The sequence below is a fragment of the Paenibacillus sp. NPDC058898 genome (assembly GCF_049316025.1).
Taxonomy (GTDB): Bacteria; Bacillota; Bacilli; order Paenibacillales; family Paenibacillaceae; genus Paenibacillus_AQ.
In genome coordinates this window covers 173015-230685 of sequence record NZ_JBMOSM010000002.1, presented here as the reverse complement: position 1 = coordinate 230685, position 57671 = coordinate 173015, and the positions used below count along the sequence as shown (strand labels likewise).

At 48.1% G+C, this 57671-nt stretch carries 48 protein-coding genes and 1 tRNA gene (2 of these 49 running past the window's edge); 22 read left to right on the top strand and 27 right to left on the bottom strand.

Features of this window, described 5'->3' with window-relative positions; genetic code table 11:
* On the top strand, positions 1–4359 hold the 3' portion of the coding sequence (locus tag ACOZB4_RS05245) for an amino acid adenylation domain-containing protein (RefSeq protein ID WP_379414321.1). It extends 2883 nt beyond the left edge of the window; only the last 4359 of its 7242 coding nucleotides appear in the window; its start codon lies off the left edge, out of view; the stop codon is at positions 4357–4359.
* On the top strand, positions 4343–4567 hold the full coding sequence (locus tag ACOZB4_RS05240) for an MbtH family protein (RefSeq protein WP_339266783.1): 225 nt from the start codon (positions 4343–4345) through the stop codon (positions 4565–4567). Before ACOZB4_RS05245 ends, ACOZB4_RS05240 begins: the two co-directional genes overlap by 17 nt.
* A gap of 125 nt (positions 4568–4692) precedes the next feature.
* Here the strand turns inward: ACOZB4_RS05240 and ACOZB4_RS05235 are convergent, their stop codons facing one another.
* From ACOZB4_RS05235 to ACOZB4_RS05225, 3 genes are all read right to left on the bottom strand, one after another.
* Positions 4693–5463 (bottom strand): anti-sigma factor domain-containing protein, encoded by a 771-nt coding sequence (locus ACOZB4_RS05235; protein ID WP_379414322.1) that lies wholly within the window; start codon positions 5461–5463, stop codon positions 4693–4695.
* 3 nt (positions 5464–5466) lie between these two features.
* The gene (locus ACOZB4_RS05230; protein WP_379414323.1) at positions 5467–6039 is read right to left on the bottom strand and encodes an RNA polymerase sigma factor; all 573 of its coding nucleotides are present in this window, start codon (positions 6037–6039) and stop codon (positions 5467–5469) included.
* Between the two features lie 240 nt (positions 6040–6279).
* Positions 6280–7656 carry a hypothetical protein gene (locus tag ACOZB4_RS05225; protein WP_379414324.1) on the bottom strand — a complete coding sequence of 459 codons (1377 nt, stop codon included), beginning with the start codon at positions 7654–7656 and terminating at the stop codon, positions 6280–6282.
* A 332-nt stretch (positions 7657–7988) separates the two neighbouring features.
* Here ACOZB4_RS05225 and ACOZB4_RS05220 point away from each other — a divergent pair, with 332 nt between their 5' ends.
* Positions 7989–8792, top strand: coding sequence for a substrate-binding domain-containing protein (locus ACOZB4_RS05220; protein WP_422759499.1), 804 nt, complete (start codon positions 7989–7991; stop codon positions 8790–8792).
* A 515-nt stretch (positions 8793–9307) separates the two neighbouring features.
* Positions 9308–9505 (top strand): hypothetical protein, encoded by a 198-nt coding sequence (locus tag ACOZB4_RS05215; RefSeq protein WP_422759498.1) that lies wholly within the window; start codon positions 9308–9310, stop codon positions 9503–9505.
* Between the two features lie 169 nt (positions 9506–9674).
* On the opposite strand, the gene ACOZB4_RS05210 is transcribed toward ACOZB4_RS05215, so the two are convergent.
* Together ACOZB4_RS05210 and ACOZB4_RS05205 are read right to left on the bottom strand one after the other, a co-directional pair.
* Positions 9675–11063, bottom strand: coding sequence for an RsmF rRNA methyltransferase first C-terminal domain-containing protein (locus tag ACOZB4_RS05210; RefSeq protein WP_379407021.1), 1389 nt, complete (start codon positions 11061–11063; stop codon positions 9675–9677).
* Between the two features lie 193 nt (positions 11064–11256).
* Positions 11257–12420, bottom strand: coding sequence for a GGDEF domain-containing protein (locus ACOZB4_RS05205; RefSeq protein WP_379407022.1), 1164 nt, complete (start codon positions 12418–12420; stop codon positions 11257–11259).
* A gap of 112 nt (positions 12421–12532) precedes the next feature.
* Here ACOZB4_RS05205 and ACOZB4_RS05200 point away from each other — a divergent pair, with 112 nt between their 5' ends.
* Genes ACOZB4_RS05200 through ACOZB4_RS05190 form a run of 3 tightly spaced genes read left to right on the top strand, consistent with a single transcriptional unit; the run spans position 12533 to position 18189 of the window.
* Entirely contained in the window at positions 12533–13669 is a 1137-nt protein-coding gene (locus tag ACOZB4_RS05200; protein WP_379407023.1) for a glycosyltransferase family 4 protein, read from the top strand.
* 9 nt (positions 13670–13678) lie between these two features.
* Entirely contained in the window at positions 13679–14986 is a 1308-nt protein-coding gene (locus ACOZB4_RS05195) for a metallophosphoesterase family protein (RefSeq protein WP_422759497.1), read from the top strand.
* A gap of 11 nt (positions 14987–14997) precedes the next feature.
* Positions 14998–18189, top strand: coding sequence for an AAA family ATPase (locus tag ACOZB4_RS05190; protein ID WP_422759496.1), 3192 nt, complete (start codon positions 14998–15000; stop codon positions 18187–18189).
* A 54-nt stretch (positions 18190–18243) separates the two neighbouring features.
* Here ACOZB4_RS05190 and ACOZB4_RS05185 read toward each other — a convergent pair whose 3' ends face one another.
* Complete coding sequence (locus tag ACOZB4_RS05185; protein ID WP_379407026.1) at positions 18244–19290, bottom strand: hypothetical protein; 1047 nt, start codon at positions 19288–19290, stop codon at positions 18244–18246.
* 250 nt (positions 19291–19540) lie between these two features.
* On the opposite strand from ACOZB4_RS05185, the gene ACOZB4_RS05180 reads away from it, so the two are divergent.
* The 4 genes from ACOZB4_RS05180 to ACOZB4_RS05165 all read left to right on the top strand — a co-directional run bounded on the left by ACOZB4_RS05180 (position 19541) and on the right by ACOZB4_RS05165 (position 21394).
* A complete protein-coding gene (locus ACOZB4_RS05180; protein WP_076325774.1) occupies positions 19541–20110 on the top strand; it encodes a xanthine phosphoribosyltransferase in 570 nt (189 codons plus the stop codon).
* 211 nt (positions 20111–20321) lie between these two features.
* A complete protein-coding gene (locus ACOZB4_RS05175; RefSeq protein WP_071221736.1) occupies positions 20322–20651 on the top strand; it encodes a hypothetical protein in 330 nt (109 codons plus the stop codon).
* Positions 20652–20770: 119 nt separating this feature from the next.
* Positions 20771–20989 (top strand): hypothetical protein, encoded by a 219-nt coding sequence (locus ACOZB4_RS05170; RefSeq protein WP_076325776.1) that lies wholly within the window; start codon positions 20771–20773, stop codon positions 20987–20989.
* A gap of 75 nt (positions 20990–21064) precedes the next feature.
* On the top strand, positions 21065–21394 hold the full coding sequence (locus ACOZB4_RS05165) for a carboxymuconolactone decarboxylase family protein (RefSeq protein WP_071221734.1): 330 nt from the start codon (positions 21065–21067) through the stop codon (positions 21392–21394).
* Positions 21395–21478: 84 nt separating this feature from the next.
* Here ACOZB4_RS05165 and ACOZB4_RS05160 read toward each other — a convergent pair whose 3' ends face one another.
* Positions 21479–21898 carry a hypothetical protein gene (locus tag ACOZB4_RS05160; RefSeq protein ID WP_076325778.1) on the bottom strand — a complete coding sequence of 140 codons (420 nt, stop codon included), beginning with the start codon at positions 21896–21898 and terminating at the stop codon, positions 21479–21481.
* A gap of 181 nt (positions 21899–22079) precedes the next feature.
* On the opposite strand from ACOZB4_RS05160, the gene ACOZB4_RS05155 reads away from it, so the two are divergent.
* Both ACOZB4_RS05155 and ACOZB4_RS05150 read left to right on the top strand, forming a co-directional pair.
* Positions 22080–22163: transfer RNA gene (locus ACOZB4_RS05155), tRNA-Leu, on the top strand.
* A 168-nt stretch (positions 22164–22331) separates the two neighbouring features.
* Positions 22332–23213, top strand: coding sequence for a divergent polysaccharide deacetylase family protein (locus tag ACOZB4_RS05150; protein ID WP_379407027.1), 882 nt, complete (start codon positions 22332–22334; stop codon positions 23211–23213).
* A 328-nt stretch (positions 23214–23541) separates the two neighbouring features.
* On the opposite strand, the gene ACOZB4_RS05145 is transcribed toward ACOZB4_RS05150, so the two are convergent.
* Positions 23542–24345 (bottom strand): N-acetylmuramoyl-L-alanine amidase, encoded by an 804-nt coding sequence (locus ACOZB4_RS05145; protein ID WP_379407028.1) that lies wholly within the window; start codon positions 24343–24345, stop codon positions 23542–23544.
* 99 nt (positions 24346–24444) lie between these two features.
* Between ACOZB4_RS05145 and ACOZB4_RS05140 the strand changes: the two genes are divergently transcribed.
* Entirely contained in the window at positions 24445–24687 is a 243-nt protein-coding gene (locus tag ACOZB4_RS05140; RefSeq protein ID WP_422759495.1) for a YqzE family protein, read from the top strand.
* A gap of 221 nt (positions 24688–24908) precedes the next feature.
* Here ACOZB4_RS05140 and ACOZB4_RS05135 read toward each other — a convergent pair whose 3' ends face one another.
* The 3 genes from ACOZB4_RS05135 to ACOZB4_RS05125 all read right to left on the bottom strand — a co-directional run bounded on the left by ACOZB4_RS05135 (position 24909) and on the right by ACOZB4_RS05125 (position 28917).
* Positions 24909–26051 carry a hypothetical protein gene (locus ACOZB4_RS05135; protein ID WP_379407029.1) on the bottom strand — a complete coding sequence of 381 codons (1143 nt, stop codon included), beginning with the start codon at positions 26049–26051 and terminating at the stop codon, positions 24909–24911.
* A 144-nt stretch (positions 26052–26195) separates the two neighbouring features.
* Positions 26196–27158, bottom strand: a complete 963-nt coding sequence (locus tag ACOZB4_RS05130) for a YqhG family protein (protein WP_379407030.1) — start codon at positions 27156–27158, stop codon at positions 26196–26198.
* Position 27159: 1 nt separating this feature from the next.
* Positions 27160–28917 carry a DEAD/DEAH box helicase gene (locus tag ACOZB4_RS05125; RefSeq protein ID WP_379407031.1) on the bottom strand — a complete coding sequence of 586 codons (1758 nt, stop codon included), beginning with the start codon at positions 28915–28917 and terminating at the stop codon, positions 27160–27162.
* Positions 28918–29337: 420 nt separating this feature from the next.
* On the opposite strand from ACOZB4_RS05125, the gene ACOZB4_RS05120 reads away from it, so the two are divergent.
* Together ACOZB4_RS05120 and ACOZB4_RS05115 are read left to right on the top strand one after the other, a co-directional pair.
* Positions 29338–31980 (top strand): adenosylcobalamin-dependent ribonucleoside-diphosphate reductase, encoded by a 2643-nt coding sequence (locus tag ACOZB4_RS05120; protein WP_379407202.1) that lies wholly within the window; start codon positions 29338–29340, stop codon positions 31978–31980.
* Positions 31981–32329: 349 nt separating this feature from the next.
* Positions 32330–32419: an AraC family transcriptional regulator gene (locus tag ACOZB4_RS05115; RefSeq protein ID WP_422759520.1), complete on the top strand. Its 90-nt coding sequence runs from the start codon at positions 32330–32332 to the stop codon at positions 32417–32419.
* A gap of 131 nt (positions 32420–32550) precedes the next feature.
* On the opposite strand, the gene ACOZB4_RS05110 is transcribed toward ACOZB4_RS05115, so the two are convergent.
* The 7 genes from ACOZB4_RS05110 to ACOZB4_RS05080 all read right to left on the bottom strand — a co-directional run bounded on the left by ACOZB4_RS05110 (position 32551) and on the right by ACOZB4_RS05080 (position 41140).
* A complete protein-coding gene (locus tag ACOZB4_RS05110; protein ID WP_379407032.1) occupies positions 32551–34320 on the bottom strand; it encodes a methyl-accepting chemotaxis protein in 1770 nt (589 codons plus the stop codon).
* A gap of 131 nt (positions 34321–34451) precedes the next feature.
* Positions 34452–34913, bottom strand: a complete 462-nt coding sequence (locus ACOZB4_RS05105; protein WP_379407033.1) for a DinB family protein — start codon at positions 34911–34913, stop codon at positions 34452–34454.
* Positions 34914–35092: 179 nt separating this feature from the next.
* On the bottom strand, positions 35093–35716 hold the full coding sequence (gene rplD, locus ACOZB4_RS05100; protein ID WP_379407034.1) for a 50S ribosomal protein L4: 624 nt from the start codon (positions 35714–35716) through the stop codon (positions 35093–35095).
* A gap of 361 nt (positions 35717–36077) precedes the next feature.
* Positions 36078–36344 carry a CD3324 family protein gene (locus tag ACOZB4_RS05095; RefSeq protein WP_379407035.1) on the bottom strand — a complete coding sequence of 89 codons (267 nt, stop codon included), beginning with the start codon at positions 36342–36344 and terminating at the stop codon, positions 36078–36080.
* Between the two features lie 226 nt (positions 36345–36570).
* A complete protein-coding gene (locus ACOZB4_RS05090) occupies positions 36571–37611 on the bottom strand; it encodes a Cfr family 23S rRNA (adenine(2503)-C(8))-methyltransferase (RefSeq protein WP_379407036.1) in 1041 nt (346 codons plus the stop codon).
* A 257-nt stretch (positions 37612–37868) separates the two neighbouring features.
* Positions 37869–39347, bottom strand: a complete 1479-nt coding sequence (locus tag ACOZB4_RS05085; RefSeq protein WP_379407037.1) for an Lsa family ABC-F type ribosomal protection protein — start codon at positions 39345–39347, stop codon at positions 37869–37871.
* A gap of 569 nt (positions 39348–39916) precedes the next feature.
* Entirely contained in the window at positions 39917–41140 is a 1224-nt protein-coding gene (locus tag ACOZB4_RS05080) for an AraC family transcriptional regulator (protein ID WP_379407038.1), read from the bottom strand.
* 123 nt (positions 41141–41263) lie between these two features.
* Between ACOZB4_RS05080 and ACOZB4_RS05075 the strand changes: the two genes are divergently transcribed.
* The 5 genes from ACOZB4_RS05075 (at position 41264) to ACOZB4_RS05055 (ending at position 46352) form a co-directional block, all read left to right on the top strand.
* Positions 41264–42601, top strand: a complete 1338-nt coding sequence (locus ACOZB4_RS05075) for a glycoside-pentoside-hexuronide (GPH):cation symporter (RefSeq protein ID WP_379407039.1) — start codon at positions 41264–41266, stop codon at positions 42599–42601.
* A gap of 18 nt (positions 42602–42619) precedes the next feature.
* Positions 42620–42877 carry an HPr family phosphocarrier protein gene (locus tag ACOZB4_RS05070; RefSeq protein ID WP_379407040.1) on the top strand — a complete coding sequence of 86 codons (258 nt, stop codon included), beginning with the start codon at positions 42620–42622 and terminating at the stop codon, positions 42875–42877.
* 20 nt (positions 42878–42897) lie between these two features.
* The gene (locus ACOZB4_RS05065) at positions 42898–45075 is read left to right on the top strand and encodes a beta-glucosidase (RefSeq protein ID WP_379407041.1); all 2178 of its coding nucleotides are present in this window, start codon (positions 42898–42900) and stop codon (positions 45073–45075) included.
* 273 nt (positions 45076–45348) lie between these two features.
* Positions 45349–45723 carry a hypothetical protein gene (locus ACOZB4_RS05060; protein ID WP_422759494.1) on the top strand — a complete coding sequence of 125 codons (375 nt, stop codon included), beginning with the start codon at positions 45349–45351 and terminating at the stop codon, positions 45721–45723.
* A gap of 275 nt (positions 45724–45998) precedes the next feature.
* Positions 45999–46352 (top strand): hypothetical protein, encoded by a 354-nt coding sequence (locus ACOZB4_RS05055; RefSeq protein WP_339266741.1) that lies wholly within the window; start codon positions 45999–46001, stop codon positions 46350–46352.
* Between the two features lie 349 nt (positions 46353–46701).
* Here the strand turns inward: ACOZB4_RS05055 and ACOZB4_RS05050 are convergent, their stop codons facing one another.
* The 5 genes from ACOZB4_RS05050 to ACOZB4_RS05030 form a co-directional block, all read right to left on the bottom strand.
* Positions 46702–47040, bottom strand: a complete 339-nt coding sequence (locus ACOZB4_RS05050; protein WP_256720800.1) for a hypothetical protein — start codon at positions 47038–47040, stop codon at positions 46702–46704.
* A 63-nt stretch (positions 47041–47103) separates the two neighbouring features.
* Entirely contained in the window at positions 47104–49476 is a 2373-nt protein-coding gene (locus tag ACOZB4_RS05045; RefSeq protein ID WP_379407043.1) for an AraC family transcriptional regulator, read from the bottom strand.
* Positions 49477–49570: 94 nt separating this feature from the next.
* Positions 49571–50452 carry a carbohydrate ABC transporter permease gene (locus ACOZB4_RS05040; RefSeq protein ID WP_379407044.1) on the bottom strand — a complete coding sequence of 294 codons (882 nt, stop codon included), beginning with the start codon at positions 50450–50452 and terminating at the stop codon, positions 49571–49573.
* 12 nt (positions 50453–50464) lie between these two features.
* Positions 50465–51427 carry an ABC transporter permease gene (locus ACOZB4_RS05035; RefSeq protein WP_076325791.1) on the bottom strand — a complete coding sequence of 321 codons (963 nt, stop codon included), beginning with the start codon at positions 51425–51427 and terminating at the stop codon, positions 50465–50467.
* A 70-nt stretch (positions 51428–51497) separates the two neighbouring features.
* Positions 51498–53093, bottom strand: coding sequence for an extracellular solute-binding protein (locus ACOZB4_RS05030; protein WP_379407045.1), 1596 nt, complete (start codon positions 53091–53093; stop codon positions 51498–51500).
* Between the two features lie 672 nt (positions 53094–53765).
* On the opposite strand from ACOZB4_RS05030, the gene ACOZB4_RS05025 reads away from it, so the two are divergent.
* Positions 53766–54383, top strand: coding sequence for an alpha/beta hydrolase (locus tag ACOZB4_RS05025; protein ID WP_379407046.1), 618 nt, complete (start codon positions 53766–53768; stop codon positions 54381–54383).
* A 133-nt stretch (positions 54384–54516) separates the two neighbouring features.
* Here the strand turns inward: ACOZB4_RS05025 and ACOZB4_RS05020 are convergent, their stop codons facing one another.
* The 4 genes in view from ACOZB4_RS05020 to ACOZB4_RS05005 are tightly spaced (at most 12 nt apart) and all read right to left on the bottom strand, a layout consistent with a single transcriptional unit that may run on beyond the window.
* Positions 54517–55218: an ABC transporter permease gene (locus tag ACOZB4_RS05020; protein ID WP_379407047.1), complete on the bottom strand. Its 702-nt coding sequence runs from the start codon at positions 55216–55218 to the stop codon at positions 54517–54519.
* Positions 55219–55230: 12 nt separating this feature from the next.
* A complete protein-coding gene (locus ACOZB4_RS05015; protein WP_379407048.1) occupies positions 55231–56184 on the bottom strand; it encodes a glycine betaine ABC transporter substrate-binding protein in 954 nt (317 codons plus the stop codon).
* The gene (locus tag ACOZB4_RS05010; RefSeq protein ID WP_215158550.1) at positions 56181–56846 is read right to left on the bottom strand and encodes an ABC transporter permease; all 666 of its coding nucleotides are present in this window, start codon (positions 56844–56846) and stop codon (positions 56181–56183) included. Before ACOZB4_RS05010 ends, ACOZB4_RS05015 begins: the two co-directional genes overlap by 4 nt.
* Position 56847: 1 nt before the next feature.
* Positions 56848–57671, bottom strand: partial view of an ABC transporter ATP-binding protein gene (locus ACOZB4_RS05005; RefSeq protein WP_379407049.1) — the 3' portion only. 340 nt of this gene lie beyond the right edge of the window; the window shows 824 of its 1164 coding nt (coding positions 341–1164); its start codon lies beyond the right edge, outside the window; it ends in the stop codon at positions 56848–56850.

The following is a 57671-nucleotide window of genomic DNA, read 5'->3' as shown; positions in this document are numbered from 1 at the left end:
CCTGCGCCGGATCATCCGTTGACAGTCGGCCGCATGCCGCGGACACCCCAGGAAGAAATGCTCTGCACGATTTTTGCCGAGGTGCTCGGGTTACCGCGGGTTACCATTGATGATGATTTCTTCGCCCTCGGCGGCCATTCCCTGCTTGCCGGCAGGGTGATGGTACGTGTCAGGGAGGCCTTTGGCGTGGAGTTTAGCATGGGAAGTCTGTTTGAAGCAGCGACGGTCGCGAGTCTCGTCAAGCGGCTTGATTATGCGCAAGCGGCCAGACAGGCTGTGCGTCCCGTGATGAGGACCAAGCTTCTGACGTTATCTTTTGCCCAGCAGCGGTTATGGTTTTTATATCGTCTGGAGGGTCCGAGTCCGACCTATAATATTCCGCTTGTGGCTCGCTTGTCAGGTGAGCTTGATGTGGACGCATTGCGAATGGCGCTGGGGGATGTGACGGCTCGTCATGAATCGCTGCGCACAGTTTACCCGGATCAAGAGGGGACTTCCTATCAACACATCCTGGACGCCGAGGAGGCACGACCGGAACTGATGGTGACCGAAATCAGCGAGTCGGAGCTGCCTGATCGATTGGCCGAAGCCGTCAGGCACCCATTCGAGCTTGCCACCGAAACCTCGCTGCGGGTAAAGTTGTTCAAGCTGGATAACGAAGAGTTTGTTCTGCTGTTGCTGCTGCATCATATAGCGGGAGACGGCTGGTCGCTTACTCCCCTGACACGAGATCTATCGAATGCCTATACCGCACGGCGCCTGGGGAGTGAACCGGAATGGTCTCCGTTACCGGTCCAATATGCAGATTATGCCGTTTGGCAGGAGAAGCTTCTTGGCAGCTCGGGCGATAAGAGCAGTTTGATCGCCCGTCAGCTGGACTATTGGACCGAGGCACTTTGCGATTTACCGGAGCAATTGGAGCTGCCCACCGATTATTCGAGGCCAGCTGTCGCCAGCTATCAGGGCGGAAGCGTGTCGTTTCCGATTTCGCGTGAACTGCATCAGCAGCTGAATACGCTCGCGCAGAGCAATCGAGCGACATTATTTATGGTGTTTCAGTCTGCGATGGCGGCGCTGTTTACGAATCTGGGTGCAGGTACGGACATTCCGATCGGCAGTCCGGTCTCGGGCCGGAACGACGACAGTCTGGATCAATTGATTGGTTTCTTCATCAATACGCTTGTGTTTCGTGTAGACACGTCGGATGACCCACCATTCGACGAGCTGCTGCAACGGGTACGGGAGAGGAGCCTGGCCGCCTTCGAGCACCAAGATGTGCCGTTCGAGCGGCTTGTCGAGACATTGAACCCGCCGCGTTCCCGGGCGAGACATCCGCTTTTCCAAGTGATGCTCGTGCTGCAAAATACGCCGGAAACTTCGCTTGAGCTGCCGGGAGTCAGCTCAAAGCTGCAGTTGCAAAGCGTAGGTACGGCGAAGTTTGACCTAACCTTCGAGCTGACAGAGCGGCGGGATATGAACGGCGAACCTGACGGAGTGGACGGTTTAATCGAATTCAGTACAGATTTGTTCGAGCGCAGAACGGCAGAAGCGATGGCGGAGCGATATGTGCGCGTGTTGGAGAGTGCTGCCATTGAACCAAGTAAAACCATCAGTCAACTTGATATATTAACCGTTCATGAGCGTGAGGAAATCCGTCGACAGTGGAGCGCTCCGCTGCCTGTTACTAAGCAGGCAACCTTGCCCCAGCAGTTTGAGGAGCAGGTCAGCCGCTCGCCTCAATCGGTCGCGATTGTTCATGATGGATTGTCTCTGAGTTATGAGAAGCTGAATGAGCGTGCTAATCGGCTTGCTCACTGGTTGATTGCAGCAGGCGTCGGTACGGATCAGATCGTAGCACTCGCCTTGCCGCGTTCGATGGACATGGTTATCGGCATATTGGCTGTACTTAAGGCGGGGGCCGCTTACCTGCCGCTGGATCCGGAGTACCCGGAGGAACGACTGGCTTACATGATGGAGAACGCTTGTCCGGTATGTCTCATTACGAGTGTTCATGTGCTGGATCGGCTGCCTGGATCGGCAAACATCAGATGCATTGTGATCGATGAGTCCGAGCAAGCTTTACGGTTGCAGCGTTATTCTAAAGAAAATCCAAGCGACCATGAGCGTCACAGGCCGCTTACGCCGCAGAATGCTGCGTATATCATTTATACCTCCGGGTCTACCGGCAAACCGAAGGGTGTGCTTGTACCGCACCAGAATGTCATCCGGTTGTTTGATTCTACCGCGAATTGGTTTCAATTTGATGAGACCGATGTATGGACATTATTCCACTCGTATGCCTTTGATTTCTCGGTATGGGAATTATGGGGACCGCTCTTGTACGGTGGCCGACTCGTCGTTGTTCCGCATACGATCAGCAGATCGCCGGATGACATGTTGAGCTTGCTGGTCCGGGAAGGTGTGACGGTGCTGAATCAGACGCCTTCGGCGTTCTATCCGTTGATTCAGGCGGATCGAGAGCAGGCGGAGATGGGGCAGAAACTGTCGCTCAGGTACGTTGTATTTGGCGGTGAAGCCTTGGAGCTCGGACGGCTTGCGGATTGGTATGAGCGTCATGCCGACGATGCCCCGCGCCTGATCAACATGTACGGCATTACGGAAACAACCGTGCATGTCAGCTATATGGAATTGAACCGGAACCTTGCGCTGCCGGGAGCCGGCAGCATGATCGGTGAAGCCATACCGGATCTCAGAGTATATGTCCTGGATGCCAAGCTTCGGCCCGTTCCGTATGGCGTAACCGGAGAGATGTATGTCGCCGGCGCAGGACTTGCGCGGGGGTATTGGGGACGACCCGACCTGACGGCCGACCGGTTTGTGGCAGATCCGTATGGTCCGCCTGGGACAAGAATGTACCGAACCGGCGATTTGGCGAAGCGGCAGGCTGACGGTACGCTGGATTATTTGGGACGGTCCGATCATCAGGTAAAAATACGGGGTTTCCGGATCGAGCTTGGTGAAATCGAATCGGTCCTCATTCGCCATGAGGCACTCGCGCAGGCGGCTGTCATTGTGCGTGAGGACCAGCCAGGAGATCGGCGGATTGCGGCTTATGTTGTGAGCAAGCCCAGTTGTGAGCTGTCTTCAGGTGCAGAGTTGCGCCGTTATGCCGCCTCGATGCTTCCTGATTACATGGTTCCCGGGGCGTTCGTATTTATGGACAAGCTGCCGCTTACGCCTAACGGAAAGCTCGATTGCAAAGCGCTGCCGGCTCCCGATATGGCGTTCGATGCAGATGGACGCCATCCACGAACCCCGCAGGAAGAAGTGTTATGCGAGTTGTTTGCCGAGATATTGGGAGTCAAACGGGTGGGTATCGATGACGGCTTCTTCGAGCTCGGCGGCCATTCGTTATTGGCTGTCCGGCTTATCAGCCGGGTTCGCGAAGCGCTTGGAAAAGAGTTAAGCATAGCGGCTTTATTCGAGTCCCCTACGGTAGCCGGCCTTGTCGACAAGCTTGAAATGGGTGGCGGTACCAGTGCGCTGCAGGTTGTGCTTCCGCTTCGGGCGCACGGAAGTCAAATCCCGCTGTTCTGCGTGCATCCGGCTGGAGGACTAAGCTGGTGCTATGCCGGCTTGATGAAGCATCTCGGCATGGATTATCCGATTTACGGCTTACAGGCGAGGGGGATAGCGCAAGTAGAGGAGCTGCCGAAATCACTGGAAGAGATGACGACAGACTATATCGACCACATACGTTCCCTTCAACCAAGAGGGCCATACCGGCTGCTCGGATGGTCTCTGGGCGGCAATGTCGCTCAGTCGATTGCGGTACAGCTGCAGGAGGCGGGTGAAGACATTGAATTGCTAGCCATACTGGATGCTTACCCAAGTCATTATTTGCCGATCAAGGAAAACCCCGACGAAGACGAGGCTTTGACCGCGCTGCTGGCGCTTGGCGGCTTTGACAGGGAGAGCATTGAAGAGGGGCTTGGAGACACACCGCTAACTATAGCGACAGCGCTGGAATTGCTGCGTAATGAGAGCAGTGCGCTGGCGTCCCTGGAGGAAGAGACGATGATGAATCTGAAGGCGACTTATGAGAACTCGGTTCAGCTGTTGAAGGCGTTCGTTCCGAAGAAGTTTGAGGGGGATATAATATTCTTCCACTCGACCATCATCCCCGATTGGTTCGAGGCCATCGAACCGGAGATGTGGAGCCCTTATGTTGGAGGGCGAATTGAACGGCATGATATCGCATGCCGACATAAGGATCTATGCCAGCCGGGTCCTCTGGACTATATCGGCAAGTGTATTCTAAGCAAGCTGGAGGCAGCTGTACCCCGAGGGCAGACCACATTGGAGAGGAGGGAACTTATCCATGACCAATCCTTTTGAGCAAGTCGACGGCAAGTTTCTTGTACTGGTGAACCATGAGGGGCAATATTCGCTCTGGCCGGATTTCGCGGCTGTTCCGAACGGCTGGACACCGGCTTTTGGACTTAGCACGCGGGAGGAATGTGTGGCCTTTATCAACGAGAACTGGGTTGATCTGCGGCAACGAAGCTTGTATGCTAACACCGGACCGTCAGTCAGCAGAACATAGGCTAGGAGCACCTGGCTAACCCGAACAAGATATAATTCATATGTATCAGCAAACCAATATAGAAATAAAAGGAGCTAAGCTGAAGAGTTTAGCTCCTTTTATATTCCTGAATACCCGCGTTGCTGTTACAGGGTTGAGCTGAACATTTTAGTGCCGCGAGGCAGATTGCCGCGGTCATCAGGCTCGAGCGTAATGCCAATACCGTCGAAGACGAGGCTCTCCTCGGAAGCAACCGGCATTGACAGAATGCCTACCCCCTTGTCGTCGACGCGAAACGTACCCGCGCTCTTACGCTTGTTATCCCGGATAAGCCAGACCTGATATGCTTCGTTGCCGATTGTGGCCTTTGCCTTGAAAACATAGACGACGAAATGCTTGGATTTCCCGTTTTCGACCACGCCCGCGATTCCGTAAGCATCACTAGGGGCGGCGGTTTGCGGATTAAGCGTAATCAGTCGTTCGATTGAGGCCGCTGGAACAGTCAGTGCCTGCTCCAGGGAAGCGGGACTTGTCGTGATTCGTTTTTGATACAGAAGGTAATTCCAGACGGAGCTGGTGAGGACAATGGCCAGTAAGACAGCAACGGTAACACTCGCTGGAATCCGATGAATCGCTATGCGTCTTTTGCGGGCGGATACGTTATCATGGTTCTGTGAAGGCTCTGCCGCCAATACGGCATCCATCACTTGTTGTTTTAAATCACTTGGGGGCTCCAATCGTTCCATATCGGACGGAAGCGCCTCCCAAACCGTACGAAGTTCAGCAATTTCCGAACGGCAGCTGTCACAGTAGGGCAGATGACGCTCGAAGACCAGTTTTTCCCCATTTTTACAACTCCCGGCAACATAGTCCAGAATCAGGCCGCAAATGGTTGTTGGCTGTTCTTCCTCATGCATACATCATTCCTCCCTTTCCGAGGCCAAATACCTGCGCAATACTTTCAATGTTTGATGTAGACGGCTCTTGATTGTTCCAAGCGGCTGGTTATAGATTGCGGCCAACTCGCTTAAGCTGTAGCCCTGCCAGTAAAAATGCTCAAGCAGTTGAATTTGCTGCTCCGACAAATGCCGGTAAGCGGCGAGGAGTTGCTCCTTCTCCGATTCACGAATCGCGTTGTCTTCCGGTGAGGCCGCAACTTCGTCGGGAAACCGCTTCAACTTTTCCAAATCGAAAAAAACGACTTCTGCCTCACCTCTTCTTCTTCTCTTACGAAGATAATCTATCGTTATATTGCGCGTAATGGTTAACAGCCAGCTAGTAAATCGGCCTTTATCCGGATCGTAAGCGGATTGGGTGGTCCACAGACGAAGGAAGACGGCCTGCACGATTTCCCTCACAGCCGATTCGTCCCCGATCGCTTTCTGCGCAAAGGAATAGACGAGCGATGAATACCGGTCGTACAAGATGGATAAAGCATTGTGTTGCCTGCATTTTATTAGAAGCATGAGTTCATAATCGGAAAGATTCTGCATACCGTGCCTCCAGGTGAGTTCATTCAAAGCTCTATTTTTATCCTATCAAAAAAAATGGCAACCGGGAACCGATTGCCATTTGAGACAATTATGATCCAGCCTCGAGCTGTGCGCACTGTGCTTGACCAGGTTGTCAGCCCGCCTTACCGAGACCCATCACTGTTTTCAATCCTGAATGGGGCCTATCGTTGCGTTAACAAGAAAACTTCCATTCCCGTTAATGGAAAGTTCAAATTTTTTTTATAAATTACTTGATCCCGGTGCTGCTGGCGCTCCGGAAGCCTTTGCGGCCGTTGTCCCGTCGAATTTGGCCGGATCGATTACGAACCAAAGCTGGTTGAAATCATGTCCGGAGGTTGCGCCGTGCTCTTGATCCTTGGCGAAGTAGTATAACGGATACCCTTTGTACGTCAATTGCTTGCGACTGTCCGAACGGGTGATCGTGCTGAAGTCGGAGCTAGCGATTCCTGTAGGCACACTGTTTCCGGTAGCCATATAAGCAGGCCAATTGTCGATGCACTTGCCTTCGCATGTACTTGTTTGCGGTACGTCCTTATCGAAGTAATATAGTGTACGCCCATGGTCGTCAGTCAAATAGTTGCCCAGCTTGGAAGAAGTCCCGAGCATAACGGTATAATCGGGCTTGGCGACGAACCAGACGCCATCAAATGCTTCTCCTTTTATATCGCCACCTGCCATATCTTTTGCAAAATAATAGAGGGGCCAGCCTTTGTATGTCAGCTGTTTGGTGCCGTCCGTACGGGTCAGCACGGAGAAGTCAGCGGCATTCAGCTCTGCGGGAATCTGCAGATCCTCTGAGTAGAAAAGCGGCCAGTTTTCGATGCATTTACCTTGGCAGGCATTCGTATTTTCGGCGTCTTTGGTGAAGAAATAAAGCGTGCGTCCTGTCTTATCGGCAAAATATGTACCCAGCTTGGCGTCACTACGCAGCGTAATCCGTTCGCCCGAAGGGAGCTTGGCGTCGGCTGGGAGCACTTTACGCTCCTGAAGCTCAGAAAACAGCGTATTGTTTCTGGCTGACGTCGCTGACAATCCTTCCACAAGCGCCGTTGCAATATCGGTGTTCGTCAGAGTGACTGCGTTGGCAATTTGCATAAGGCCTTTAGAGGCTGCAAACGATAGAGTATCCGCATAATTAAAATCTTTCCCAACCCCGTATCCAAGGACCTCCAGTAGTACTTTATAAAATTGCTGGGCGCTGATTTCGGCTAATGGGTCGAACATGTTTCCCGTTATGCCTGCCCATCCACGCTCCGGGTGGTTTTTGAGGTAAGACAGGATAGCCTGGTTTTCAGTATCGACAAGGGCAGCATCTTTAAAATTGCCGTTTCCTTTGTAAGAAAGGGCTTCCTCCAAGTAGCCCTGAAGAAGGAGTGAAGTGATTGCAGCCTGCAGTCTCGTTGATTTTTTAGCTAAAAAGTCGACATTGACACTGTTTCCGTCTGCTTGGAGCAGACCGAGCTCTCTTGCTGTATCCACATCGGATTTCACTGTGAACTTCCCTTCTGCGGCGGATGCACTGGTTACTGGCAGAACAAATCCTGCGCAAATAACCAGACTGAATAGCACGGTGACGAATCGATTTTTGATTATCATCAAACAACCTCCCATAGGATAAAAATACATCTCATATCAGCTAACGAACGAAATGTCTTAGCGGTTCGAAAAAAATGTATAAATGATTTTGTCTAATAAATGTGAGCAAGTGATGAGCTTCTTCTTTATTTATCTTTAAATGACAGGACCCCTGTTTGTGGATAATTTGTTAATTCAGCGAAGGTTCCTTTATTTATTCTTCACCAGACTAATTTTCAATAGATTTATGAAACTTTCGAACTGTTTTGCAACTATAATCAAACCGTATACAGCCTCCCTTCGTTTCCTTTAATAATACCGGTAAATATCATGTATGAAATGGAGGAAGAATCATGAAGAAGACCGTGTTCCTATCAGCTCTACTGCTCTTTGTCATTACGGCTGCGGGATTGTCAGCCTATGCAGAAATGGATCCTAAGCCGGCGTCCCAGGCGACACCAAATTCCAGCCAAAGTGATCATGTCATCCGGGTGTACGGACCGGGCGGACCACTTGGACCAATCAAGGAAGCTGCTGAACATTTTTCAGCTGAAACGGGAATCGAGGTAGAAGTAACAGCCGGACCAGAGGGCAATTGGATCGGCCAGGCAAAGCAAGATGCAGATATTATTTTCGGTGGCTCCGAGTATATGCTGCAGGACTTCATCTTCAACCACCCCGAAATCATTGACACTAAATCAAGAACGGAGCTTTACCCGCGTGCTGCAGGAATATTGGTGAGGAAAGGAAATCCTAAGAAGATTGAAAACCTTGAGGATTTAACGAAAAAGGGAGTGAAAATACTCGATGTGAATGGGGCTGGCCAGCTTGGCCTGTGGGAAGACCTGGCAGGCAGAAAAGGGCTGATCGAAGGCATTTCCCAAAATATTAACCTTTCTGTAAAGTCGAGTGCCGAAGCCATTGAACGATGGAAATCGGATTCCAGCCTGGATGCCTGGATTACCTATGAATCGTGGCATTACCGGCTCCAGGATGTGACCTGCCTGGTCGAACTACCCGAAGAAGAAAAGCTCTATCGTGGAACGCCGATCTCCCTGACGAAAATCACCGATCAGAAAAAAGAAGCACAGCAATTTATTGATTATTTAAGAACGGAAGAATCTCATCAAATCTTTCAAAAATGGGGCTGGAAGTAAGGGCAAGCCTTAAGATAATACCGATTCAATAATGTAAACGTCGGACAATTGATGGGCAGTGTGCATTGATGTATGCGGACAGGAGATCCGCTATTTCCCAACAACAGTACCAAATTCAAGGATTCGCGGTCACAGAATCCGTTATTCTTGGCTTTTCCCTGTTTTTGCTGTGAAATGCCGGCCATAGTGGAACCCGTGTCCGCTTAACATTATGTTTAGCACCTTTGCTTACAAATAGCGGAATCACGGTCCACACGGCGTTGGTCTAATGGCTTGTTCCTCATAAAATCCCCCCTAAAGTATCATTGGTTTCCCATATGGGTTTCCAACAATATCTACCTTAAGGGGGTTCACTTAATTAAAATGTATCTTCAGCCTCTGCCTCTATATGTTCTCCGTCAGCAGTATCGCCTTCGCCGCTGATCCCCTGACCTTTTCCATTTCCAGTACCACGGCGATGAATTATACGCTGTTAGCTGGCTCGCGATAAATATCCGGATGCCGAGATGATCTTGGTGGATTTAGCTGAATACAACCTTGTTCTTGGGGATGGCCGGGATTATCGGGAATATGAGGGGGATACCCGCTATGTAGCTGAGACAATTATGGCGGCAGATGCCCTCATGATTGAGCGTCTGGTCGAAGACACGGTAATGCATTTGAATGTGGTGTCCGCGATCCAGGAGACCAAAGACGCAGCTTATGATTTTTGATTAGATTAGATGGCCAGATAAAGTTTTATAAATGATAAAGGGGCTATACTCCCTGCATGTTATTGCAGAGAGATGGCCCCATATTTAATCAGACTGCTGAATTCGGAAGCTTATCCGTTTTAACGATGGTTTCGATCTGTACGGTTCTGTATGGTTTTAGAAATGGGCGTTACTTGGGCTTGCGCAAGCCTTTGGGCAGGTGATTCTTGAGCTGGCCGCCGCTGGCTTTGCCCCAACCCAGAGATAATCCATCCGTGGTTACCAGCGTCCATCCCCGGTATTCGGAAGGAATGGAGATCACTTCTCCCCGCAAATAAGCAGCTGCCTCGGCAGAATCTGAAGGCAGATCCCAGCTGCGGGCAGCCAGGCCAGGATGCAAGGACATAGCAAGGGCATGCGCCGGTTCGATGCGGTTCTTCTTCAGATGAGCCAGATGCAGTCCTGCGCGCGGCATCTTCAATCCCTTTAGCTGCTTGTCATTCCATGCCAAGCTCTCGCTGACCGGAAGCCAGTACAGCTCCTCACCGAACAATATCGGAGTACCGCCGTTTAGCTCAAATCCAGGGATGTCCTGCTTCGCCCAAGCCTGATATTCAGCCAGAGCGGAAGGCGCAGGCGTTTGTTTGCTGCCTCGATTTGATTTTGCGGGAGATTTACTGCTGCCCTCAGAGTAACCGAGGTCTTCATGTAAAGCTCCGGCAGCCGCCGATTTGACCAAGATAGCAACAAAATGCCCCTCCCCTCGTTCCAAATGGGGCCACAAGCGCTTCATTTCATGCAGCTCCATATCGGGATACTGCGAAAGAATGTGCTCAATCATCTCTTCATTCTCGGCCGTGTTGAATGTACAGGTGGAATAAGCCAGAGTTCCTCCCGGTTTGAGCATCCGGTAAGCCTCCTGGACAATGTCCCACTGCCGGGCGACGCACAGATCCACATGTTCAGGCGACCATTCCTCAATCGCTGTGGCATCCTTTCGAAACATGCCTTCACCGGAGCATGGCGCATCGAGCATGATCCGGTCAAAGCAGGCAACGAAACGGCGGGATAGCTTATCCGGTGCCGCACTCGTAACGACTGTATTCATGATTCCCATACGTTCCACGTTCTCGGCCAGAATTCGCGCCCGTTCGGGGTGGATCTCATTGGAGACAAGCAGTCCCCGGCCCATCATCTTGGAGGCAATATGGCTTGTCTTGCCGCCGGGAGCTGCCGCAAGATCCAGGATGGTCTCTCCGGGCTGAGGATTCAACAGCTCGACTGCGGACATTGCCGAGGGCTCCTGAATATAATATAGTCCAGCGGCATGATAGGGGTGTTTGCCTGGACGCAAGCTTTCATCATAATAGTATCCGGTATCACACCAGGGCACTGGCGTCAGCTCGAATTGCCGGATGAGTTTATTTACGCTGTCTGCGGCATGAACCGCTTTCAGCCGATTAAGACGCAGCCCGTGGGTGCGGGGGAAATCATAGCTGTCCCAAAAATCGCACGAGGCATCCCCAAGAATATCATTCATGCTGGTGACAAAGCCAACAGGCAATAGTTCCTTTCTCATTCGTTATATTGCTCCTTCTTTAGAATAAGGTACATGCTGCAGTGTATGGAAAAGAAATCCCAGTTCAGAGTTCATTTCTTCTCTGGCTTTAAGGAATCGGTCATTAGTTTATCATGTTGCCGAGGGCGTAGTAAAGAAATGTCAAGCAAAAAAAAGACCGCCCACTTCATATAGTGGGCAGTCTGCGCCAGTGTTATCCGGCGGATTCCGTTGATTCGGTTGAAGAGGTTTTTAAGGACCGGTAATCGGATACCTTGTTTTTGCCGGTTGTTTTGGAATGATACATCGCTTTATCGGCTTGTTTCATGAGTTCATCGCCGCGAACGCCTTTGCGCAATACGCTGTAGCCGATACTGATGGTGACGATGCTCTCGCTTGCCACTCTGGCTCGGATGTTCTCGGCGACCTGCGCGGGTTTGACTTTGCGGTCAACCACCAGGGCGACCAATTCCTCGCCGCCATACCTGCCGGTAATCCCGATACCATCAAGCTCTTCCTCCATAATGGCGGCGACCTGCTTCAGTACTTCATCGGCTCTGGCATGGCCCTGGGTATCATTCAGCTTCTTGAAATTGTCGATGTCGCAGAAGATAGCGGATATCTTCAATTCCTGGGACGCGTAATGGTCCAGATACTTCATAAAATGCCTGCGGTTGTAGAGTCCTGTTAATCCGTCCGTAATGGCGGACCGGTAGATGGACTGCATCAGCTCGACAATGCGTCTGAACAGGATGAAGAATACGATGCTATAGAAAAGCACCGGCAGGGCGAGGGCGAGTCCCTGAAGCGCAGGAGACAGACTGCCAGAATAGGTATGTATGGATTGCAGGATAGCCGAGATGGCGTAGACGGCAAGTCCAATCGCATATTTGATCGGTTGTCCGATCCGCGGGGTGACTTTGGTATAAGCCAGATAGAGCGCAACGAGCTGAAAACCATCAAAATATATGCTTTGCCATATCGGGTCCAAGGTGTAAGGAAGAAATGAGGGAAGAATGAGCGGAAGCATAAGAAGTAGGGCTGACAACAAGGGAAGCCAATAATGCATGGTCTTGACTCTACGGTACAGCATGACAATCGAGACGTTCAGCAGGACAAACGAAAAAAGCTGAATGAAACGAAGGACGTCCGATTCCGGTGAAAAAACAGATTTTCCACTCCAAGCCGAATGGATGTTCAGACCCTCGTATGTCATAATGAAGAAGAAGGCTGCCGCCATATATATGTAAGCATTCTTGCGTTGCTTGCTGTACATAAAGAGACACATGATCAGCATCATAAGCGCGATATAAGCTCCGCATACAGCAAATATGGTAGGTAGTGGAGAAGTGGACCAGTAACTCAATTCATAGGACAAATCGATTCACTCCTGAGTAGGGATAGGTTTCCTTTAAATGAAACATATGTTCTAATATATCATATCGAAAAACAATGAATCTGAAAAGAGATTTAGAGAAAGGGGGATCCCCATGAAACTTCTTCAAGCATTATTCTTCCCTCCTGAACAGCCAGGCGGCGTCTCGTCCATGATTCCTTATTTGCAGGAGCGTTTTCATTCCTCTCGTTGGGAGATGGAGATGTTCTGGCTGCCCAAGCGGATCCGCAACAAAGGCCAGGAGGATCCGGTATTCCATACCTTTGATTGGAAAGAGTTCGAAGGGAGTGCGATTGTAGCGAAATACCTTCAAACCTACCGGGATTACCTGTGGTGGACACGTCTGCGTCTTCAAAAGCCTTATGATCTTATCCATAGTCATCATCCGATTGCAGGCATGTCGATGAAAGCCGTATTCCCTGAGGTTCCGCTCATCCAAACCGTGCATTCCAGTTACGAGCGCGAGCTCATCCTGAACGGAAGAATCAAAGAAGGAGGGCTGGAGCACAGATTCCTGGTCTCTTTATATAAGGAGCTTGAGTACATCAGCAACCGTTTGTTGACGGTGTCGAACTCCTTCAAGGATTATATGGCTCCCTACGTGAATACGCCCGAATCAATCGGGGTTATTCATAACGGATTTGATGATAAAAGATTTAAACCGGTGCCTCATGAAAATGCGGTACCGCAGTTGATTACGGTATGCCGTCTGGTACCTGCAAAAGGATTGGACATTCTGCTTCAAGCCTGCGCGGAACTGAAACGCAAAGGATATGATTACGTTCTTCATATTATCGGCGACGGACCTTCCCGACAGGAGCTCGAGGAGATCGCCAAAACACTCGGCATCTACCAGGAGACGATTTTTTACGGATATACGCTGCATCCCGAGGAGTTTATGCCGTTCTTTGATATCTTTGTCCTGCCTTCTAGAGCGGAGGCGTTCGGCTCGGTGTTCGCTGAAGCGGCGCTTAGTTGCCTTGCGCTGGTAGGCACCGATGTCGGCGGCATCGCGGAGCAGATCGAGGATGGGGTAAACGGCTTGCTTGTACCGCCGGAGGATCCGATAGCACTCAGTGTTGCGCTCGAGAAGGTTATCAGTGATCCGCTCTATCGTTATGAGCTTGCCCGGACCGCTTCGGATAAGGCGAAGAGTCAATACTCCCTGTCCAGATCCGTAAATGAACTGAAAAAAATGTATTTGAAATTTCAACCTACGATAGAGAGTTAGGGATCGGTTATGGCTTCTTTTCGATTTATGCATGCTGCGGATTTACATCTGGACAGTCCGTTTATCGGGATCAGCGGGCTCGATGACAACCTGCGGTCTTTCGTTCAGGAATCGACCTTCCGTGCGCTGGACCGGCTCGTGCAGCTCGCCATCGACCAACATGTTGATTTTATCGTCATCAGCGGGGACATATATGATAGCTCCAACATCTCGCTGCGCGCACAGCTTCGCTTCCTGGAGTCCCTTAACCGTCTGGGAATGGAAGGGATTGCGGTATATGTGATCCATGGAAATCATGATCCGCTGGACAGCACCAAGCTTACTATGACGCTGCCTCCCCATGTCCATGTGTTTGGGGCGGAGCCTGCAAGCGTAACAGCCGTTCGCCGCTCGGATCATCAAGAAGTGGCGGTCATTACCGGGATGTCGTATCCGACCTCGAAGGTAACCGATAATATTGCGATACGTTATCCTGCTCCGTCATCCGGTCTCTACCATATCGGACTTCTGCACGCGAACGTGGATGGGGATCCCCATCACGAAACCTATGCACCCTGTACGAAAAGGGATCTAATCCAGGCCGGATATCATTACTGGGCGCTCGGGCATATTCACTCCCGTCGAACTTTGCAGGAATCTCCTTTTATTGTGTATCCGGGCAATATCCAGGGACGTCATGTCCGGGAGACGGGACCCAAGGGATGTTATATCGTTGATGTGGATGGGAGCTTCAACACGAAGCTGAGCTTCCATGAGCTCGATTCCATGCGCTGGCACATTGTTGAAGCGCCACTTGATTCTTATCAGGATGTCGATGAATGGAGACGCTCACTGGAATCCATTCTCACCGAAATAGCCAGAGAGAACGCGGATAGGCTTAGCATGATCCGCGTTCGGATTACGGGACGAGGTCCGGTTCATCGTCAGCTTGAAGGCGGATATGTACTCGATGAGCTGCTGACCGATCTGCGGAGAAGAGAAGCCGCGAAGGGGCAGACATGCGGCTATCGGGGATGCGTCTGGATCGAGAGTTTCTCCCTTCAATCCGGGGACGCGATCGATACAGAGAGGCTGCTTGCGGAAGACAGCTTTGCAGGGGACTTGCTTCGTCTTGTTCGAGGCGAGCAGGGACGGGTTCAAGATCCTGATGGGGTTGTTGCCAAGAGCTTGGAGCCTCTGCTGGAGCATGCGGAGCTCCGCTCCTTGCTGGACGAGATTAATCCGGAGGAACTGCTGGAATGGGTTCGCAGAGCCGAGGAACTGACCCTAGGACTATTGCTGCGCGACCGTTCGCAAGGGGAAGGTGTCGGAACATGAGACTAGAGCGGATGAACATTCAAGGCTTCGGAGCTGTCCGGGACAAGAGCCTTGATATCGATGCCCCTGTAACCGTGCTGTATGGGCCGAATGAAGCGGGAAAGAGCAGTGTCCTGTATTTTATCCGAGCCATGCTGTACGGATTCCCGGGGAAGGGCTCGCCGGCAGAACGCGGCGAGCCTTCGGGGGAAGGCGTACACGGCGGCGAGCTGCGTTTTCTGGATAAGGAGGGAGTGCCTTGGGTGATCCGGCGCTACAGCCGTTCCAGAGAAGGACATTCAGCCACCGGCAGAGGCGAGCGCGTACATATTCATAAACTAGCGGATAACGGGATCGTGATCGAGCTTGGACAGCAGGAGCTGGAGCAATATGCCTTGGGCGGCGTGTCCAGGGATATGTTTCGTCAGTTGTTTGCCATCTCGTTAAGCGAGCTGCAGGAAATCCGCAGCCTGCAATCTGCCGAAATGAGCGGTTACCTGTTTCATGCCGGAATCGGCGGCGGGGCTAATATACTGGAAGCCGAACGCAAGTTGTCCCAGGAGATGGACAAGCTGTATAAGCCGCGCGGAAAGGTTCAGCATACCGCCAAGCTGCTGCAATCCATCGAGCATTTAAGAACCCAGGTTTCGGAGAGCAAGACGTACGTTTCCCGCTATAACGAGACCGTTACATCCATTCTGGAAATACAGGAACGGTTGAATCTTCTGGAACAGGATCGCAACAGGGACGCCGAGGATTTGTCGCTGCTTCGAAAAGCGCAGGACATTCGTCCGGCCTGGCTGGAATGGCGTGAGGCCAGGTTGGAACTCAAGGATCTGATGGACAGTGACAACTTTCCTCCGGATGGAATCCCCCGTTACGAAAAGATGCAGGAGGAAGAGCGTCTTCTCCTCGCCCAGTTAATCCGCGTCGAGCGGGCGATCGAGGACGTGGAGGATAAGCTGAGAGCCCTCCCCCTTAATGCGTTCATGGAACAGTATGGCGAACGGATTGAGGAGCTGTGGGCGAAACGAAGTCTGCATGAAACCGCAAACCGGGAGCTTGCCGAGCTTACGGCCGAATACAAGTCTCAGGAGATCCGGCTGGAACAGCTGCTCCGAGATATCGATCCGGCATGGACCCGGCAAGAGCTGCTGACTCTATCGGTATCCGCTCCGGAGCGCGAGGAGGTCCGGCGAATCAGTGCGGCCTTTGCCGGGTATGATCGCCGGATGGAGGCACTGTTCATTGAACAGCGCGGGGCCCAGCGTTCGGCGGCAGCAGCCGAATCGGCGCTGCGGGAAGCCAAGCGGCAGCTGCGCGAGGAAATGGATAGGGGACAAGAGGCATTTGCCATGATTCAGCCGGCAGCGCCCCAGGAGACCGCTGCCCTGTGGAATCAGCTGCAGCTGGAGATCGAGCGTTGGCGCGAACGGAGATTGACCCGGACACAGCCGGAACCTGCTTCCACACGCCAGTCGGGGAGGGGCCGATTGCCTCGGATGTACGCGGCTCTGCTGGCGGGAATGGCTGTTATGACATTCCTGTTGGTAGCCGTATTGCTATGGACATCAACCACGGAAGCTGCCGTGGTCTCAGGCATCGTGATGCTGCTCGGCATGAGTTATGTATTCTGGAGCGGTCTACGTGACCGGGAAGAACATGGTACGGTTTCGAATGAGATCAATAATATAGACGGACAGGGAACGGAACATATAGATCATCTCTATTCCAGGCTGGTCTCTGCCCCTTACGCGGCAGCAGCAGTGAGTACGATCCCGGGCAGTCGAAGGGACAAAAACGTTGTCCTGGCTCGCGACCCCTTCATGGTGGAGGCGCAGATGCGCGAGCTTCGATCCGTGATGGAGGGCTGGCAAGCATGGCGGCAGCGGCTCGATCGACTGACGTCCGATTGTGCGGCGGCTGAGGAGAAGGCTGCGCTGCAACAGGTTGAATTACAAACGGTTCAGGGCGCCATCGATCAGGAAGAGAAGCGATATTTGGAGCTGGAGCGGCAGTGGGAGGCTTGGCTTATGTCCCGATCACTCCCGCAGAGTCTGTCGCCTGACGTGATGCTGGACGTATTCGTCAAGGTTGAGCAGGGGCAGGAACTGATCCGGCAGCAAAAATCACTTGGCCTGAAAATGGATGTGCTGTTAAAAGAGGCGGAGGATTATATCATCCAATGCCATGAGATCTTTGCGGCGGATCCCCAGGGAGACGCTAACGGCAGCCGAATCCCAGCCGTCGCTGAGCTCGGCAACGTACATTCCAGATGGAAGAGCTATCAAGAGGATTCGAGACAGAAGAAGGTCCTTGCAGAGCGTGTTCAAGAGCTTCGCAAAGAGGGGTCTGCGATAGAAGAGGAGCGGGAAGCGCTGCAGCTGCGTAAAGCGGCTCTGATTGCATCGTCTCAATCGGCAGACGAAGAAACCTTTCTTCGTATGGGAGCTGCTGCGAAACGCCGGGAGGAACTTGTACGCACGATCCGCCATCACGAAATTACCATGTTCAGCGGCTGGGATGATGCGGGTCGCCGGCAGCTTGAACAGCTGCTGGAGCTGACGGATGCTGCGGAACTTGAAGCTCAATGTTTCAAGAAGGAGGAAGCCGTATCCGCCGCGCTCCACCTGCGGGACGAGCTTCAGGAACGGCGGGGGCGGCTGCTTCAGGAGAGAGAGTCACTGGAAGCCGCGGGGAACCAGGATTCCGCCCTGCAGCAGTTGGAGGAGCAGCGCTCGGCCCTGAGGGAATTAGTTTCGCAATATGCGGTACGTTCGATGGCCACCGAATTTATCAAACGTACACGCCGCATGTACGAGGAAGAGAAACAGCCGCAGGTGCTGCAGTTGGCTTCCCGCTACTTCTCCATACTGACCGGCGGCATGTACAGCCGGATGGTCATGCGGATGGGAGATCAGAGTCTGCTGGCAGAGCGCCCGACTGGTGAATTGGTGGAGAGCAGCAGGCTAAGCCGCGGCACGGCGGAACAGTTATATTTGGCGATGCGGCTCGGTCTGATTCAATCGATGCCACATGCGATGGGATTGCCGCTATTGCTTGATGATCTGTTTGTTAATTTTGACGGTGAACGGCTCGGACATGCGCTCGAGCTTCTCGGAGAATTGTCGCAAGACCGGCAAGTCGTGATGATGACGTGTCATCGACATGTAGCAGAGCAGACCATGAAACGCATACCCAATGCACAATTTATCACGATGTAGTCATAAGAAGGGGCTTCCCAAGGGCAGGTTTATCATACCTTTGGGAAAGCCCCTTTATTTTCCCCTGATATCGGGGGTTCCGAACAAAGTTAGCCGGAGCACCCAGAGCAGACACATTCCCCCAAACATCGGGTAGAGGAGAGAGAGCAAGGAACTGAACCCGAACTGGCTGAAGAAATAACAGAACACCATAATGCCAAGGGTAATCACTCTGGGCGAGAGCGAGGTTCGCTGTTGAGCCTGCAGGGTAATCCCGTAGATATTGGCCACGAAGGTGCTGAAAATTTCAAGGAAGATCAGAATGAGATAGATGATCTGCACGAGCCAGCCCAGCTGGTTGGCGATGCTGCCCATCGGGATTTCGAATTGGGCGATGCCGGGCATGTGGGCGGACATCGCAAAATGTGCTGCCATCAGCATAAACCCTACGCCCGTACCTCCAATGATACCTCCCCAGGTTACGGTGCGTGCACTTTCGGTCTGGCTGCCGAGTGGGACCAGCACCGGCATCGCCATAACCAGGTTAAATGCGGTGTAGAGCAGGGGCGCCAGCCAAACCGCAGGCAGGCTATGGTCCGTAGTCAAGGTTAAGAAACGGGTGGCCCCCGGCGTCTGAATCGTCTGAGAAATAATTGCAAGCGATAAGGTCAGCATCATGGGCACGACAAGACTGTTCATCGTCATGATAGACTGGATGCCTTTTCTGAGAATGAAATAGGTTCCGATCATCGTGACAAACAGCCCGGTCTGATAGTTCATGTTCAGATGCTCCACAAAAACAGAGCCAGCGCCGGCAAGCATGATGCTGTTCACCCCGAGCAGAATGACAAACATAAAGAGGCTGATCCAGACGCCGGCTTTCTCTCCAAACAGAAATTTATTCAAGTCCTCAAAGGATTTGGCCCCGATCTGCCTGGATATCGTCATGATTTTCGTGCCGAGCCAAATAAATAATCCTGTCGTAAGCAGAATGGTCAGTGTAGCCCAGTGTCCATATTGGGTAAAGAATTGAAGGATTTCCCGTCCGGTCGCAAAGCCAGCGCCGACGATGGTTCCGATATATGTAAAGGCGATCTGTAAAACACGAATAGATTTACGCAAGCCCCGCATCCCCCTTGAAAGTTAATCGTTCTGCATAGTACAAGGTATGCTTGGCTCAGCTGGGACATGACTCCTACCTGTCCAGGTCCTTTGCCGGAGGCGTGACAAGAGTTAGTGCCAGGTAGCGGAGATCCATGTCAGGAATTGTGACGAGAATCGTACAGTTAAATGACGGAGTCCCCGTTTGTACTTGCCGTATAGAGTGGAATATGGTACTTTTACGACAAAGGAATCGTGGGAGGTCTTTTGGATGGATTGGTTGAAGGAGCGGATCATCAAAGAAGGTGTCGTGTTGTCGGATCAGGTGCTGAAGCTGGATGCTTTGCTGACGCATCAAGTAGATCCGGCATTAATTATGGATATGGGTCGGGAATTCGCGGTGAGATTTAAAGAAAGCGGTGTGACCAAGGTCGTAACGCTGGAATCCTCCGGCATTTCTGTTGCTTTTGCCGCGGCGCTGGAATTGGGAGTTCCAATGGTATTCGCCCGGCGCAAAAAAACGCTGCTCGCCGATCCAGACGCCTTGTGTGAGCGGGTTCCGTCTTTTACCAAGGGCATTGTCACGGACATTATGGTATCGCGCCAGTTTATCGGTGAAGAGGATAAGTTACTCTTCATTGATGACATTATCGCGAACGGGGACGCTGCAAGAGGCCTGATCAAAATTATTGAACGAGCAGGAGCGGAATTAATCGGGCTTGGCGTTGTGATTGAAAAGAGCTTCCAGGCCGGAGCGCGAACGCTGCGCGAACAGAATGTTCATGTGGAATCGCTTGTTACCATCTCGTCGCTTGAGGACGGCAAGATTACGTTCAGCTAAAACTTAGCATCTTCTTTGGCATGTTAGCGATAGAGCAACGACGGATTAGGCCTTAAGTCATGAACGATTCCACCTATCTTTGGGGAAGTGGAAAAATGGCAATTCGTAGTCAATGTTCATCGGATTTCTGCCTAAAATCACAACAAAATCTTTTCGCCTCCGTGATTTTCGCTTATAATAAAGAGGTAGGCAAGAGAGAGGAGGCAGCACCATGGGGAAACAACCTGTAACCGAGCCGTTTTTGATCGAGAAGCTGAATGAAGCAAAGGTACATTTTGAACGTGCTTTGGATTGTAAACATACGGAGTTTGATGATCTATATCCCTATATGATTGAACATCCTCAGTTTTTCTGGTACAAACGCTATGTTGCCTGGTCAGAACTGCTGACGATTGCCGGATTGTGTGAGGAGGTTTCCTTCGAATGGAAGGAACAGTTTACGCCTCAGCAGGTAGAATATATCGAGAAGCGTGTCATGTCTTCAACCGTTCTGGATTTTTGGTATGAGAAGAATGACAGCATCGAGCCGGCACAGCGTTAATGGGTATATAGAACATCTCTTAGTCGGGATGTTTATCGATATCGCAACGCATTCAAAAGACCTAAATGATCTCATTTAGGTCTTTTTTTGCAGAGTACGTTTATGGAGGAGGTATGGTGATGATTAGCGATGAAAGACTCGATGAGCTGCGGCTCTCCGGCGAATTGGTTCGGGTTGTGCGAGATGGCTTGGAGACCAATGATATTATAGGCTTTGTCGTCGCCTGGGACCCGGAGCAGGTCATAATACGCCGTAGAAACCGGCGGGTCGTTAAACTGGATCGCCGCTACAGCTACCAGCTTAAAAAAGATCCAAGAGTAAGCCCGATCGAAGAGTAGGAGTAGGCATAGATCTCGAACTTGTCGGACAACTTAACCTCGCATCAAATTTTTGTGGAGGAGTTGCTTTGGGTTATGGAAATGTCCAATGACAAGGTCTCGGCTTATAAGAATGAAATTCTGAATTTGAAGCAGAGCATGCCGGAGATGGCAGAGGCGTATCATCAGTTCACCGGCGTTTGCTTTCAGGATGGCGAGCTGGATGAGCGAACGAAGCAGCTGATCGCGCTCGGGATCGGACTGTTTGCCAATAACGAGCTGTGCACCTTCTATCATATGGAGGAAGCCCGTGCGAAGGGAGCCTCGGATGCACAGATAATGGAGGCCGTAGCCGTGGCGTCTGCCGCCAGTGCGGGACATGCTCTCTCGCAGGGACTGACCCGCGTGCAGCATAATCTTCATTGATTCACGTGTTACCAATAACCGTCTCAACCGGAGCATTCTTGTTCAGTGGGGGAGACGGTTATTCTCTGTTTAAAGGGCGGCGATTTAGCGGGCGGAAACAGCGGCAGGAGGATGGGCTTGCTCGGAGGACTCGGTCTCGGGCGGGACCAGCCCAAGATAGGCTCGCATGCGGTCCATCATCTCCTCACGGAAGGATGGCCATAGAATGTTCATCGAACCAATGTAACCCCGGCATGCATATCGCGCCTGGATTCCATCCTGGTTTTGCCCAATATCATACACCTTGATCGCCCGCTTGGTGAATTCCTGTTTCACCTCACGAAGAAGCACTGCAGCACGCTTGGCTCCGTTCCCCACAACCTCTACATACAATTGCGGGCTCTTGAAGACACCGCTCTCCTGAATGATTCGGCAATCCCTTTCAAACACCTTATGGATGAACATCAGCAGCAGATAACTCTTGATCAATGCTCGTTCTTCTGTCGTAACAGCCGGTATGGCCATCAACATCACCGCCTTTATATAGAAAGTGGTTATTAAATAGGAACTTATGTTCTTATTTTAACCGGAAAACAGGTTTTTAATCAAGTTCAAAAAAAGTGTTGACTCGATTTACCTGGCGTGATATTATATATCTTGTCGCCGCTGATAAGAGCTTGTCTCCTATAAGCGATGAACATGATACGCGGTCGTGGCGGAATTGGCAGACGCGCACGGTTCAGGTCCGTGTGGGCTAACCCCCGTGGAGGTTCGAGTCCTCTCGACCGCATCCTTATGAAGAAGCTCGTAAACTTGCTTTTTAGCAGTTTACGAGCTTTTTTGTGTTGAAATTTGGACGGCAAACCGGCAACATTTACTTTCTGACTTACATATTTGATCAACTTTACTCAAACAATACGGTTAGGTATGTATGAATAGGATGGAAAGGGGCGTCAAGATGCGGAAGGTATATAAAAATTCGGTGATCCTGCTGTGTATGGTATGGGGGATCGTGAACGGACCACAGATAGGCTATGGTGCAGGGATGGTTGCTTGGACTGATCTGTCACGTCAGGAGCCAAACCAAGTGCACGAAGAATCCGGGCGCAACAGACCCGGTCAGGAAAAGAAAACGAATAAGCTAGCCGTTATCATCGATGATTTTGGCAATGATCAGAAAGGGACTCAGGAAATGCTCAGTCTGCCTGTCAAAATCACGGTCGCTGTGATGCCTTTTTTGCCCACAAGCGTGAAGGACGCCGAGGCCGCGCATCGGCAAGGCCATGACGTGATTATCCATATGCCCATGGAGCCTAAGCAGGGGCCAGCTTCCTGGCTTGGACCGGGTGCCATCTTAACCTCGCTTACCGATGAGGAGATTCGTAAACGCATGGAAGAGGCCATTGATTCAATTCCTTACGCTGTAGGGATTAATAATCATATGGGTTCCAAGGTTACCGGGGATGAACGAGTCATGTCCATCGTACTCGACGTATGCAGGGAGAGAGGGCTGTTTTTTATCGACAGCAAGACGAATTACTACAGTGTGGTTGGCAAACTGGCAGCGGAGAAGGGGATGCCATCCATCGCCAACGATATCTTCCTGGATGACGTTCATACCGTTCAGCACGTGAGCAAGCAGCTGCAGACCGCAGCACAGCATGCGGAAGAGAGAACTTCCTGCATTGCAATAGGCCACGTTGGCGTGTATGGAATCCGCACGGCAGAAGCGCTAAAAAGAAGCATTCCTAAACTACAGGCGAAGGTGGAGTTTGTAGGTATCAGCGATCTGGTAAGGGAACGATCAAGCTGGCGACCGAATCCGCTGCCTGCGTATTAGTGCAATAGCAGCACCGATAGCAATTTTTTGCCATGTTGTGAGTAACTGGACGATAAAAGGTTATCCGACAAAGGTCAGCCCATATCTTATATAGACATAAAAAATAAATAGCCTTCCAGACAAGGACCCGGTGATTCCGTTCCCTGTATGGAAGGCTGTACTTATGTTGAGGCAGCGGCCACGCATGCTGTGAATGATCTCGCTAATGTTGCTGCTGACGCGCTGTGCATAATCGGAATATCCCGAAAAGGTCCCGAACAGATGATTTCCGTTCCGAATCGTGTTGGCTACTGAGCCGGGTAGGATGAAAACAAAAAACAGCCCCAATCTACAGGGCCGTTAAATAACCGATAATCCCGTCGGCAATGGCCTCGGCAATCTGCATTTGACCATTGCGGCTGGTCAATAAGTTCCGGTCCTCCATGTTGCTGAGGAAACCCGTTTCAACGATGACGGCGGGTACTTGGGTTTGATTGAGCAGATAATACGGCTTGCCTATCATGATGCCATTGTTGTTGCGGTAAACCAGATTCAACTGCTCTTGGATGGTGTCCGCAAGTAAGGTGCTCCGTCCCTCGGATTGATGCAGGACGATGCCTCCGCGCTTGGAGGAGTTCTTTCCCCAATTCACATGAATGCTGACTACAAGCTTGGTCGGGATCTCGCTGCTGAGCTGTTTACGCTGCGACAGATCCCGGCGGTGTCTGGAGGAGCTTCGGTGCCAGCGGTTGTCGTCGCTAAGGGCGTAATCGGCATCACGATTCATCACGGCATGATAACCCTCCTTGCGAAGCAGCATGAACAGTCTGCGTGAAATGGCCAGGTTAATATCTTTTTCAAGAATGTCCCCATACGACGTACCGCCGTCAATGCCGCCATGACCCACATCGATCAGAACGACATCATGTGCAAAAGGGTGCAGGTGCCGGAGCCCGGACTGGTCGATTTCCTGACCTGAGGAGTGGGTGGATTCCGGCGTTTCGGACGTAAGCCGGGCTGTCTGTATCGATGTCTGATGAACGGTTCTTGCGGGATGCGTCATGGCATGCTTCTTCACTGGACAGGCTTCGGTGACAGAACCCGGGAATGCCAGCGTAAAGAGAAGCATCCACACCCCTGCTGCCTTAACCATGATGGATTCCTTCTTTCACGTAAAATTTCGGCTTTATTAGAATGTGCATTTAGCGGAAAAATCATGCCGTTCAAATACGTGCGTCTAGAATCGATCGAAATGGAGCAAACTGATATTGGGATGTGGATAAACCATAAGGAGTTGATTCATATGGCTAGCGGCGATGATTTAATCAAGTACATTACCGAGCGCGTAGTTCATTATATAGATACACCCAAGGACGTTCGGCGCAAGGCGAAGGTGAAGGAATCCTGGACCACAAGGTGGTTCGGCATGATTCCGTTCTCCATGTCGCTATGGAAAGAAGATGTAACCACCAAGCGCAAAAAAAGGGCAAAGTAGCAGCTGCTGCACGTTCCTTCATGAAGTCGCATTTTGTACATCGTGCGTATTGCTCCCTGTTACGCACGATGTCTTGGAATGGCTGTAGACCCTTGTGAGTCCTGAGTGCACAACCATAAACCGTTTTGAAAAAATATAAAGGACGCTGCCCGTTAAAGGGCCGCGTCCTTTTGTCAGTCATGGCATATTGCATGGATGAGGGCTGCTTGCTTTAACCCGTGTCATTTCGGCTGAGCATAAAATTGACCTTGTCCGATTAACCGGGATGCCGGCAAGAAACGGAGAGTGTCTGTATTCCGTAAGGGAACCGACACATAAAGCGCAGCCGGGTTCTCCTGATTCGCCGGGGACCAGCGATGCCAGCCGGTTAAGTTAAAAGGTGCGCCGTAAGCGGCATTGCCTTTTTTGGACTTGAATATCAGGGTGGAGTGCTCTTGTAGTAAATTCCGCAGATCGGCGCTGCTTCGGGTCGTTAGTTCGCTTGAGGTCAGCCACAGCAGATTATCGTAAGGATCCATGGAGTCGCCGGTTGCGATGGAGGGAGTGGCGGCAAACCAATGATTGGACGTGGATGAAGCCACGAGTCCTTTGGCTGTTGCAGGCAGAGATACGGATACCAGCTTCGTCGTTGAATGCGTCTGCTGGGGCTCATCCGGGAGAGCTTCACTATTTAGTGCATTAAAATAAATCGGCTTCTTGCCGGGCAACTGGACCTGCCAGACGGGGGACACGTCATACAGCTTGCGCACGATGCTTCCTTGAGGCAATGATCCTCCGGCCTTCACAAGTCCTTCCGCGGAGAGCCGTTCTTTCAACGGCGCTTGGCTGTAGGGAAGAGTCGAGCCGATTCCGTATTCACTCAGGATATATCCACCGTCTTCTTCTGCACTGATAATCATGTATCCTTGCGGCAGTCCTTCATCGGAAATCGTGACTAACCAGCCGTGCGTACCCGGACCAAGCGGGGTGAATTCGAGCTTGGCTTCATCCCAGGTCGTAAATGGCGCATGGGCCGATAATTGAGCGACAGTCTCCTCCGCAAAGTCCATCAAACTCCCGGGTACCTGAGCCACGGCGTTGTTCTGATTAACATCTGAAACGCCTGACTTATGATGATCCGCTGTAAGCTGAGTGCTGGTGCTGGTCAGACTAGGGCTGTTTGCAGAATTGGAAACGTCGGCTTGGCTAGCGGCAGCCAAGCTTGCCTGCGGCTGGAACGAGCTGAACCACAGGATAGTTGTTACGATCATAGAGACAGACAGCATTCGATATCGGCTGGTCTGTTTGTTATCGGGTGATTTTGGCTGGGAATTCTTGCAATCCTTGTCATCATGGTTATGAAGTTTCATGTTCCACTGTTTCAAATCATTAACCGCCTTTCCTTGGCCCTACGCGCCGTGGATGTATTGAAATCATCATATCGGACAAGCTCTGCAAAGGCTGTTGCAAGCTGTCGCGGTAGGAGAAGGGAGAATGGTTCTTTTTTTGCCTGCTTTTGTAGAGGGGCGTCATGACGACGCACCCACAGGCGAACACAGATGAAATAGACCGCAGGTTATGACGGACAAGCTCACTTTCGGCTCGTACTGCCACTGCATTTCCGACCGACGGTTCTTATATTGCTCCTCAATGAGCGCTTTTTTCTCTTCATCCTGCTCCTTGAGCAGGTCCTCGTAATAACTGTCGATCACCAGCAGTTCTTCTTCAAGACGTTCTCTTGCTTTGGTGGCCCAGTCATAGTCCAGCTTGCTTATCTTGTCGATAAGATGGTTCTCCAGCGCATCTACGGCCTGTTCGAGCGTAAGAGCCGCCGGTCGGACGTGAACGCTCTCGGGCAAGCGGGGCGTCAGTTCGCGTCCAATCAGGATCGCCGGGAAGTCATGGGCAATCGCACGACTAGATAATGAGATTCCGAGAAAAAACAATTCCTCCCGCTTCAGATCACAGCTGAACTCCACCTTGAAGCAGACGCCCAGCCACTGCTCATACGGAGTGGAACGGGCTCTCGGACGCGGCTCGGTATCGCGCTGCTGGAACAGATAGACGCATTTGCCTTCCTCCCGGGAAGCATTCCAGATTTGGGCGAGCCGGCTGCTGCCGTAGCCAATGTTCTCCCGCTGAATGCGGCCGGGACCGAGGATAGGCAGAACTGGGGCATTCCCGTAAAAGCGGGCCAGGAGGGGATCCTGCGCGGGTGCCGCGAGCTGCGCTTTGGCCTCGGCTGCTTGGGTCTTTGCAAGCCGTTCGTCGTATTTCTCCGGATCAAACACGAAATTGAAGGACAATGTTTCGGCGGGAGCGCCGGTGCGTTCCACGAAGCCCCAGTAATACGGGCGGTTGGTGAGCATTTTGTCGGCTTGCGGTGACAGTTTCACGGTGACATGCTCAGGCGATTTTTCAATGACGGTGCATTCGGTGGCTTCCAAATAGGCCATGAAGTGCTGCTGCACCTCCTGCGGCGTCATGGTCATATTAGGCTTCTTCCTCTCTTAGATTTTCTTCGACGGTGCTTCCCTGCTCGATATCCTGTTTAATATGGTGAATCGAGTCGCCCAATGTGCTGATGCGCTGGCGGAGCTCATCGTCGTTGCCGGACTCCAGCATGATTTTGTACAGACTCTTCTCGATGGATTCCTTCTTCTCGAACCGCTCCAGAATGACGTCCAGTCCGCCGATGACCATCTCGAACATGTTGATCTTCTCGTGCAGCAGGTTCAGGATGTGCTCTTCAATGGTTCCCGACGTGGACAGATTGTAGATCTTCACGTCATTGGTCTGGCCGAGACGATGCACGCGTCCAATCCGCTGCTCGACCCGCATGGGATTCCAGGGCAGATCAAAGTTGATCATATGGTGGCAGAATTGCAGATTGATGCCTTCGCCCCCGGCTTCCGTCGCAATCATGACCTGTGCCTTGCCGCGGAAGAGATCCATCATCCAGTCCTTCTTGCCGCGGTTCATTCCGCCCCGGTACGGTACGGAGATTAGTCCGTGATCGCGGAAGTAATTCAGCAAGTATTCCTGCGTGGCGCGGTATTCCGTAAATACGATGACCTTCTCGTTCATTTGCTGGATCAGCTCAATGGCTTTTTCCGCCTTGGTGTTGGCTTTGATGGCCTTGATGAGATAGACGAGCTCCCAGATTTTATCGCGCAGCGGAGAGTCCTCCGGCAGTTTCTTGGACAGATTAACAAGGGTCACGAAGACGGCATCCCGGCTGCTGCATACTTCCCGCTGCAGGGTGACGAGCGACAGCATACTGCTTAAATTTCCCCCTGCTGCCTGATACTGATCTTTGACGAAGGACGTGACACCGTCGTATAATGACTGTTCTTCGGGCGAGAGGCTAAGCCCCACATTGCGGACGGATCGCTTGGTGAATTTCACTTCGCCTTCGCCGCGGCGGTTACGGATCATGACCTTGGACAGCTCATCCTTGAGCTGATCCTGGTTCTTGGGTCTTCGTTTATCGACAACAAAATTAGCGGCAAACTGTCCTTGGCCTCCGAGCTGGCCCGGCTTCAGCAGGGTGATCAGATTGAAGAGCTCGCTGAGATCGTTCTGCACCGGTGTGGCCGTCAGCAAGAGGCAGTATTTTTTGCGCAGCTTTTGAATGAATTGATAATTGGATGTTTTCTTGTTCTTGAGCTTGTGCGCTTCATCGATGATGAGCATATCGTATTCCTCGTTCAGCAGAATCTCCTGATGCGGATCGCGCTTGGCCGTGTCCATGGAGGCGACGACGATATCATTGCCCCAGGAGTACGCTTTTTTCTGCGCAATCGCGGGAATGCCGAACTTGGAGTTCAGCTCGCGAACCCATTGCAGCACAAGGGAAGCGGGAACGAGAATCAACACTTTGGATACCAGGCCGCGCACGATGTATTCTTTTAAAATAAGGCCGGCTTCAATCGTCTTTCCAAGTCCCACCTCATCTGCCAGAATTGCTCTGCCCGACATCTCGAACAATACGCGTCTTGCGGTATCGGTCTGATGGGGGAGCGGGGATAAGCCGCCAAGGTGCTTGAGGCATTGTAATTCTTCAAAGCTTGTAACCAAGCGGGATTTCTCGCCCTCCACGGCAAGCTGGGCCAGACGATAGTCACCCCAAGGTCCACCCTTGTCCAGTCGACCGGCGAGATCGTCAAACCAGGAACGGTCGATCTGCAGTGGAACGGGAAGGCGCGGGTCGGTAATCATGCCTGATTCGGCAGATGGCTGATGGTTCATGTCGATCTCCTCCTGTTGTGAAAGATTCCGGGCCAGCGGTGTATATGTAGTATGGACGAAAAAAGAAGTCTTCATAACCTTGCACGAATTCGGGAGGCGTGGAATACCCTATAGGGCGCACGGCTGCTGGAATTGGATATTTTCATCCTTTTTTTCATAGGGAAGGGCGAAAAAGAGAGCGAGAGGAAGAAAGCGGAAGCTTGCGAGCGGGAGCTTGGATCTGTTGGCTTAATTTTCACATTATCGGCATAGTTAACCTATATATAGTGTAGTATAATGAAATGGTAGCACTATATATGGTGTATATAGTGGTTTTAGATGTTTGACCGACTACATAACAGGTTATGTTGTTGGTGAGCGCATAACTGCGGAACTTTTTAATTTTATATCTTATATAGGAGGTAGTTGCTCTTGAGTACGATGCAGAATCAGCGGCTGGAAGGTTTAAGCGAGAAGATCTTTTTGGACCGGTATGCCTGGAAGGATGCGGACACCAACAACGCGAAGGTAGGCGATGTGGTGCTCGTTTTGACGAAGGATGATCCTAAATTTCCGACCAAGGAAGTTGGCGAAATCGTGAATCGCGAAGGCCGCAAGGTCACGGTGAAGACACGGAAGGGCGAGCTTGTGGAATCGGATGTGGAGAAACTGACGTTAACCATCGAGAAAACGCCGGAAGAAATGTGGGATCGACTCGCGGCTGCCATGTCATCGGTTGAGGCAACGCCGGAACTGCAGGAAGAGTGGCGCGGAAAGTTCCGCGAGATTCTGGATGATTGGAAGCTGGTACCGGGCGGACGGATTGCAGCTGGAGCGGGTGCGAGCGATGAATTGACGCTGTTCAACTGTTACGTGATTCCTTCGCCGAAGGACAGCCGGGGCGGCATCATGGAAACCCTGAGCGAGATGACCGAGATCATGGCGCGCGGCGGCGGTGTCGGCATTAACTTGTCTTCCCTGCGTCCTCGGCGCGCGATCGTAAGGGGCGTGAACGGTTCCTCCAGCGGTGCGGTATCGTGGGGCGGATTGTTCAGTTATACGACGGGATTGATCGAGCAGGGCGGAAGCCGCCGGGGTGCGCTCATGCTGATGATTAACGATTGGCATCCGGACGTGGAGGATTTCATTACCGTGAAGCAGACGATGGGACAAGTTACGAATGCGAACCTGTCGGTATGCGTCAGCAATGATTTCATGAAGGCTGTGAAGGAAGATTTGGACTGGGAGCTGGTGTTCCCGGATACTACTGATCCTGATTATGATGAGCTGTGGGACGGGGATCTGGATAAATGGAAGAAAGCCGGACACCGTATCATTCCATATAAAACCGTAAAAGCACGCGAGGTCTGGCACACGATTATCGAATCCGCATGGAAATCGGCAGAGCCGGGCGTCGTATTCATGGAATACTATAACCAGATGTCCAACAGCTGGTATTTCAATCCAATTATCTGTACGAACCCTTGCGGTGAGCAGGGACTTCCGGGCTGGGGCGTATGTAATCTGTCCGCGATGAACCTGTCGAAGTTCTATGATGAAGCGAATCATGACGTTGCCTGGGATGAGCTGGCGACAACGACGCGTTACTCTGTGCGTTTCCTGGATAATGTCATTGACCGGACGCCGTACCATTTTGAAGAAAACGAATTGAACCAGAAAAAAGAACGCCGCGTGGGTCTCGGGACGATGGGTCTGGCCGAGCTGATGATCAAGCTGAACATCCGTTACGGCAGTCCGGAATCGCTGGAGTTCCTGGATAAGCTGTATGGCTTCATCGCGCGCGAAGCGTATCTTGCTTCTGCCGATATTGCCGAGGAGAAAGGTTCGTTCCAAGCATTCGATGCCGAACTGTACCTGCAAAGCGGATTCATGAAAAATATGGCCGAGGTGTATCCTGAAGTTGCCGAAGCGGTGCGTAAAAAAGGTGCGCGCAACGTTACCGTCATTACCCAAGCGCCAACGGGCAGCACGGGAACGATGGTCGGAACGTCGACGGGGATCGAACCGTACTTTGCCTTCAAATACTTCCGTCAAAGCCGGCTTGGCTTCGATGAGCAGTTCGTGCCAATTGCCCAGGATTGGCTGGACAGCCATCCGGGCGAAGAGCTTCCGGATTATTACGTCACGGCGATGAGCCTCTCTGCCGAGGATCACATCCGCGTGCAGGCGGCGATTCAGCGCTGGGTAGACAGCTCCATCTCGAAGACGGCAAACTGCCCGTCGGACTTCACGATTGAAGATACAAAGCGCCTATATGAGCTGGCATTTGACCTTGGATGCAAAGGTGTAACGATCTACCGCGATGGCAGCCGTGACGTGCAGGTGCTGCAGACGGAGAAAAAAGAAGATAAGGCCGCCGAAGCGACAACAGCTTCTACTGCGGACACGGCGCTGGAGCAAAGCGCGATAGGCCAAGCCGCAGAGGATGCGGCGAGCGTTGAGCCGGCGGCTGCAAGCGTGGCTGTGACAGCCTCACCGAGCAAGAGCGGGCTGGATAAACAATACAAGAAGCGTCCGCAAGTGCTGCGCGGCGCAACCTATAAAATGAACACGCCGTTTGGCATGGCGTACATTACGATTAACGATCTGGACGGCATTCCAAGCGAAATCTTCCTGAACGTCGGCAAAGCCGGATCGGATGTGTTCGCGATGGCGGAAGCCTTGGGCCGCGTCTGCTCCCTGTTCCTCCGTTACGGGGACCACGGCAATAAGGTGGAGTTGCTGATCAAACACCTCAAGGGCATCGGCGGCACCGGCGCGATCGGCTTCGGCGCGAACCGCGTGGAGTCCATCGCCGACGCCGTGGCGAAGGCGCTTGAGACGCACGTGGCGAACAACGCCGAGGCGGATCATGACCATGATCCGGCACCGGTCGCAGCCACGATGGCGCCTGTCGATGCAGGCGAGGCCGGGGCGACAGTAGCCGCGGGATACGGCGGACATGGCGCGCACGCAGGTGGCAGCATGTCGCTGGATCTGTGCCCATCCTGCGGCGGGGCGTCCTTGATTAATATCGAGGGATGCAAGACATGCGGGAATTGCGGGTATAGTAAGTGTTCGTGAGGAAGTTAGCCTAGAAAATAATAAATCGCCTTTTTCCTTGATATGATAAACTGGCTACATATACACGTGTATATGTAGCCAGTATTATTTTTAGGTATGGAATAATGTTGGAAAAAATAAAGGAAGTTGTTGATTGTAAGAATAGATTTGGCAAGCGCAGACTAGAAGTTAATGGTTATCAATATCCGAAAAGCATAATTGAAGTAGCTAGTCTTTATGGGCTGAGCTGTTGAAGAAGTGAGTGATCAGGGGAGGAGTTGTTTCGATATGCTTAAATCCATAAGTACCGGATAGAGCAGGCCAAGCCGATGATGAGGGGCAAGCGAAATCGACTACGGAGCTTGCCCATCTGATCGGCTATAATGATGCTTCAACCTTCATCCGAATTTTCAAAAAATACGAAGGCATTACGCCAGGAAAATACAAGGAATTATACTAGCAAGCAAGCCATGTCCTGTAATCAATACTGGAGCATGGCTTGTCTTCGCTCGGCCGTTCATTCATAACCGGACAATGGGTGCAGCATGGAGGCGCTAGAGATCATCGTTTGGCTTCCTCACAGTTGCTAGCCTACAGCTTGAACCGCTTCACGAGTAGAAGCATTTCTTCGGATATCCGGCTCATCAAATCCGCCGATGCGGAGATTTCTTCCATGGCCGCGAGCTGTCCGGCCGTGGCGGTTGAAATCGCCTGTGCCAGATCGTTGGACCGAAGCGCCATCTGATCGATCTCCTGCAGGGAAGCATTGAACTCTTGGGAGCTTGCGGAAATTTGTGCAGCGCCAGCAGAGGTCTCCTGTACGTGATACACGGCGCTGCGTGTTGCGAGCAGAATTCTTTGAAACGCCTCCCCTGAGCGCCGGATGGAATCAACGCCAGCCTGCACTTCGTGCTCGCCTTGATCCATTGCAATGGCGGCTTTATTAATATCGGCGAGAATTGCCTGAATCAACTCAGTGACCTCCATTGCGGATTTCCTAGAGAGCTCCGCCAACTTTCTGATCTCATTCGCAACGACTGCAAATCCTTTGCCCCCCTCGCCAGCCCGTGCAGCCTCGATCGCTGCATTCAGCGCTAGCAGATTGGTTTGCGACGAAATGGTTGTCATTGCATCAATGATCTCGCCAATCTGATGCGACCGCTCGTTCAGCTGATTGATGATCAGTGAGAGGTCTCCCACCGTTGTGGATACGTTAAGCATTTGTTCTGCTGACTGTGTGATCAGCCTGTTTCCACTTTCGGCATGGCTTAAGGTAGCCTGTGAAGCCTCGAACGCTGTCGATGAGGTGGATGCGATGCGATGTGCGCTGGCTGACAGCTCATCCATGGCATGAGTGCTCTCCTGCAGGCTTCTTTTTTGTGTTTCATTACTCAAGGCCACTTCTTGTGCGGATGCTGAAATTTGGTCTGTGGTCGCTGTCGTCTCCCCGAAGTTGACGGACAAGTCATGGGAGGCCGATGACAGGGCATCAGCATGGGACAGCAGCCCCTGCGTGAGCTCTCTTAATCGGCTATACATGGTCTGGAAGGAGGCATACAGGTCGTCAATTTCATCCCGGCTATGTATGGTAATCACTTTTTGTGACAAGTCGCCCGCGGCAACCTGTTTGGCCTGCTGCGTCAACTGGACAAGCGGCCTGGTAAGACGCATCGAAAGCAGGATAACGAAAATCCCGCCGACTATCATGCTGCCCAGCAGCGTATACACTGTGCTCTGCACAATATGTTGCTGTCCCGCGTTATAATCCTTGATATAGGAGCCAGCTACAATCGTCCATCCCCAGATTGGGTCCCTTAGCGAATATGCTATTTTCATAGCGTCTGCTTTCGAGTCTGGCAGCGGCCACATGTATACGGTAACTCCGCCGCCTGGCTGCTGCCCCTTCTGGAGCATATCCCGGATATGATAAAAGCCATCACTTGTCTGCTTGTCCCAAAATTTCTCCCCTTCCTGTGCCGGATGGGCAACCAGATCACCTTGGTCGTTTAGAACAAAAAAGTACCCGTGCTCGCCAATATCTATATTTGTATTGATTGTACGTGTACCATCCGGCTGCTTTGGCCCAAGGAGCAGCTGCTTCATCTTCTCCTGAGCCTCTTCCTTGCGTAATACGCCTTTCTTGACGGCATCCTCGAACGAAACGATAAGCTCCGCAGCCATATGAACCGTGTTTCGGAGATTGGTCTCCATCTGCAGGTCGCTTTCACGGACTGAAACCCAGATGCTCATGCTTCCTACCAACAATGCCGGAATGATCAGGATTGCGAGCGAGATGACCAGCAATTTATTCCGGATGGTGAACCGCCATTGTCTTGTACTTGGTTTTTTCTTTGTGTTCATGTTTAACCCCCGTAAATTCCCTATAGACCCTGCCCAAATGTAGCAAATCGTGCACGCGGATGAAATCGGATGATCAAAAACAGCAGTCCAAAGAACCCTTTGAACTGCTGTCATGGATCAGAATCGGAAGTTTATTTCAATGCCTTCAGCATGGCGGAGACAAAGCCGATATGATCGGTTTCATGCAGTACCGTGGAGACAATCAACTCGCCAAACGTCTCGGCCTTCAAAAAGTTTTCTTTTACCGGTACGTCCAGCTTACCCTCCAGCAATTCCCGGATCTCGTCCGGCTGCTTCCTTAATTGGTCAATCAGCACATCCCATGCAGGCGGTTCCCCCTGCCAGTCTGCGGGCATCGTTCCATAGGCGAAAAAGTCCTGATAGCTTGCAGGAAGCTTGTTATTCAGTGCGAATTTTGAAAGGCCGTATACATGGAACTCTGTCACAGTAAGCACATGACCAACATGCCAATGAATGCTGTTCTTGAAGCCTTCCAGCACAAGATTACGCTTGTCCTCCGGACACTGGGCTACCAGCTCTACCAATTGATTGTGGCGATTCTTCAAAATGTCGAAAATAAAATCTGTTCTCATGATTCATACCTCCTCTTAATGGTCAACTTGAGATGTGGTTATCTACATCTGTCTAGGATTACTGCTCTTCGAATTGCGTGGCGTAAGCGCCGGAGCCTTTTGCCTGAAGTTCACCCTTCGGTATGAACTTCAAAGCTACCGGTTGATTCAATATTTGTTACACCAATTGATGCCTTTCGTTAAGAGTACATTTCCGTAATCTTAGTGACAGCTTCTTTAGCGATTATTAACTTATCGCAATTCAGAACATTGTATATATTAATGGAATCAGCTACGGCGGTTTCTACACCAGGTATGTTATTGGCGCTTTTAATAACAAAGTTATCTATCAAAGGTGTAACAATTAACACCTTTTTATCTGCCCCAAGAGCATTAAGCATAGCTACTATAGACTTTGTCCTGTAATTTTCTAACTTGATCTCGTCGACGACAATGAATTCTTTGTTCTGTACTTTGCTAGATAATGCAGATTTTATAGCAAGCTGCTTAACCTTTTTATTGAGTTTGTAGCTGTAGTCGCGAGGTTTAGGAGCAAACACAACTCCTCCGCCACGCCAATGAGGCATGCGAATCGAACCTGCTCTAGATTTATCAATTTTATTCTGCTTATACGGTTTTCTGCCACCGCCTCTAACTTCACCACGTGTTAATGCAGATTGTGTTCCACTGCGCTTATTTGCCAGATAATTTATAACTGCATCATGCATAACCGATTCATTGGGAATAATACCGAAAATGGATTCTTCAAGTTCCATTTCACCAACATGAATACCATCCATATTAAAAATAGTAACATTCAACATTATTCTTTCCTCCAGATCCTTTAATTTCACGATATCGGTACCCACATCCACAGTAAATGCTTCATAGTATTAGAAAACTTGTTGATTAACGTTCTTTGTATATTTACAATAGCACCCATTATTTTAACCTCCATTTGTCCTGCTACATTTTAGAAGAACCCATGGTTATCAAGGTAACAGACAGAAATCACATAAACTATATACAAAACGGTTCTGTAATGTTTGGTATAACTTTTAAGCTAAGTCCGTAAAGGTAGTTTTAGACTCTCTCTTTTTCTTTCTGCATCAAGGGATAATAAAAAAAGATGATCCCGTGTGTGTGAGTACAGGAAGATCATCTTCTGACAGCGTAATGTTTTAATTATTTTTTGTTATAAATTATTTTTCTGATAGCATAAACAGAAAGGTAGTAAGAATCTGCAAGCTCTTGAATCGAATTACCAGAAGTATAGGCTTGTATTATTTCACTATTTCGATTATCAATCTCTTCACGAAAACCGGATAATTCTCCCCAATTTTTATGTTGATCCTTTATCGCGGGAATGTAGATGTATTCACCTTGTACAAAATCTTGCAATTTTTCAACCAATTCTTTTGGGAGAATTTCATTAGCGTTGATATATTTCATGTAGACTCACTCCTTGAATAAATAATATCCCAAGTAGCAAAGCCAGCATGATTGGTGATGATGTTATTCCATGCAAATATCACCAAATATCTGTCTTTGCATGGAATTGAACATGGGTGATTGTAATATTCTTATGAGACAAAATTCATTCTCCTTTCTAGTAAATTCTTTACATGATTAGGGGAATGCTGTGTATAGACACACATTCCCTATTTTGGTCTAAAATTTATTTTTTCGTGTTGTGACCGTATAGCTGACCGCATGCTGCATCAATGTCCGTTCCAAATTGAGTTCGCACAGTGACTTTGATTCCCTTTGACTTTAAGATACTCACAAACTTTTGAACTCGTTCTTTGTCTGATTGATGAAAGCTTTCAGGCGTCACGTCAGTTGAATTGTAGGGGATCAAATTGACGTGATATAAATGTTCCCAAGGACCTCTGTGCTTTAACAAAGCAGCGATGGCTTCCGCATGCTCATTTGAATCGTTTTCTCCTCGAAGTAATATATACGCAATATACACTTTTCTACCTGTATTACGAATATGCTGATCCAACTTGTTCAACACATCATGAAGCGGAAACCGATTGTTAACGGGCATTAGCTCGCTCCGCTGTTCGTCGAACGGAGAGTGCAGTGAAAAGGTCAGGTTAACCTGTGGAAATTCCTTTCCCAGACGATCGATAACCGGCAAAATTCCGATGGTGGAAACTGTAATTCTTCGATGCCCCAAGCCAAAGGTTCGTGGATCTGTTAGAATCATAAGCGTGTCGAAGATATTTGGATTGGCTAGCGCCTCTCCCATGCCCATAAACGAAACACTATCCAATGCTTGACCATTTAAATGAAAGTATAACAGTTGATCGGTAATTTCATCAGCGGTTAGATTTCGTTTCAGTCCGATTGTACCTGTAGCACAGAAGCGGCAACCATATCCGCATCCGCACTGGCTGGAAATGCAGTATGATTTCCAGCCGCGCTCATAGCTAAGTTGGACTGCTTCTATGTGTTCACCGCCCTCAATGGAAAAAAGCACTTTATTCACTTGACTGGATGTCTTTTGCATGACAGGGGTTAAGTTCAAAACGTGTTCACCAAGGTTCTTAATTAATTCGTTTCTTATATTCTTAGGCAATATGGTCATTCTGTCATATTCACCAATTCTTTGCTTGAAGATCGCGTCCGCAATTTGTTGGAACCGATATGCGGGTTGTTTCAATTCTGTCAATATGTGTTGAATCATTTCGTATTTCGAAGTTGATTTCATGTTTTTTTCTCCTCTTGAGCCGGAGAAAATGCCTTAAGCACCAATAAGGGTGCTTAACATCTACATTAACCAACTAAATAAAACCCAACGATGCTTGCAGCTCAGTCGCTACGTGCATCTATCGATAGATGGATAATGCTCCGGCAACCGTTTAGTTTGATCGTGAACCGTACCAACGGACAATGAACGGTTCACATGAACATTTACAACTTCAAACATTTATTTCAACCTCCTAATTTAAATAAGCAAAAGTTATGTTACAGTTGGACCCTTTTGGTGGCGATATTTTTACAAAATTCACTATCGTGCTCTACAAAAAGTATGGTAGGAGAATGTTCCAGCAATAGTTCTTCAATCTGCATACGGGAAATGACGTCAATAAAGTTTAACGGTTCATCCCAAATATAGAGATGTGCTTTCTCGCATAAGCTTTTTGCGATCAGCACCTTCTTCTTCTGTCCGCCGCTGAATGAAGACATATCTTTTTCAAATTGTGTGCGCGAAAAATCGAGTTTTCTTAAAATCGCTTTGAACAAGCTCTCGTCGATCTCGTTCTGGCTCGCATAATCTGATAGGTTGCCCTGAAGATGTGAGGTATCTTGTGATACGTATGAAATTTTTAATTGACTACCTTTGCGAAATGTTCCTGTAAAAGGGATCTCCTCGCCAAGAATTAGCTTGAGAATGCTTGATTTTCCCGAACCATTTCGACCCGCAAGTGTAACACGTTCTCCTTGTTCAACGGTAAAGGTTACGTCGTTGCATACAATGTGTTCTCCGTAATGGATCGAAACATGCTCTAATTCCACCATTTTCTTTTTGTTATAAGCAAGTTGAGTGATTTTCAGACTTTCCGAGCTTTCGATGTTTCTCAGTAGTTTGGAATTTTCCTCAATCGCGGATTGCTGTCTCTGTTCAATCGATTTGGATCGTTTCATCATTTTGGCGGCCTTGTGTCCGACATACCCTTTATCGATTTTCGAACCGGAATTGCGAGTGCCGTTTTTTGTTTTCTCTACTTCATGGGACCAGCTACCCGTTCTCTTTGAGGCTTCGGATAGTCGTTTAATGTCTTTTCGCAGCTTGTCGTTCTCGGCTAGTTCATAGTTATCCTGCCTTTGTTTATTTTCCCACCATTCCGAGAAATTACCTTTCTGGACCTCAATATGAGTTTTGTTTATCGAAAGAATGTGGTCCACGCAATTATCTAGAAATGCGCGATCGTGTGAAACCAAAATAAATCCATGCTTGGTTTTTAGATAATCGCTAACCAGCGACCGTGCGTGAATGTCCAAATGATTAGTTGGTTCGTCGATAAGCAGGAAACTGTTTTCTTTCAAAAACAAGGTTGCTAGTAATACTTTCGTTTGCTCTCCGTTTGACATGGTTTCAAACGGTCGATACAACACATCCTCTGACACCTTCAGCAACGAAAGCTCGCGTACGATCTGCCAATGCTCATAGTCGGGATAAATGTCGTCGATAACGTCCAGGGTATTAAATTCCTTGTGTTCAACATGAAAGGGGAAGTATTCAAAGCTGACATTTGCTGAAATGGTTCCGCTGTAATCATATTTACCAAGCAGCAGGTTCAGGAATGTTGTTTTGCCTCGACCGTTCCTTCCAGTAAAGCCTAATTTCCAATCCGTATTAATTTGAAAGCTGACGTTTTCGAAGATGTTGTCGTAGCTACCGTCATAAGCAAAAGTCAGGTTGGTTACATTGATTAAAGACATTGACAAAGTCCTCCATAAAAAAATAATGAGCTACAAGAAAGTTACCTTTCTTGTAGCTCAAATAAACAAATACTAAAATCTAACCCAATAAACGGATTAGATATTGTTATTTTATTTGAGTGAAGAGAATAAGTAACTTTCTTGCTTAACAAAGAATAAAACAGTTTTTGTTTTATCATTCGTAAATAAGCAAGAAATATTACATAATTCTCATCATCTCCCATAGATTAATTACTTGCATTCTAGCACAATCAATTTCACACTTCAACTTTGTATCCATCACTTTGTATCAATAATGATAACGTTGGAAATGCAAAAGGAGCCCGCAAATCCGAACAGTCGGTTTCGAACATGGGGCTATCGGACGGGTAGGGATGTCTGGCTTGTGGTGATCTAGTTTTACCGGTGTAAACGGCTCTTCCGATCCCCTTTAAAATAAGGAAATTTGGAATGGTCGCCCTCCTGCAGTCTACAAGTAAGCAAACTTATACTCGGGATGATCGAGATGAAATGGATATTCACACGATAACAAGACACATGGTTTCTATGTCATTATTTCATGAATTTATTTATTGAAGTTTGTATTGTTTAGGCGTTATTCCGCAAATGCGCTTGAAAACCCGAATAAAATGACTTTGATCGTAAAACTGGAGGTGATTCGAGATTTCTGATATTGATAAATTAGAGTAGTTCATTAAGTTCTTCGCCTCTTTTATTTTCTCCTGAAGTAAATACTCAACAATCGTCATGCCAGTTTCCTTCTTAAATTGTTTGGAAAGATAATCAGTACTTAGGCCCACATAGTCCGCAATTTCCTGAACATTCAATTTTTGATATAGATTGTTGTAAATATATTGTTCTACCTTGAAGACCACTTTGGAATACCGATGCTCCTTTGCTTGCATGACATGTTTGGCATATTCCTTGAACACTTTCTTTATAGTTTCAGCAAAGGTATTAAAATTATGATCGGACTCAATTTGTTGAATAAACATGTCACTTAACGTGTACGCTATTTCTGAATGTAAACCTCCGTCCATAGCAGCTCTGCTTGCAAGAGTTACGCATACAATGGCGAGGTTTTTTTCATTGCGAACTGGGTTATTTCTGGCGACGGTTCCGCTTCCTTGTAGTTCAGGCACTGATGCCATCAACTTTTCGAGAGCATCTAAACGGCCTTCCTGAATAAGCTGTCTTATAATATTTTCATATTTATTATCATGATGAAGAAATCCCTCCATTTTCTGATTTGCGACTTGTTGCTGTAATTCTGATTCAGTATCACTAGAGTATGGGGCGAGATATTGAATGTCCGTAAGTCCCACTTGTACTCTCATCAACAAATAATAGAACATTTGACCAAATCGAGAGAGAGTCCATTTATTATAGAGTGGAAGGGACAGGAGATAGCTTCTCAGTTTTTCTTCAAGCTGCCGGGGTACCTTGTTCTTAATCATGTAATCGTAAATAACAGCCTTCGTGATTTTGTCAAATACACAAGGACCAAGAAGCAAAATATGATCTTTGATCATTGACTCCCGTGCTCGAATGCATAAATAGTATTCGACATTGTTAAGCGTAATAATGGTGATAGGAAAGTCAAAATCCTTTTCCGCACAATGTCGGAGCATGTCCTCTATCCACTTATCCTGTAAAGGATTCTCAATTGTATTGGAAACTAACGATGTTAAAGTTCCTCTAACTGGATCAAAAGAGAAAATTGGCATTTTTGCATAATCTTGCATCAATTCACACACATAAAGAAGTTCATCCTCATGAATCATTAATTCCATGACATCATATCCTTATTTTTTAGTATAAGTACAATTTAGATCGGAAAAATCCTATTATTGATTACTGTAACCCCTTACAATCAATTTTGTCATTAGAATTTTTTAAGTTAGGGGGAGCAGGCAATGGAAAAAATTCGTTTTAAAGAAAAGCTTGGCTATGGTGTCGGTGACTTAGCGAGCAACTTCATCTGGGCAGGAGCTAGTACGTTTCTTGCCTTTTTTTACACGGATGTAGTGGGGCTGACAGCTGCAGCGGTTGGCACTTTGTTGCTTATTGCTCGCGTTCTTGATGCGTTCGTAGATATTGGGGTGGGGGTGCTGATTGAAAAGACGAAGAGCCGCTACGGCAAAGCACGTCCTTGGTTATTATGGATGGCATTTCCGTTTGGATTCGCGGGCTTTTTTCTTTTCATCAATCCAGGTTGGGGTCCAACAGGTTCATTAATATACGCTTATAGTACCTATCTTATAGTTAACATTGTTTATTCCGGAATTAATGTTCCATACGGTGTGTTAAATTCGAGAATAACGCAGGATCCTTATGAGCGATCCGTGTTGAATATATTCCGTATGTTTTTCGCTGTCGTCGCCACAATTTTGGTCAATATGCTGACATTGCCGTTAGTGAAAACGTTCGGCGGTGGTAATACCGGATGGGCTACTACTTTTGGTATCTTTTCCGGCATAGCAGTCATCATGTTCTTGGTGAGTTTCTTTAGCACGAAAGAGCGTGTTCAGCCGACTGTCGTTCGAAAGGAGGTGGATTTGAAGCGAGGGTTCAAGGCTCTGTTCCGCAATAAATACTGGAAGCAAATCGTTTTGGCTATGGTCATATTTTACATTAGCGGCGGCGTGAGTGGAGGAGCTAGCATTTACTATGCACAATATGTACTAAATGATGCTAATTTAGTAGGTACGCTTGGCCTTGCAGGTATGATTCCGGTGCTAATTGGTTTTTTCCTTATTGCGCCATTCATTAAGCGGTTTGGAAAACGAAATGTATCCATTGCAGGTCTTGTCATTTCTTTGATCGGTTCCTCTATCATCATTATCAATCCCACGTCACTGGCCATCGTGATCACCAGCACTGTCATTAAGTCCGTTGGATTCGTTCCATTGTCTGCTTCCTTATTCGCAATGCTTGCAGACACGGTTGATTATGGCGAATGGAAGACTGGTATTCGCAATGAGGGTCTTATTTATAGTGGCGGCAGCTTCGGACTAAAAGCCGGCAGCGGCATCGGTGCTGGCTTGGTAGGCTGGATCCTTGCGGCAGGTGGATACATGGGTAGTCAAGCTCAACAAACTGCATCGGCAATTGCTTCCATACAGTTCATGTTCATCTATTTGCCGATAATTATATGTATTTGCCTGATTGGGCTCCTCGTGTTCTATAAATTGGACAAAGAGTTCCCTCGAGTGCTTGCGGATTTGGAAGAAATTAAAAATATGAAGGCATGAGAAAGGGGGTTACTTGACATGAAGTCGTCTTTCATAACGGTTCAATATGATGGCTTTCCGGTTGTATTTGCGAAGCGCCTCACCGACCTCGCCGCAAGTTTTCATTCGGAGGATATACGAATCATTTGGGAAAGTAAAAACATCATTTCGGACGCCAAGAGCATTCTCGGTATCATGGCTCTTGAAGTTGCAAAGGGTACCGTATTGAAGTTGACGGTGGAAGGGCCTCGTGAAGAAGAGGCAGTGAGATCGCTAGCTGCTTTGTTCATAATATAAGATTACTAAGGAGAGAAAGCATGTTTAATAAACAATCAACGTTAACAGACCAGCAAATTCATGAGAAAGCAAATGCTTTATTAAAAGAGATGTCTCTAAAGGAAAAGGTGTGGTTGCTGAACGGAAATTGGGATCCAATTGAAAACGGGATGCAGTATGGGAACCAGTATAATCCAATTCCGATTAAAACTAATGGGAACGAGAGATTAGGCATTAGCCCTATTTCCTTTACGGACGGTCCTCGGGGTGTTGTTATGGGCCAATCGACATGTTTCCCGGTTTCTATGGCGCGGGGAGCATCTTTTGATACTGAATTGGAGCGCCGCATTGGCGATGTTTTCGGTATTGAATCAAGAGCAGGCGGAGCCAACTATTTTGCCGGTGTCTGCATTAACGTCTTGATGCACCCTGCATGGGGCAGAGCTCAGGAGACCTACGGGGAAGATCCGTTCCTGCTTGGAGAGATGGGAAAAGCGCTAACGGAAAGCGTGCAAGATCATAATGTGATGGCATGCGTAAAACATTATGCAGTAAATAATATTGAAAACACTCGATTCCACGTGGATGTCAACTTGTCGGAACGAACGCTTAGAGAAGTTTATTTACCGCATTTCAAGAAATGTGTGGATGCAGGCGCGGCATCTCTAATGGGTTCATATAACAAGTTCAGGGGAGATCACGCTTGCGAAAGCAAATATCTGTTAACAACGATACTTCGCGATGAATGGGGGTTTGAAGGGTTTACTTCGTCCGATTTTATATTCGGTATCAGGGATGGGAAAAAAGCCATTGAAGCCGGAATGGACGTCGAAATGCCCATGCCGGTCCAATATAGCGAGAGTTTGCTGAAAATGGTGGAATCGGGAGAAGTCGACGAAACATATATTGATCAAGCTGCACTTCGTATAATCAGAACCATTATTGCATTTGAAAGCACACCGGATAAGGCCACGTATTCAAAAGAAAAAATTGCTTGCAAATCTCACACGGAGCTTGCGAGAGAAGCGGCTGAGAAGTCGATGGTACTGATCAAAAATAAAGATCAAGTTTTACCGTTCAATAAAAAGGAAATAAAGAAAATCTTATTGGTCGGAAGATTGGCTGTAAAAGCAAACCTTGGGGACCATGGTAGTAGCAGAATTAATCCAATTTATTCGGTCAGTCCACTACAAGGAATTCAAAGTTATTTTAAGGACAAAGTAGAAGTCTTTCATTGTCATGAGTATGAGTTGGAGAAGGCGAAAGCCCTAGCGAGTGACGTAGATGCTGTGGTGATTGTTGTCGGTAACGATTATAACGATGAAGGCGAGTATGTGATGCCGGATTCTACAAATGCCGTTGATTTTATCACTAAAGGTTACGAGCAACAAGGAATGGCGGAGAAAAGTGCAGCATTCAAAGAGATGATGGAACAAAACCCCTCCTCATCCTACACATCTAGCGAAACGTTTGCCCCAGGAGGAGACAGAAAAAATTTATCTCTTAGGAAAGAAGAAATACAAGTAATTAATGAAATTGGTTCGGTCAATAAAAATACGGTAGTATCTCTAGTCTGCGGAAGTATGATCATGACAAAAGAATGGGAAGCTAACGTTCCAGCTATTCTGTACAGTTGGTATGCCGGCATGGAAGGTGGTAATGCACTTGCTCGTATTTTGTTCGGTGATGTAAATCCCAGCGGCAAGCTGCCGTTCGTTATTCCGACCGATGAAAGTCATTTACACCCGTTCGATAGTTCTTCTCATCAAGCGTACTATGAATTCTATCATGGCTATCGTAAGTTGGATAAGGAAAAGCATAGCCCCGCCTATCCTTTCGGTTTCGGATTGAGTTATACGAATTACTTATATTCCGATCAGAGCGTCGAGAAGGAAGCCGATTATGCTAATGTTAGAGTTAAAGTGAGAAATATAGGAAACGTTGCCGGGGAAGAAGTTGTGCAAGTTTATGTCAGTGTTCTTAACTCCAAAGTGGAAAGGCATATTAAAGTGCTACAAGGCTTCACAAGAGTTTATCTAACCCCAGGGGAAAGCAAAGAGGTTGTCGTTCCGATCGCTTTGAAAGAACTGGAGTATTACAATGAAGAAGAAGAAAGATGGGTTCTAGAGGATACCAACTATGTGTTTCTTGTGGGCCCAAGCTCGGATGAAAAAGCACTCCTGAAAGTGGATATTAATTTGAGTATATCAGAAGCCTAAAGTTCTGCTGAATGTAGGCTCGTTGTAAGCCAATGTGTATCAACTCATGCTGAAACTAAAGAAAAGAATCTGATCGTTCTGGCATTGGGTCTTAAGAAATTACAAGCAATAGATAAATATATAAGACGAAATAGCAAAGGAATTATTTTCTGATGAGAAATAATCCTTTGCTATTTTTGTTATGAAATGAACTTATAAAAAAGTAGCGCTATTTAGAAATTAATATGGATATTGGGGGTATTTACATTCCATTCAGATAAGTTCTTGGTGTGGATGAACTACCTGCCATTCTTCTTCATTTTTTATCTGACGAACTCGTTGTTTATAAATGAATTGAGTTTCAGCAATCTCAAGTCTGAAAAAGTAAACATGATTGTCGCTGGATTCGGAAATGTGCTTGGAATCCTGTTGATCAATGGTATCCAGTATGCTGTTTTATTTATGACGGGCAATTCCTTTTGGCAAGAGACGAGACTTTATCCCATGGTTTTGCTTCCCTTTATTTTCTTATTATTTGCAGCGGCCATGATTAGTCGGAGCCTGTACAAATTGACAGGAAACATTTGGCTCGGTGCAATGGTGAATACATTGATCATAACGATGATTGGAGTTGCGAACACGGCTACCTTGGTTCCTTTTCAAACTTAAACACACACAGGAAATTTACGGTAATGCAGGGGGAAGCGAATACCTGAAATCTAGAAGTACCAGTTCCTCTGCACTGCAGATGGAATCGGTGCTTTTTTTTTGCAATATATTAACCGTACCACCAACACCAAACGTTTTTTGTTCAGAATTTCGATATATATGCATATAATATTTATTTTGGTATAATAGTTAAAATATTACTTTATGATCTAACCATTACATATATTTTCTCTACTGACATTCTATATCAAGAAGAAAAGAAAGGAGGTGAATAAATGAAAAAAGTAGTACTAATCTTATTATTAGCGTGCTTCTCTTTCTCTACTAGTGCATTTGCTGCCTATACTGCAACATCTCATGATTTGACAGTTAGCCAACCAGCTCAATATAAATTAAGTGTTGGCCTATGGAGTTCTACGAATGAAACCGTTGATCTAACGCTTTATTCGAAAGGACCATCTGGTCAACTTAGTACAGTCTTCACGACTACCGTGAATATTGGGCCAACTTCTTCAAGTCCTGTCGAGTATTCAGTAGGTTATCTTAGCCCTGGAACTTATGTCCTCAAAGGACAATTCCAAGGGTCTTATGGTAGTTTAGGACCTGTTAGTTTGAATCAAGCCAATTAATAAAAGACATAGAGATTAAAACGGCCAAGCTCAATCGCATGGCCGTTTTATTTTTTTAATTGAAAAAGGCTCGGTTCAAAAAAATTGACAATGGAGTTTTAGAAGAATTATTTGGCAGGAGTTATGGGGAATTCGAAGAAGATACTAACAGCTGGTAGAAGAAAGAGGTTAGTGGGCGCTGATAGCGTGGATTGCCTAGTCTTAATCAAGTAATCCCTTTACTTATTTTCTTAATGTAATACCTGCTTATTTCTACCCAAAGCCAGCTGTAGAAAAGCGAGAACACATAAATGATGGCGATCGTACTCAGGCTAAATGTAGATGAAACTGCCGGGCTCAGAACAGGAAATCAAAAAACGTATAGCAACAAAAGGATTCCTGCCCACAAAGACAACGACCCGGTAATCACGACCGGCAAACGTATGTTCAAATATATCAGCGAACCGCCAACCCCAAGCCCCAATAAGCCTGTCGTGAAAGGAAAAACGATCAGTTCGCTTGGTTGGATAAAAAAGAGAAGCAACATCGTGAGCAAATAGGCGGTCAGACCGGAACCGACGGAAAGGATCGTACATAACACAATGGGGGCTGTAGCGAGGGGACTAATCAAGTAGCCTATCCCTGGCAGTAACCCTCCCATGGATTGAAAAATGGCGGATAGCGCGTCAAGAAAAGCGACCGTAATCATGGGGCACATCCTGTCTTTTAATGAGAGATGTGCTGCCGATATAAAATAATGCGGTATATATTCCTATTGATTTAATCCGGCACATTTCGTAATACTTTCTCTATATTTACCGGGAGTAATGCCTTCGTTCTTCTTAAAAACCCGAATGAAAACAGTATCGCTTGTATAACCGACCATCTTGGCAATCTGTGCGTTGGTCAGCCCAGGATCCGACATCAGTTTCTTAGCGTGATCCATGCGTACGACAGTCAGATAGTCGTTGAAGTTCTGTCCACTCACTCTTTTAAAAAATTGTGAAATATATTGCGGCGTGATCTGCAAATGCTCAGACACTAAATTCAAGCTCATGTTTGGATCGGCGTAATTCGCTTGAATGCAGGTTTGAATTTGCAGAAGGAGCTGTTCATTGTGATCGCTTCGTTCCAGTTTGAACGATTCGGCGGCCGATACATACAGGTCCTTCGCTTTTTCAAACATTTCGTCGGTTGTTTTACAGGAAACCAGGAATCGCACAGGGTGGATGTCACCTTCTGTAAGCTTCCGGTAGGCCAGCGTATCCGAATCCGATGCCATGATACGCAACAGGGTACCGGCAAGACTGAATAATAAGCACCTCCCAAGCTCCGGAGTGATGGATTCGTCGCGAAAATTTCGATCGAACAGCTGTGTGAGCAGTTGGATAACTTGCTCTGTATCGCCGCTTCGAATACAGTTAATTAACTGCAGCTCGGTTTCGACGGGGTAATAATATTGCAGCTTTTTCTGGCGAATATCATGATAGTAAAAGGTCGACAGCTGCCCATTGACCATCCTGTACTCCAAGGCGGCAGCCGCTTCCAAATAGGCTTCCCCAATCTGATGCTGGCCCTTATGAACGCCGCTTACGGCTATGCTGATCTCCAGCTTGAACCTAGTCTCCAGCATGCGATGCAATTCGGATACGATGTCCTTCACCCGGCAGGCCGGATGATCTATCTGATCCGGCATTAGATTAACGAGCAGGGCCAGCCGGTCTTTCTCCAAGTCGATCGTATGTATCGTATGGCCTTCGTAGATTGAATCTTCAGCCAGATTGGAGATGATAAATCGCACCAATGCCCATTGTTTTTCACTTTGGTTCGGTGCGAACCGGGACATGTCGTCCACTTGAACGAGAATGACGGCAAAATGAGGAAATGGAAAATGGATGCCCATAAATTCCAGCGACTGTTTCATTTGCTCTGGAGGTTCAAAGTAGCCTTGAAGCACACGATGCAAATAGTTAGAACGAAGAATGGGCAGTTGTTGAGTCAGTTTGTTTTTAATATGCCTTTCTTCATCCCAGGAAATCTTCATCATTTCCAGGATGTAGTCAAATTCATTCACAGCAGGTTTACGTGGATGAGACTTTCCCGCCTGAATCGCCTCTATCATTCTCTTGATTGGAAAATAGTTTCTATACGCGATTCCATATGCAGCTGCACTCCCCGCAAGGATACATAGCAAGAGAAGCCACAGCGCAAGATGCTCCATTTGTTTCACTTTCTGTAGATATATATTCAAAGGCATCACAGCAATATAGTACCATCCGACTTGTCCCGAGGTTGTGAATGATACCGTTACATCTTGACCGTTCAGATTGTAATTGCGTAAACCGGAGTTCGACTTCAGTTCATTCAATATCGAGTGTGATAACGGACTTGCACCAGGGGTACTGCTGATGAGTTCATGATTTTGGTTCACGATATAAACGGAACTCCCGTTTGCGGACTCGATTTGTCGTGTCATTTCGTGAATCTTGGTTTCATCGATCAGAACCGTAAGATTCCCTTTAATATTGGATGTGTCTTCGACCGGCAACGATTGCATAAAGGTAATCACTTGCATGGGGTCATCCTTCAGGTAGCCGTTTCGTTGTAAGGTGGTGGACGGCAGGTATGTTTGACTATGATAGCTAGTCATCTGCTTACGCCATTCTTCATGGGTCAGATGTTCAAAGCGATAATATTTATCATAAAAGTTGTGAGAATCGGTTACGAGATTCGGTTTGATTACAGAATCGCTTCGGTCCAAAAAAATATAGAAATCGTACACAAAATCCTTGGTAATTCTCGAATGCATGTTTAAATAATCTCTTGTAAACTGGACCAAATGATACCGTTCTGACAAGTCTTTGTGTTCCGTATCCAATAAATAACGCAGCTTCGGATTGAGTATAATTTGATGGGATAATTGTTCAATTTCTTTAAAATTGCTGTCTATATTGAGACGCATCTGCTCCAGCATGCCGAGATTGGACCGTTCCGCATTGGATTTCATGATATGTTCAATATTGGTATAGAACACAAACCAAATCAGGATGGGAACCAGGAGCAGAAGACAATTGGATACGAGCATCCTGATGAATAGGCTCCTTCTTTTGCTTCCGGCATTCTTTCTTCGAATGATTGAAAACATGGCGATCCTCCTAGTATAGAAAAGCTTGCTCAATCCCTATAATTCGGGAAGAGCAAGCTTGCTCCCTTCGTTGGATGACCGATTCGTGTGATGATCATTCTTTTAACGCACCAATCAGGACACCGTGCACAAAATACTTTTGCAGAAACGGGTACAGGCATAATATTGGAAGTGTAGATATGATAATCGTCGCATATTTGATCGTGATCCCGATGTCCAATCGATCTGTGGCTGCTGCATCGGTCGTCATACTGTCCGTACTATTCGAGATCAGAATTTCACGGAGCACTAGCTGTAGAGGAAATAACTCCCGATCACGCAAATAAATCAATGCGCTAAAGTATGAATTCCAATGTCCCACTGCATACCACAGCACCATGACGGCAATAACGGGCATCGAAAGAGGCACAATGATTCTGCTCATAATGATCCAATCATTGGCCCCGTCGATCCGGGCGGATTCCTCCAAACTAACGGGTACCGCTTGAAAGGCGGTTCGCATAATGATCAAGTTAAATGAACTGATAGCCCCTGGCAAGAGAAGAGCCCAAGGCGTATCCAGCATGCCGAGACTGTTCACCAGCAGAAAGGTTGGAATGAGCCCCCCATTGAACACCATCGTGATCACGATGATGAACATGATGGAATTGTTGAAATAGACGTTGCGGCGAGAAAGGGCATAGGCTCCGAGCGTTGTCATGAATAAGTTGATGGCTGTGCCGCCAGCGACATAGAAGAGGGTGTTCCGGTAGCCGGTCAGAATCATGGGATTATCCATGACGGCTTTATACGCCTCCAGGTTAAACCCGGTCGGGAAAAATAGCATGCCGCGAAATCGGGCAATTTCTGCAGGATCGCTCAAAGAGGCGAATAATACGTAAAGGAACGGGTAAAGCGTGACGAAGCAAAGCAGAATCATGAAGCACGTATTGACGCCGGAAAATATCGATTCACCCAGGCTGCGTTTGTGAAACATACCGGTCCTCCCTTACCACAATTTATGTTCGCTCACTCGTTTGCTAATGGAATTGGCGAGTACGATCAGAATGAAGCTGATGACCGAATTGAATAACCCAACGGCAGCGGTATAACCGAAATCGGCTCCCAGGATACCTTTCCTGAATACATAGGTAGAGATGACATCGGCCGTCTCATAGGTCATCGGATTGTACATCAAAATAATTTTCTCGCTCCCGACGGAAAGCATGGATCCCATGTTGAGAATGAGCAATATCACAATGGTCGGCATGATCCCGGGCAGGGTAATATGCAAGGTCTGTTTCCATCGTCCCGCTCCGTCAATCCGGGCCGCATCATAGAGAGTCGGATCAATGTTGGCTATGGCGGCGAGATAGATAATAGAGCCCCATCCGATTCCCTGCCAGACGCCGGAAGAGACGTACATGAACCGAAACCACCCCGGCTCCTGCATGAAGGCAATCGGTTCAAGTCCGATCATGCCAAGAAGTTGATTCACCAGACCGTCGCGGGCAAAGAAATCGATCATCATCCCGACCACAACGACGATGGAGATAAAGTGCGGGAGATAGCTTATCGTCTGGACGATCCGTTTAAAAAAACTCCTGCGAATCTCATTAAGCAATAAGGCAAGTATGATCGAAGCGGGGAACGCAAACAGCAATTCATAGATATTGATCAGCAAGGTGTTCCGAATCAGTCTCCAAAAATAGTAGTTTCCAAAAAAACTTTCAAAATGATCGAAACCCATCCATGGACTTCCCCAAATTCCGTCGGCAAGTCCGTAATCTTTAAAAGCAATTTGCAGACCATACATGGGTCCGTAATGAAAAACGATGTAGTAGGCAACGACGGGCAGCAGGATAAGATAAATGTAGCGGTTCCGTATTATGTCCTTTTTTATCATGCTCCATTTCTTCTCTGCCCGGTTCCCCGTTGCCGTCTTCACAATGTTTCTCTGTACATTAGGCATGGTTTACTCCTTCTTTGAATACCGGAGAACGGCAAGCCGCAAGCTTTCCGTCTCCAGTGTAGTAGGCATGTTATCGGTTGTTATAGCGTTCCAATCCGGATTGCTGCATTTGAATTGCCTCGTCGATACCCATGCTTTTCATGGTAGCGACATACTCATCGAACTTATCCAGCGATTCTGCGCCCATAATGAATTTAACGATCATTTCATTTTTATACGTATCGATATCGTTCATGATCGAGGCATATCGGCTATTATTTTCCCGGGCGATGGTGATCGGAGGCATTCTTTTTTCATTCGAAGGTTCTGCCCAGACCGTCAAAGCCTCTTGCTGCTCCGGTCTGGCCGCATATTGCTCCATATAGCGTACATCCTGCAAGAAAGGACCCGCATCAGCTGACAAGACATGCTGTTTCAGGGATTGGGCAAGCGGCAATCCTTCCGGATTGTTCATGACGGAATCCATATACTTCGGATAACCGTCAACCATCGTATAGGATGTGCCTTCTTTACCGAAGTTCATGATCATTCGTCCTTCTTCACTATAGAAATAATCGAAGAATTTTACGGTTTCAGCGATGTGCTTGTTGCTTTCAGTTATAGCAGTGAATATGCCGACAATCTGATTGTCCATTTGACCGAATATCGGTTTACCGCCAGATTGTGACGTCGGATAGGGTGTGGCAATAAGCTTGAATTGCGGTTCCTTGGACTCCATTAAATCCATAAACCTGCCCATGCCTCCGCCTACAGCCATAACAGACGCACCGACCTGATTGCCGGTTATTTTGGCATCGTACATTTTGCTGTCATTGGCTGCAAAGTCTTTGTCCAGCAAGCCTTCATTGTACCAACGGTTCATAGCCTCCAGGTATTGCTTATATTCGGGTTGAACGGGGCCATATTTAACCGTATTTCCTTCGTGATAGAAGCCGTTCGGGATGCCAAAAGCGCCAGTAAAGGCAAGTTCGCCTGCTCCCATCATGATCGGAATTTCATCCGCCTTTCCGTTGCCGTTGGGATCTTGTTCCTTAAACGCTTTCAAAACGGTATACCATTCGTCGATGGTTCTGGGAATAGGCAAATCCAACTTGTCCAACCAATCTTTACGTATAACCGGGCCGGAGTGGGTTTGCAGTTTTCTCACGGGGCGGATGAACGGAAAACCAATAAGATCGCCATCGTCCGTTGACGCCTGTCTTCTCCATTCCGGGTTTTCGTCCAGCAGCTTTTTGAAGTTAGGCGCTTGGTCCAAATAGTCATTTAATGGAATGATCTTTCCATCCTTAATCGCTTTTTGAGCGCCTCCCGGATAATTATTCCACGAATATTCAACGACATCGGGCAGTGATTTCGAGGCCATCATCAAGTTGAATTGTTCGCCAGCTTGGCCTTGGGCCGGGTGTTGGTAATCGATTTTGACACCGGTTTTATTTTCGATTTCTTGAATAGCGGTAATCTCACCATAGCTTTTCATAATAGCGGCTGCGTCGGGATGCATCTGTTTCCAATACGATAAGTTGCTCAAAGATTGGGTTGACTCTGCGGATTCCGTATTCCCCTCTGGTATCTCCTTACTGCTGCAGCCAGCCATCGCTGTGGCAGCCAGTCCCAGACATGTTATAACCGGTACGATCTTATTGATGATTTTTCTGCTCATCTGCATAAACCGTAGCTCCTCCTCCAATTTAGATGTGCATTTTCCATATTCAGCATAAAGGATGGTTGTTATTTCCGGAATCGTATAATATCAGGAAAGGGTTGCCATTATTAAGATCAAGCACTGGCGAATATAAAACTGAATCGACCATATTAAAGATTGGCCCTTATAAGTGGGGAGAGATTGCAAATCATTGGGGTTAAGCAGCGAGCCGCAAGCCGCAAGCTGCAAGCTGCAAGCTGCAAGCTGCGAAATAATCTTCGAATAGTTTCAACAAGTTAAAGTCGGAGACGTGCATGAACTGCAACAAACAAAAAGAGTGGACGCTAGATTGTGAACAGCCGTGTTTGATGCTCCACGCGATCTCGTGTTAGATGTTTGGACGGAAGAGGAGAATCTGTTGAAGTGGGGAAGCGAATGGGGATAGATAAGAATGTGTGAGGAGGGGAAATAGATGACATTTGTTTATTAAATTCTGACCCATTTATTGCATCGGGGTGCAAATCATTTGAAATAAGGACGCTAAAGCTGGCCAACGAAGAAAATAATTATTTACTAGCGAAATGGGGGCATTTAAACAATAATGGAATTATTATTTGTTTGGACTTTAAGGTTCTCGGGTTCGCGAGTATCCAAACGTTAGACGAAATCATATGAACCAGGAAAGGATGGGAAACAATGAAATTAGAGATTTTAACGGTGCCCTCTTATTGGAAAACTGAAATGAAACAAAAATATTATCAACTTTATGAGGAAAACAGCAAGTTGGTTGTTTTGTTTCCCGGAAAAAACTATCCTTGTGATAAACCAATTCTACATTTTGCTGGAACCTCCGCACTTCAAAGTGGTTTTGATTTATTGGTACTGGAATATGGATATCAAGCTGCAAGAACGAATTTGGATATTCATGATCTGCAAAGAGTAATAGAAGATAGCCAAGAATCGGTTCAACGAATCATTGGCAAGTATAATCAAGTTGTTTTTATTAGTAAGAGCTTAGGGACAATAGTTGCTGGAGAAGTTCATGGGAAACTTGAAATTCCAATTAAACATTTATTTTTGACACCAATCAAAGACACCATTCACTATATCAACAAGTTTAACGGACTTGTGGTTTATGGTACAAAGGATGAAGTGTTTAATAATGAACTTGCAAACCAAATTAACATAGACAAAGACAGGAAGGTCATTGAAATTCCTAATGCAAATCATGCTTTAGAGACGAATCGAGTTGAGGAAAGTATTGAGATTCTAAGTAAACTTGTAAGGATATATATGGATTTTCTAAGCAAGTAATCAGTAGGTATAACAAGGTGACCACGTTTAATGCCACATCACACTTCGGCGTACGCGCCTAATAGAAAAGGGGGTATCCCGCAAGATCTTAGATCTTTTGGAATACCCCTTTAAAATGTACCCTCTACAAGGATCAGTTGATATTTTGCATTTTCGCAGGCGATGGAGCCGCATTGGCTGACTTTCGTTTAGCCAGATCCATTTTACGCTGCAGCATGCCTAGCACAAGATCCGCAACGATTGCCAGCACCGCGGCAGGAATGGCGCCTGCAAAGATCCGAAGGGAGTTATTGCTGTTCAGTCCGGCATAGATTTCCCGTCCCAACCCTCCTCCTCCTACGAGTGGAGCAATCGTTACCACGCCGATGGCGATGACGGCGGCAATACGCAGACCTGACATGATATAAGTCAGCGCAAGCGGAAAACGCACTTTCACGAGCATTTGGAAGGGGCTCATCCCGATTCCTTTTCCGGATTCCAGATAGCTCGGATCCACCTGTTTTAATCCGACGTACGTATTACGTGCAATTGGATTCAGTGAATACAGGAAGAGTCCCACCATGACAGTTTTCGTTCCGAGTCCCATCCATAACATGAGAACCACGAGCATGGCCAAGCTCGGTACCACCTGCAAGATGTTGGTGATAAACAAAATGATCTTGGCAGCCCATTTGCTTTTAGAGCAGAGAATGCCAAGCGGTACTCCGACGATGAATGCCAGTCCCAGACCGATAACCACCATCGTAATATGCTGGATGAAATACTCCCAGAGCAACCCCTGATTTCGTGATATATACGACAAAAAGTCGGCAAATGTTAAATGTTCATTTTCCATGCTTACCCTCCTTTAGCTTTTCAAGAGGCCCTGCTCTTTCAAGTACGCGATTGCGACCTCTCGTTCGCTTTTCTTCTCAATGTCCACCTGATAATTAAGCGATATCATCGTATCTGCATCCAAATGACCGATTAAAGGCGCTATCGTATCCTGGATTTCAGGATGCTTCTTTAAAAGGTCAAAACGCAATACTGGACTTGCATCATATGGAGGGAAGAATTGCTGGTCATCCTGAAGCGTCTGCAATTGGTAGGCTTTCAGCCGGGAATCCGTAGAATAGGCCAACACGATATCCACCTGCTCATTGGCTACCGCACTGTATACCAGGCTGATTTCCATGGGGAACACCTGACCGAATTTAATGTCATATGCTTTGGAGAACGCCGGATATCCATCCGTACTTCTTTCCAGCCATGTGGTATCTACCCCAAGTTTCATACGATTCATGTCTTTTTTGACATCGGAAATTTTGGTATATCCATTGGCTTCGGCCAGATCCTTTCTTACCGTGAACGCGTAGGTGTTCTCAAAACCCAGAGGATTCATCCAGGTGAACCCGAAGTGTTCCTGAAATCCATCTTGAGCTTCCTTCAAGACTTTGGCGCGGTCTTTGGTACCGCTGATCGGAAAATGGTTGTTGAAAATCTCACCGGTATATAATGTTGCCATCTGAACGTCGTTTCTTTTCATCGCATTGATGACCAATGAACTTGATGCCAGATCCGGGATAATATCCACCTTCAGATCGGTTTGGTCTTCAATCAGAGCTTTATACATTTCAGCCATAATCTTGGTTTCGGTATAAGTTTGAGTCCCGATCGTAATCTCGCTTTGAATTCCGCATCCGGAGGTTAAAGCGGCAAGAGCCATCATGCAGATTAACATCGGAGCCCATTTAAGCTTTTTCAGTTTCATCACGCCTTCCTTGTTCCGTTCGCCTCGCTGTCTACGGTTGATGTGACTCATATCGCAGCGTCCCGGGTCTGAGTCTGATGGTAGTGTTTGCTTAGCCAGCCCTCAAGCAGCCCAAGCAGACCGTCAGCTACAAGTGCCAGGAGAATGGCACCAATGCCACCGATGAAGATCATCTCGGGCTTGTTGACACCAAGTCCAGATACAATAAGCTGGCCTAAACCGCCAGCACCAATCAGGGAAGCCAGTGTTGCCCAACTGATGATGTACACGGTTGTAATGCGGATACCGGACATGATGTAAGGAAGCGATAAGGGAAGCTGAATCCTCAAAATCGTTTGGGCGGTGCTGTATCCCATCCCCCTGGCCGAATTGAGCACCCCTTTATCCACGGAGTGAAAACCGTCATAGGTATTCCGCAGGATGGGCATGAGGGAGTACAAAAATAGCGCCAATATGGCCGGCTTCATGCCGATGCCGAGCAGTGGAATCAGAATAGCCAGAAGCGCCAGGCTTGGAACCGTCTGAAACAGGTTCGTAATGAAAAATACGATGCTGTTGATCCAGCCTATCCGGTTGTATACCAACAGGATTCCGATCGGTACGGCAACAACAGTCCCCAAAAGCACGGCAGAGAATGAGAGGACCAAATGCTCCTGCAATGCATTTAGAATATCCGGATAACGTTCCGTGATAAAACTCCAGAATGCGTTCATATCACTCACCCTCTCCGTTCAGCACCGGAGGAACCATCGTTGGATAGACTTCGGCCAAATGTTTAACCACACTGCCTCTTGTGATTAATCCGAGGAACCGGTTATTACTGTCTATGACAGGAAGATTACTGAGCTGATGGCTGTCCATGATCTCGATGGCCTGCGGAAGCGTGCTTCCCGAAGCCACAGAAAAACGGACTGGATGCATAACGTCAGCCACCGTTTTGCCTTCCTCGCCGTATTGGTCGAGCACCCGATAGATTGAAACCGCTCCTTGAAGCTGACGGTTACGGTCCACGATCAGCAGTGAATCGACCCGCTTCATTTCCATCATCTTGATGGCTTCAGCTAATCCCCGGCTCGGGAATGCCGTGACCGGATTCGTAATCATCACTTCATCAACAAGCGGAATTTCATAGGCGCTTTCATTTTCATTTTGCAGACGTTTCGAACCGATAAAGTCACGTACAAAATCGTTTGCGGGATGCCGTAAAATACTGTCCGGTCTACCCGTTTGAACCACTTCGCCATCTTTCATCAGAACGATGGTATCCGCGATTTTAATAGCTTCATCCATATCATGCGTCACAAAAATAATGGTTTTATTGAGTTCCTGCTGAAGCCGGATCAGCTCATCCTGAAGCTGCTCACGGCTGATCGGATCCAGTGCGGAGAACGGCTCGTCCATCAGGATGATATCGGGTTCAGCGGCAAGCGCTCGCACTACGCCTACGCGCTGCTGTTGTCCGCCGCTTAGCTCGGATGGATAGCGCGTACCATAAATGGTGTGGTCCAGTCCGACCATGTCCAACAATTCATTTACTT

Excerpts from the sequence above, each read along its gene's own strand:
- ACOZB4_RS05240 (WP_339266783.1), top strand. The coding sequence starts at position 4,343 with ATGACCAATCCTTTTGAGCAAGTCGACGGCAAGTTTCTTGTACTGGTG.
- ACOZB4_RS05235 (WP_379414322.1), bottom strand. The coding sequence starts at position 5,463 with ATGCATGAGGAAGAACAGCCAACAACCATTTGCGGCCTGATTCTGGAC.
- ACOZB4_RS05230 (WP_379414323.1), bottom strand. The coding sequence starts at position 6,039 with ATGCAGAATCTTTCCGATTATGAACTCATGCTTCTAATAAAATGCAGG.
- ACOZB4_RS05225 (WP_379414324.1), bottom strand. The coding sequence starts at position 7,656 with ATGATAATCAAAAATCGATTCGTCACCGTGCTATTCAGTCTGGTTATT.
- ACOZB4_RS05220 (WP_422759499.1), top strand. The coding sequence starts at position 7,989 with ATGAAGAAGACCGTGTTCCTATCAGCTCTACTGCTCTTTGTCATTACG.
- ACOZB4_RS05210 (WP_379407021.1), bottom strand. The coding sequence starts at position 11,063 with ATGAGAAAGGAACTATTGCCTGTTGGCTTTGTCACCAGCATGAATGAT.
- ACOZB4_RS05200 (WP_379407023.1), top strand. The coding sequence starts at position 12,533 with ATGAAACTTCTTCAAGCATTATTCTTCCCTCCTGAACAGCCAGGCGGC.
- ACOZB4_RS05195 (WP_422759497.1), top strand. The coding sequence starts at position 13,679 with ATGGCTTCTTTTCGATTTATGCATGCTGCGGATTTACATCTGGACAGT.
- ACOZB4_RS05190 (WP_422759496.1), top strand. The coding sequence starts at position 14,998 with ATGAACATTCAAGGCTTCGGAGCTGTCCGGGACAAGAGCCTTGATATC.
- ACOZB4_RS05180 (WP_076325774.1), top strand. The coding sequence starts at position 19,541 with ATGGATTGGTTGAAGGAGCGGATCATCAAAGAAGGTGTCGTGTTGTCG.
- ACOZB4_RS05175 (WP_071221736.1), top strand. The coding sequence starts at position 20,322 with ATGGGGAAACAACCTGTAACCGAGCCGTTTTTGATCGAGAAGCTGAAT.
- ACOZB4_RS05170 (WP_076325776.1), top strand. The coding sequence starts at position 20,771 with ATGATTAGCGATGAAAGACTCGATGAGCTGCGGCTCTCCGGCGAATTG.
- ACOZB4_RS05165 (WP_071221734.1), top strand. The coding sequence starts at position 21,065 with ATGGAAATGTCCAATGACAAGGTCTCGGCTTATAAGAATGAAATTCTG.
- ACOZB4_RS05160 (WP_076325778.1), bottom strand. The coding sequence starts at position 21,898 with ATGGCCATACCGGCTGTTACGACAGAAGAACGAGCATTGATCAAGAGT.
- ACOZB4_RS05150 (WP_379407027.1), top strand. The coding sequence starts at position 22,332 with ATGCGGAAGGTATATAAAAATTCGGTGATCCTGCTGTGTATGGTATGG.
- ACOZB4_RS05145 (WP_379407028.1), bottom strand. The coding sequence starts at position 24,345 with ATGGTTAAGGCAGCAGGGGTGTGGATGCTTCTCTTTACGCTGGCATTC.
- ACOZB4_RS05140 (WP_422759495.1), top strand. The coding sequence starts at position 24,445 with ATGGAGCAAACTGATATTGGGATGTGGATAAACCATAAGGAGTTGATT.
- ACOZB4_RS05130 (WP_379407030.1), bottom strand. The coding sequence starts at position 27,158 with ATGACCATGACGCCGCAGGAGGTGCAGCAGCACTTCATGGCCTATTTG.
- ACOZB4_RS05125 (WP_379407031.1), bottom strand. The coding sequence starts at position 28,917 with ATGAACCATCAGCCATCTGCCGAATCAGGCATGATTACCGACCCGCGC.
- ACOZB4_RS05120 (WP_379407202.1), top strand. The coding sequence starts at position 29,338 with ATGCAGAATCAGCGGCTGGAAGGTTTAAGCGAGAAGATCTTTTTGGAC.
- ACOZB4_RS05110 (WP_379407032.1), bottom strand. The coding sequence starts at position 34,320 with ATGAACACAAAGAAAAAACCAAGTACAAGACAATGGCGGTTCACCATC.
- ACOZB4_RS05105 (WP_379407033.1), bottom strand. The coding sequence starts at position 34,913 with ATGAGAACAGATTTTATTTTCGACATTTTGAAGAATCGCCACAATCAA.
- rplD (WP_379407034.1), bottom strand. The coding sequence starts at position 35,716 with ATGTTGAATGTTACTATTTTTAATATGGATGGTATTCATGTTGGTGAA.
- ACOZB4_RS05095 (WP_379407035.1), bottom strand. The coding sequence starts at position 36,344 with ATGAAATATATCAACGCTAATGAAATTCTCCCAAAAGAATTGGTTGAA.
- ACOZB4_RS05090 (WP_379407036.1), bottom strand. The coding sequence starts at position 37,611 with ATGAAATCAACTTCGAAATACGAAATGATTCAACACATATTGACAGAA.
- ACOZB4_RS05085 (WP_379407037.1), bottom strand. The coding sequence starts at position 39,347 with ATGTCTTTAATCAATGTAACCAACCTGACTTTTGCTTATGACGGTAGC.
- ACOZB4_RS05080 (WP_379407038.1), bottom strand. The coding sequence starts at position 41,140 with ATGGAATTAATGATTCATGAGGATGAACTTCTTTATGTGTGTGAATTG.
- ACOZB4_RS05075 (WP_379407039.1), top strand. The coding sequence starts at position 41,264 with ATGGAAAAAATTCGTTTTAAAGAAAAGCTTGGCTATGGTGTCGGTGAC.
- ACOZB4_RS05070 (WP_379407040.1), top strand. The coding sequence starts at position 42,620 with ATGAAGTCGTCTTTCATAACGGTTCAATATGATGGCTTTCCGGTTGTA.
- ACOZB4_RS05065 (WP_379407041.1), top strand. The coding sequence starts at position 42,898 with ATGTTTAATAAACAATCAACGTTAACAGACCAGCAAATTCATGAGAAA.
- ACOZB4_RS05060 (WP_422759494.1), top strand. The coding sequence starts at position 45,349 with ATGAACTACCTGCCATTCTTCTTCATTTTTTATCTGACGAACTCGTTG.
- ACOZB4_RS05055 (WP_339266741.1), top strand. The coding sequence starts at position 45,999 with ATGAAAAAAGTAGTACTAATCTTATTATTAGCGTGCTTCTCTTTCTCT.
- ACOZB4_RS05050 (WP_256720800.1), bottom strand. The coding sequence starts at position 47,040 with ATGATTACGGTCGCTTTTCTTGACGCGCTATCCGCCATTTTTCAATCC.
- ACOZB4_RS05045 (WP_379407043.1), bottom strand. The coding sequence starts at position 49,476 with ATGTTTTCAATCATTCGAAGAAAGAATGCCGGAAGCAAAAGAAGGAGC.
- ACOZB4_RS05040 (WP_379407044.1), bottom strand. The coding sequence starts at position 50,452 with ATGTTTCACAAACGCAGCCTGGGTGAATCGATATTTTCCGGCGTCAAT.
- ACOZB4_RS05035 (WP_076325791.1), bottom strand. The coding sequence starts at position 51,427 with ATGCCTAATGTACAGAGAAACATTGTGAAGACGGCAACGGGGAACCGG.
- ACOZB4_RS05030 (WP_379407045.1), bottom strand. The coding sequence starts at position 53,093 with ATGCAGATGAGCAGAAAAATCATCAATAAGATCGTACCGGTTATAACA.
- ACOZB4_RS05025 (WP_379407046.1), top strand. The coding sequence starts at position 53,766 with ATGAAATTAGAGATTTTAACGGTGCCCTCTTATTGGAAAACTGAAATG.
- ACOZB4_RS05020 (WP_379407047.1), bottom strand. The coding sequence starts at position 55,218 with ATGGAAAATGAACATTTAACATTTGCCGACTTTTTGTCGTATATATCA.
- ACOZB4_RS05015 (WP_379407048.1), bottom strand. The coding sequence starts at position 56,184 with ATGAGTCACATCAACCGTAGACAGCGAGGCGAACGGAACAAGGAAGGC.
- ACOZB4_RS05010 (WP_215158550.1), bottom strand. The coding sequence starts at position 56,846 with ATGAACGCATTCTGGAGTTTTATCACGGAACGTTATCCGGATATTCTA.